The 55,877-nt window shown below is 72.6% G+C and carries 55 protein-coding genes (2 of these 55 cut by a window edge); 34 read left to right on the forward strand and 21 right to left on the reverse strand.

Annotated elements, in window-relative coordinates; genetic code table 11:
- The 10 genes from IEV65_RS02745 to IEV65_RS02790 all read left to right on the forward strand — a co-directional run.
- A protein-coding gene (locus tag IEV65_RS02745) for a lyase family protein (RefSeq protein WP_188428065.1) crosses the window boundary here: on the forward strand, window positions 1-105 show its 3' end. 1,119 nt of this gene lie to the left of the window's left edge; the window shows 105 of its 1,224 coding nt (coding positions 1,120-1,224); its start codon lies beyond the left edge, outside the window; it ends in the stop codon at window positions 103-105.
- On the forward strand, window positions 102-1,277 hold the full coding sequence (gene pcaDC, locus IEV65_RS15885; protein ID WP_188428066.1) for a bifunctional 3-oxoadipate enol-lactonase/4-carboxymuconolactone decarboxylase PcaDC: 1,176 nt from the start codon (window positions 102-104) through the stop codon (window positions 1,275-1,277). Before IEV65_RS02745 ends, pcaDC begins: the two co-directional genes overlap by 4 nt.
- Window positions 1,274-2,062 carry an IclR family transcriptional regulator domain-containing protein gene (locus IEV65_RS02755; protein WP_229734817.1) on the forward strand — a complete coding sequence of 263 codons (789 nt, stop codon included), beginning with the start codon at window positions 1,274-1,276 and terminating at the stop codon, window positions 2,060-2,062. Before pcaDC ends, IEV65_RS02755 begins: the two co-directional genes overlap by 4 nt.
- 47 nt (window positions 2,063-2,109) lie before the next feature.
- Entirely contained in the window at window positions 2,110-3,312 is a 1,203-nt protein-coding gene (locus tag IEV65_RS02760; protein ID WP_188428067.1) for a 4-hydroxybenzoate 3-monooxygenase, read from the forward strand.
- 82 nt (window positions 3,313-3,394) lie between these two features.
- Window positions 3,395-4,396 carry an ABC transporter substrate-binding protein gene (locus tag IEV65_RS02765; protein WP_188428068.1) on the forward strand — a complete coding sequence of 334 codons (1,002 nt, stop codon included), beginning with the start codon at window positions 3,395-3,397 and terminating at the stop codon, window positions 4,394-4,396.
- A complete protein-coding gene (locus tag IEV65_RS02770; protein ID WP_188428069.1) occupies window positions 4,393-5,238 on the forward strand; it encodes an ABC transporter permease in 846 nt (281 codons plus the stop codon). Before IEV65_RS02765 ends, IEV65_RS02770 begins: the two co-directional genes overlap by 4 nt.
- Complete coding sequence (locus IEV65_RS02775) at window positions 5,235-6,008, forward strand: ABC transporter permease (protein WP_188428070.1); 774 nt, start codon at window positions 5,235-5,237, stop codon at window positions 6,006-6,008. The genes IEV65_RS02770 and IEV65_RS02775 overlap by 4 nt, the downstream gene beginning before the upstream one ends.
- Window positions 6,009-6,105: 97 nt before the next feature.
- A complete protein-coding gene (locus IEV65_RS02780) occupies window positions 6,106-6,918 on the forward strand; it encodes an ABC transporter ATP-binding protein (protein ID WP_188429403.1) in 813 nt (270 codons plus the stop codon).
- Between the two features lie 5 nt (window positions 6,919-6,923).
- Window positions 6,924-8,588: a thiamine pyrophosphate-binding protein gene (locus IEV65_RS02785; RefSeq protein WP_188428071.1), complete on the forward strand. Its 1,665-nt coding sequence runs from the start codon at window positions 6,924-6,926 to the stop codon at window positions 8,586-8,588.
- 130 nt (window positions 8,589-8,718) lie between these two features.
- Complete coding sequence (locus tag IEV65_RS02790; RefSeq protein ID WP_188428072.1) at window positions 8,719-9,930, forward strand: MFS transporter; 1,212 nt, start codon at window positions 8,719-8,721, stop codon at window positions 9,928-9,930.
- On the opposite strand, the gene IEV65_RS02795 is transcribed toward IEV65_RS02790, so the two are convergent.
- Both IEV65_RS02795 and IEV65_RS02800 read right to left on the reverse strand, forming a co-directional pair.
- Entirely contained in the window at window positions 9,914-11,806 is a 1,893-nt protein-coding gene (locus IEV65_RS02795; RefSeq protein WP_188428073.1) for an FAD-dependent monooxygenase, read from the reverse strand. The two genes, IEV65_RS02790 and IEV65_RS02795, sit on opposite strands and share 17 nt — an antisense overlap.
- A 70-nt stretch (window positions 11,807-11,876) precedes the next feature.
- On the reverse strand, window positions 11,877-12,503 hold the full coding sequence (locus tag IEV65_RS02800) for a DUF4230 domain-containing protein (RefSeq protein WP_188428074.1): 627 nt from the start codon (window positions 12,501-12,503) through the stop codon (window positions 11,877-11,879).
- 204 nt (window positions 12,504-12,707) lie between these two features.
- Here IEV65_RS02800 and IEV65_RS02805 point away from each other — a divergent pair, with 204 nt between their 5' ends.
- Together IEV65_RS02805 and IEV65_RS02810 are read left to right on the forward strand one after the other, a co-directional pair.
- On the forward strand, window positions 12,708-14,051 hold the full coding sequence (locus IEV65_RS02805; protein ID WP_188428075.1) for an HNH endonuclease signature motif containing protein: 1,344 nt from the start codon (window positions 12,708-12,710) through the stop codon (window positions 14,049-14,051).
- 222 nt (window positions 14,052-14,273) lie between these two features.
- Window positions 14,274-14,696: a hypothetical protein gene (locus IEV65_RS02810; protein ID WP_188428076.1), complete on the forward strand. Its 423-nt coding sequence runs from the start codon at window positions 14,274-14,276 to the stop codon at window positions 14,694-14,696.
- A 60-nt stretch (window positions 14,697-14,756) separates the two neighbouring features.
- Here the strand turns inward: IEV65_RS02810 and IEV65_RS02815 are convergent, their stop codons facing one another.
- From IEV65_RS02815 to IEV65_RS02845, 7 genes are all read right to left on the reverse strand, one after another.
- Window positions 14,757-16,250: a DHA2 family efflux MFS transporter permease subunit gene (locus tag IEV65_RS02815; RefSeq protein WP_268235322.1), complete on the reverse strand. Its 1,494-nt coding sequence runs from the start codon at window positions 16,248-16,250 to the stop codon at window positions 14,757-14,759.
- Between the two features lie 62 nt (window positions 16,251-16,312).
- Window positions 16,313-17,734, reverse strand: a complete 1,422-nt coding sequence (locus IEV65_RS02820) for an L-lactate permease (RefSeq protein WP_188428077.1) — start codon at window positions 17,732-17,734, stop codon at window positions 16,313-16,315.
- A gap of 39 nt (window positions 17,735-17,773) precedes the next feature.
- Window positions 17,774-19,114 (reverse strand): TRAP transporter large permease, encoded by a 1,341-nt coding sequence (locus IEV65_RS02825; RefSeq protein WP_188428078.1) that lies wholly within the window; start codon window positions 19,112-19,114, stop codon window positions 17,774-17,776.
- Window positions 19,111-19,740: a TRAP transporter small permease subunit gene (locus IEV65_RS02830; protein ID WP_188428079.1), complete on the reverse strand. Its 630-nt coding sequence runs from the start codon at window positions 19,738-19,740 to the stop codon at window positions 19,111-19,113. Before IEV65_RS02830 ends, IEV65_RS02825 begins: the two co-directional genes overlap by 4 nt.
- Window positions 19,737-20,837, reverse strand: coding sequence for a TRAP transporter substrate-binding protein DctP (dctP, locus tag IEV65_RS02835; protein WP_188428080.1), 1,101 nt, complete (start codon window positions 20,835-20,837; stop codon window positions 19,737-19,739). Before dctP ends, IEV65_RS02830 begins: the two co-directional genes overlap by 4 nt.
- 52 nt (window positions 20,838-20,889) lie before the next feature.
- The gene (locus IEV65_RS02840) at window positions 20,890-22,404 is read right to left on the reverse strand and encodes a carboxyl transferase domain-containing protein (protein WP_188428081.1); all 1,515 of its coding nucleotides are present in this window, start codon (window positions 22,402-22,404) and stop codon (window positions 20,890-20,892) included.
- Window positions 22,385-23,614, reverse strand: coding sequence for a CaiB/BaiF CoA transferase family protein (locus tag IEV65_RS02845; protein ID WP_188428082.1), 1,230 nt, complete (start codon window positions 23,612-23,614; stop codon window positions 22,385-22,387). The genes IEV65_RS02840 and IEV65_RS02845 overlap by 20 nt, the downstream gene beginning before the upstream one ends.
- A gap of 72 nt (window positions 23,615-23,686) precedes the next feature.
- Between IEV65_RS02845 and IEV65_RS02850 the strand changes: the two genes are divergently transcribed.
- From IEV65_RS02850 to bluB, 5 genes are all read left to right on the forward strand, one after another.
- The gene (locus IEV65_RS02850; RefSeq protein ID WP_188428083.1) at window positions 23,687-24,418 is read left to right on the forward strand and encodes a FadR/GntR family transcriptional regulator; all 732 of its coding nucleotides are present in this window, start codon (window positions 23,687-23,689) and stop codon (window positions 24,416-24,418) included.
- Window positions 24,415-25,116: a maleylpyruvate isomerase family mycothiol-dependent enzyme gene (locus tag IEV65_RS02855; protein ID WP_188428084.1), complete on the forward strand. Its 702-nt coding sequence runs from the start codon at window positions 24,415-24,417 to the stop codon at window positions 25,114-25,116. The genes IEV65_RS02850 and IEV65_RS02855 overlap by 4 nt, the downstream gene beginning before the upstream one ends.
- A 101-nt stretch (window positions 25,117-25,217) precedes the next feature.
- Window positions 25,218-26,384, forward strand: coding sequence for a mandelate racemase/muconate lactonizing enzyme family protein (locus IEV65_RS02860; protein ID WP_188428085.1), 1,167 nt, complete (start codon window positions 25,218-25,220; stop codon window positions 26,382-26,384).
- Between the two features lie 21 nt (window positions 26,385-26,405).
- Entirely contained in the window at window positions 26,406-29,249 is a 2,844-nt protein-coding gene (locus tag IEV65_RS02865; RefSeq protein WP_188428086.1) for an FAD-binding and (Fe-S)-binding domain-containing protein, read from the forward strand.
- A gap of 37 nt (window positions 29,250-29,286) precedes the next feature.
- Window positions 29,287-29,931, forward strand: a complete 645-nt coding sequence (gene bluB, locus IEV65_RS02870) for a 5,6-dimethylbenzimidazole synthase (RefSeq protein WP_188428087.1) — start codon at window positions 29,287-29,289, stop codon at window positions 29,929-29,931.
- A 42-nt stretch (window positions 29,932-29,973) separates the two neighbouring features.
- Here bluB and IEV65_RS02875 read toward each other — a convergent pair whose 3' ends face one another.
- The 8 genes from IEV65_RS02875 to leuC all read right to left on the reverse strand — a co-directional run bounded on the left by IEV65_RS02875 (window position 29,974) and on the right by leuC (window position 38,374).
- Complete coding sequence (locus tag IEV65_RS02875; protein WP_229734819.1) at window positions 29,974-31,470, reverse strand: tripartite tricarboxylate transporter permease; 1,497 nt, start codon at window positions 31,468-31,470, stop codon at window positions 29,974-29,976.
- A 32-nt stretch (window positions 31,471-31,502) separates the two neighbouring features.
- The gene (locus IEV65_RS02880; RefSeq protein ID WP_188428088.1) at window positions 31,503-32,042 is read right to left on the reverse strand and encodes a tripartite tricarboxylate transporter TctB family protein; all 540 of its coding nucleotides are present in this window, start codon (window positions 32,040-32,042) and stop codon (window positions 31,503-31,505) included.
- Window positions 32,039-33,031, reverse strand: a complete 993-nt coding sequence (locus tag IEV65_RS02885; RefSeq protein ID WP_188428089.1) for a tripartite tricarboxylate transporter substrate binding protein — start codon at window positions 33,029-33,031, stop codon at window positions 32,039-32,041. Before IEV65_RS02885 ends, IEV65_RS02880 begins: the two co-directional genes overlap by 4 nt.
- Window positions 33,028-34,083, reverse strand: a complete 1,056-nt coding sequence (locus tag IEV65_RS02890) for a hydroxymethylglutaryl-CoA lyase (RefSeq protein WP_188428090.1) — start codon at window positions 34,081-34,083, stop codon at window positions 33,028-33,030. The genes IEV65_RS02885 and IEV65_RS02890 overlap by 4 nt, the downstream gene beginning before the upstream one ends.
- A 1-nt stretch (window position 34,084) precedes the next feature.
- A complete protein-coding gene (locus tag IEV65_RS02895; RefSeq protein ID WP_188428091.1) occupies window positions 34,085-35,296 on the reverse strand; it encodes a CaiB/BaiF CoA transferase family protein in 1,212 nt (403 codons plus the stop codon).
- Window positions 35,297-35,532: 236 nt separating this feature from the next.
- Complete coding sequence (locus tag IEV65_RS02900) at window positions 35,533-36,291, reverse strand: IclR family transcriptional regulator (protein ID WP_188428092.1); 759 nt, start codon at window positions 36,289-36,291, stop codon at window positions 35,533-35,535.
- A gap of 56 nt (window positions 36,292-36,347) precedes the next feature.
- A complete protein-coding gene (gene leuD, locus IEV65_RS02905; RefSeq protein WP_188428093.1) occupies window positions 36,348-36,965 on the reverse strand; it encodes a 3-isopropylmalate dehydratase small subunit in 618 nt (205 codons plus the stop codon).
- Window positions 36,965-38,374 (reverse strand): 3-isopropylmalate dehydratase large subunit, encoded by a 1,410-nt coding sequence (gene leuC, locus IEV65_RS02910; RefSeq protein WP_229734821.1) that lies wholly within the window; start codon window positions 38,372-38,374, stop codon window positions 36,965-36,967. Before leuC ends, leuD begins: the two co-directional genes overlap by 1 nt.
- Before the next feature lie 175 nt (window positions 38,375-38,549).
- Here leuC and IEV65_RS02915 point away from each other — a divergent pair, with 175 nt between their 5' ends.
- Window positions 38,550-39,425, forward strand: a complete 876-nt coding sequence (locus IEV65_RS02915; RefSeq protein ID WP_229734822.1) for a 2-oxo acid dehydrogenase subunit E2 — start codon at window positions 38,550-38,552, stop codon at window positions 39,423-39,425.
- An 88-nt stretch (window positions 39,426-39,513) separates the two neighbouring features.
- Window positions 39,514-40,101: a dihydrofolate reductase family protein gene (locus IEV65_RS02920; RefSeq protein ID WP_188428096.1), complete on the forward strand. Its 588-nt coding sequence runs from the start codon at window positions 39,514-39,516 to the stop codon at window positions 40,099-40,101.
- A gap of 25 nt (window positions 40,102-40,126) precedes the next feature.
- Here the strand turns inward: IEV65_RS02920 and IEV65_RS02925 are convergent, their stop codons facing one another.
- Window positions 40,127-41,554, reverse strand: coding sequence for an MBL fold metallo-hydrolase (locus tag IEV65_RS02925; protein ID WP_188428097.1), 1,428 nt, complete (start codon window positions 41,552-41,554; stop codon window positions 40,127-40,129).
- A 54-nt stretch (window positions 41,555-41,608) separates the two neighbouring features.
- The gene (locus IEV65_RS02930) at window positions 41,609-41,794 is read right to left on the reverse strand and encodes a DUF8730 family Cys-rich protein (RefSeq protein ID WP_188428098.1); all 186 of its coding nucleotides are present in this window, start codon (window positions 41,792-41,794) and stop codon (window positions 41,609-41,611) included.
- A 139-nt stretch (window positions 41,795-41,933) separates the two neighbouring features.
- Here IEV65_RS02930 and IEV65_RS02935 point away from each other — a divergent pair, with 139 nt between their 5' ends.
- The 4 genes from IEV65_RS02935 to IEV65_RS02950 all read left to right on the forward strand — a co-directional run bounded on the left by IEV65_RS02935 (window position 41,934) and on the right by IEV65_RS02950 (window position 43,846).
- On the forward strand, window positions 41,934-42,203 hold the full coding sequence (locus IEV65_RS02935; RefSeq protein ID WP_188428099.1) for a metal-sensitive transcriptional regulator: 270 nt from the start codon (window positions 41,934-41,936) through the stop codon (window positions 42,201-42,203).
- Window positions 42,204-42,223: 20 nt separating this feature from the next.
- Window positions 42,224-42,919, forward strand: coding sequence for a Crp/Fnr family transcriptional regulator (locus tag IEV65_RS02940; protein WP_188428100.1), 696 nt, complete (start codon window positions 42,224-42,226; stop codon window positions 42,917-42,919).
- 67 nt (window positions 42,920-42,986) lie between these two features.
- Window positions 42,987-43,451: a hypothetical protein gene (locus tag IEV65_RS02945; protein ID WP_188428101.1), complete on the forward strand. Its 465-nt coding sequence runs from the start codon at window positions 42,987-42,989 to the stop codon at window positions 43,449-43,451.
- On the forward strand, window positions 43,451-43,846 hold the full coding sequence (locus IEV65_RS02950) for a MerR family transcriptional regulator (protein ID WP_229735042.1): 396 nt from the start codon (window positions 43,451-43,453) through the stop codon (window positions 43,844-43,846). The genes IEV65_RS02945 and IEV65_RS02950 overlap by 1 nt, the downstream gene beginning before the upstream one ends.
- 6 nt (window positions 43,847-43,852) lie before the next feature.
- On the opposite strand, the gene IEV65_RS02955 is transcribed toward IEV65_RS02950, so the two are convergent.
- On the reverse strand, window positions 43,853-44,878 hold the full coding sequence (locus IEV65_RS02955) for a LacI family DNA-binding transcriptional regulator (protein WP_188428103.1): 1,026 nt from the start codon (window positions 44,876-44,878) through the stop codon (window positions 43,853-43,855).
- A 149-nt stretch (window positions 44,879-45,027) separates the two neighbouring features.
- On the opposite strand from IEV65_RS02955, the gene IEV65_RS02960 reads away from it, so the two are divergent.
- From IEV65_RS02960 to IEV65_RS02985, 6 genes are all read left to right on the forward strand, one after another.
- A complete protein-coding gene (locus IEV65_RS02960; protein WP_188428104.1) occupies window positions 45,028-46,284 on the forward strand; it encodes a Zn-dependent hydrolase in 1,257 nt (418 codons plus the stop codon).
- Entirely contained in the window at window positions 46,281-47,354 is a 1,074-nt protein-coding gene (locus IEV65_RS02965; protein WP_188428105.1) for a C45 family autoproteolytic acyltransferase/hydrolase, read from the forward strand. Before IEV65_RS02960 ends, IEV65_RS02965 begins: the two co-directional genes overlap by 4 nt.
- A 66-nt stretch (window positions 47,355-47,420) precedes the next feature.
- On the forward strand, window positions 47,421-48,146 hold the full coding sequence (locus IEV65_RS02970) for a DUF5058 family protein (RefSeq protein ID WP_188428106.1): 726 nt from the start codon (window positions 47,421-47,423) through the stop codon (window positions 48,144-48,146).
- A 13-nt stretch (window positions 48,147-48,159) separates the two neighbouring features.
- Entirely contained in the window at window positions 48,160-48,888 is a 729-nt protein-coding gene (locus tag IEV65_RS02975; RefSeq protein ID WP_188428107.1) for a hypothetical protein, read from the forward strand.
- A 55-nt stretch (window positions 48,889-48,943) separates the two neighbouring features.
- Window positions 48,944-50,170, forward strand: a complete 1,227-nt coding sequence (locus tag IEV65_RS02980) for an amidohydrolase (RefSeq protein ID WP_188428108.1) — start codon at window positions 48,944-48,946, stop codon at window positions 50,168-50,170.
- A gap of 65 nt (window positions 50,171-50,235) precedes the next feature.
- Complete coding sequence (locus IEV65_RS02985) at window positions 50,236-51,693, forward strand: amidase (RefSeq protein ID WP_188428109.1); 1,458 nt, start codon at window positions 50,236-50,238, stop codon at window positions 51,691-51,693.
- A 39-nt stretch (window positions 51,694-51,732) separates the two neighbouring features.
- Here the strand turns inward: IEV65_RS02985 and IEV65_RS02990 are convergent, their stop codons facing one another.
- Window positions 51,733-51,876, reverse strand: coding sequence for a hypothetical protein (locus tag IEV65_RS02990; protein WP_188428110.1), 144 nt, complete (start codon window positions 51,874-51,876; stop codon window positions 51,733-51,735).
- Between the two features lie 50 nt (window positions 51,877-51,926).
- On the opposite strand from IEV65_RS02990, the gene IEV65_RS02995 reads away from it, so the two are divergent.
- From IEV65_RS02995 to IEV65_RS03015, 5 genes are all read left to right on the forward strand, one after another.
- Window positions 51,927-52,166: a hypothetical protein gene (locus tag IEV65_RS02995; RefSeq protein ID WP_188428111.1), complete on the forward strand. Its 240-nt coding sequence runs from the start codon at window positions 51,927-51,929 to the stop codon at window positions 52,164-52,166.
- 50 nt (window positions 52,167-52,216) lie between these two features.
- The gene (locus IEV65_RS03000; protein ID WP_188428112.1) at window positions 52,217-52,603 is read left to right on the forward strand and encodes a DUF6153 family protein; all 387 of its coding nucleotides are present in this window, start codon (window positions 52,217-52,219) and stop codon (window positions 52,601-52,603) included.
- A gap of 68 nt (window positions 52,604-52,671) precedes the next feature.
- A complete protein-coding gene (locus IEV65_RS03005) occupies window positions 52,672-53,316 on the forward strand; it encodes a DUF305 domain-containing protein (protein WP_188428113.1) in 645 nt (214 codons plus the stop codon).
- 64 nt (window positions 53,317-53,380) lie between these two features.
- Window positions 53,381-54,568, forward strand: coding sequence for a biotin synthase BioB (bioB, locus tag IEV65_RS03010; protein WP_188428114.1), 1,188 nt, complete (start codon window positions 53,381-53,383; stop codon window positions 54,566-54,568).
- Window positions 54,565-55,877 carry the 5' portion of an adenosylmethionine--8-amino-7-oxononanoate transaminase gene (locus IEV65_RS03015; RefSeq protein WP_188428115.1) on the forward strand. The gene runs 22 nt beyond the window's last position, so only the first 1,313 of its 1,335 coding nucleotides appear in the window; the start codon lies at window positions 54,565-54,567; its stop codon lies beyond the right edge, outside the window. Before bioB ends, IEV65_RS03015 begins: the two co-directional genes overlap by 4 nt.

The following is a 55,877-nucleotide window of genomic DNA, read 5'->3' on the forward strand; positions in this document are numbered from 1 at the left end:
GCGGCCAGGACCGGACGGGACACCGACGACGACGTGAGCTCCTACCTCGGGAGCGCGGCCGCCCTGGCCGACTCCGCGGTGGGGCGCTGGAGGGGAGACCGATGACCGACCTGACGCTGCGGGGCACCTGGCTGACGCCCGACCGAGGGCGCGACCTGCTGGTCGTCGGCCCCTCGCTCGGCACCGGCGTGGTGGCCCTCTGGGACACCTGCGCCCAGGTGGTCGCGGGTCGCGGTGACGTGGACGTGCTCGGCTGGGACCTGCCCGGTCACGGTCACGGCGCCCCGGTGGACGAGCCGTTCACCGTCGAGGACCTCGCCGCGGCCGTCGTGCAGCTCGCGGGGTCGGTGCGCCCAGGGCAGGCGTTCGCCTACGCCGGCGTGAGCGTCGGTGGGGTCGTGGGCCTCGCGCTGGCCACCGGGTCCGCCCCGGTCACCGCGGTCTCGGTCATCTGCTCCGACGCCAGGGTCGGGACCCCGGAGGGCTGGCACGAGCGGGCCGACCTCGTCCGCCGGGCCGGCACGCCGGTCATGGTGTCCGGGTCGGTGCAGCGCTGGTTCGCGCCCGGCTTCGTCGAGCGCGAGCCGGCGGTCACGACGGGTCTGCTGACCACCCTCCAGCACGCGGACAAGAACTCCTACGCGCGGGTCTGCGAGGCGCTCGCCGCCGCCGACCTGCGGCCGGGGCTCGCCGGCATCGACGTGCCGGTGCTGGTGATCGCCGGTCGCCACGACGCGGTCTGCACCCCTGAGGCCGGCGAGGCGCTCGCCGCAGCCGTGCCCGGGGCCCAGCTCGTCGTCGTCGAGGACGCCGCTCACCTCGCCCCGGCGGAGTCGCCGACCGAGGTCGGCGAGGTGCTCGCGGACTGGCTGCACGGCATACCCCAGCAGGGCCGGACGTCGAGCCAGACCCACGCGGCGGGCATGCGGGTGCGCCGCGAGGTGCTCTCCGACGCGCACGTCGACCGCGCCGAGGCGCGCAAGAGCGCCCTCACCCACGAGTTCCAGGACCTCATCACCCGCTACGCCTGGGGGGAGATCTGGACCCGTCCCGGTCTCGACCGACGGATGCGCAGCGCGATCACCCTCACCGCGCTCATCGCCCACGGTCACTGGGGCGAGCTGGAGATGCACGTGCGCGCCGCCCGCCGCAACGGCCTCAGTCGCGAGGAGATCGCCGAGGTGCTCCTGCAGTCGGCGATCTACCTGGGGGTGCCGGCCGCCAACCACGCCTTCGGCATCGCCCAGCAGGTGCTCGACGAGGAGCCGCAGGAGTGAGCGCGGTGACCGAGCAGGGTGAGGGGCGCGGCGGGGAGTTCGTCCAGTCGCTGGCCCGGGGCCTGGACGTGATCACGGCCTTCGACAGCCAGCACCGGAGCCTGACGCTGAGCCAGGTCGCCCAGCGGACCGGACTCAACCGGGCCACCGCGCGGCGATTCCTGCACACCCTGCTCACCCTCGGCTACGTCCACCAGGAGGACCAGCGCTTCGCGCTCACGCCCCGGGTGATGCGCCTGGGCTACGCCTTCCTCTCCGGCCTGCCCCTGTCCGAGATCGCCCAGCCCCACCTCAAGGACCTATCCACGACGCTGGGGGAGTCGACCTCCGTGAGCGTCCTCGACGGGTCCGACGTGCTCTACGTCGCGCGCGTGCAGACGCACCGGATCATGGCCACCGCCATCCCCGTGGGCACCCGCTTCCCGGCCTACGCGACCTCCATGGGCCTGGTGCTCCTCGCCGGGCTGACCGAGGACGAGCTGGATCGCTACCTCGACACGACGGTGCTGGAGCCGATCACCGTCTACACGGTCACCGACCCCCAGGTCCTCCGTGCCGAGCTGGCCCGGGTGCGCGAGCAGGGGTATGCCGTGTGCGACCAGCAGCTCTCGCTCGGGCTGCGCAGCGTCGCCGTGCCGATCCGCGAGGACGGCCGGGTCGTGGCCGCGATGAACTGCTCGATGCCGGTCCACGACGGCCGCACGCCCCACGAGCCGGTCGCCGTGGCGGACGTGCTCCAGCGGGGCGCCGCCCGGGTCGAGGAAGAGCTGGCCATGTCCCACTGAGCCGACCCCACGCCATACCTCCCCCCGACAAGGAAGTCACCCCACCCATGACTGAGCACGACATCCACCGCAGCCGCACGACGGTCGGCGTCGTCGGCGGCGGCCCCGCGGGCCTCATGCTCTCGCACCTGCTGCAGCGGCAGGGGATCGAGTCGGTCGTCATCGACACCAGGACCCGGGAGACCATCGAGACCACGCAGCGTGCCGGGATCCTCGAGGCGGGCAGCGTCCGGCTCCTCACCGACACCGGGGTGAGCGACCGCGTGCTGCGCGACGGGTCGCGCCATGAGGGCATCGAGCTGCGCTTCGGCGGCGAGGGGCACCGGATCGACTTCGATGCCCTGGTCGGCGAGGCGGTGTGGCTCTACCCGCAGACCGACGTGTTCATCGACCTCGCAGACGCCCGCGAGCGGGACGGCGGGACGGTGCACTTCGGCGTGACCGACCCCGCGGTGGCGGGTGTGATCAGCGCGCTTCCGACGATGTCCTTCACCGACGCCGCCGGGCAGCGCCACGAGGTGAGCTGCGACTACCTCGTCGGTGCGGACGGGTCACGCTCGATGTGCCGCGGCGAGGTGCCCGACGACGTCGGGGTGCACCACTTCCGGGAGTACCCCTTCGCGTGGTTCGGGATCATGACGCAGGCGCCGATGAGCGCGCCGGAGCTCATCTACGCGCACAGCCCGCACGGGTTCGCGCTCATCTCCCAGCGCAGCGAGGTCCTGCAGCGGATGTACTTCCAGTGCGACCCCGACGAGGACCCGACGGCGTGGAGCGACGAGCGCGTCTGGACCGAGCTGGACCGACGCACCGCGCTCGAGGGCTTCTCCCTGGCCAAGGGGCCGATCACCGAGAAGGTCGTGCTGCGCTTCCGCTCCTTCGTGCTCGAGCCGATGCGGCACGGCAACCTCTTCCTGGCAGGCGACGCCGCGCACACCGTCCCCCCGACCGGCGCCAAGGGGCTCAACCTCGCGCTCATGGACGTCAAGGTCCTGGCCGAGGTGCTGGGCCGGGCGGTCAACGACGGCGAGACAGCCGCGCTCGACGAGTACTCGCCCCGCGCGCTCGAGCGGGTGTGGAAGGCCCAGCACTTCTCCTACTGGATGAGCACGATGCTGCACACCCTGCCCGGCGAGTTCGCCGCCTTCGACGCCGCCCGCCAGGTCGGCGAGCTCACCTCGCTCGTCCAGTCCGAGTCCGGCCGGCGGTATCTCGCCGAGGGATACACCGGCTGGCCCGAGCACACCTGACCACCTGACCCTGACCACCTGCCCCCTGACCAGCTGACCCCCCATCACGGCCCCAGGGCCACGCCATACAAAGGAGACAACCATGAAGCGCTCACTCGCCCTCGTGACCGCGGCCATGACCGCGGCGCTGCTGACCTCGTGCAGCTCCGGCTCGCCGTCCTCCGACGCCCCTGCGGGGGGAGCCACCGACAACGGTGCGCAGTCGGAGGCGGCCGGAGACGGCGAGCTCCGCTCGATCAAGGTCGGCGTCATCCCGATCGTCGACACCGCCCCGATCTACCTCGGTGACGCCAAGGGCTTCTTCGAGGAGGAGGGGCTCGACCTGGAGATCGTCGAGACCAGCGGCGGCGCGGCCGCCGTCCCCGGCGTCGTCAGCGGCTCCTTCGACGTCGCCTTCGGCAACACCGTGTCCGTGATGGTGGCCGCCGACCAGGGACTGCCGCTGAAGTACCTCACCAACGGACTGGCCACCACCGGCGAGGACCCCGACGTCGGTGCCGTGCTCGCGCCCGGCGACTCGGACATCGAGAGCGCCGGCGACCTCGCCGGCAAGACCGTCGCGGTGAACAACCTCAACAACATCGGCGACACCACCATCCGGACCATCGTCGAGGCCGACGGCGGCGACCCGTCGACCATCGAGTTCGTCGAGATCGCCTTCCCGGACATGCCGGCCGCCATCGAGCGCGGCCAGGTGGACGCGGCCTGGGTCCTGGACCCGTTCAAGACCGGGGCGATGGACGCGGGCGCCAAGCTCGTGGCCAACAACTTCGCCGAGTTCGACCCCGAGCTGGACATCGCGGGTTACTTCACCACGATGGAGACCTTCGAGGAGGACAAGGAGCTCGTCGACGCCTTCACGGCGGCGATGACGAAGTCGCTGGAGTACGCAGCGGAGAACCCCGAGGAGGTGCGCGACATCGTCGGCACCTACACCAAGATGCCCGAGGAGGCCCGCGCCGCGATGACCCTCCCGCGCTACCGCGCCGACTTCAACCGCGAGGCGATGCAGAAGCTCGGCGAGGCCGCGGTGAAGTACGGCAGCCTCGACAAGGCGCCCGACCTGGACGCGCTGCTGCCGTGAGCTCGTCCACGGACGACGTCGCGCGCGCCGGGGCACCGGCGCGCGGACGCTCCCTGCACGACCGGCTGCTGTCGTGGCCGCCGGTCGTGCTGGGGGTGGCGGGGACGCTGCTGTTCCTGGGCGTGTGGGAGCTGGTGCCGGCGCTGGGCCTGGTGCCGGCGAAGTACCTCCCGCCGCCGAGCGAGACGCTGGGCATCTTCGCGCGGAACCTGACGTTCGTGGACTTCTGGCTCGCAGTGTGGGACACCCTGCGCGGCTGGGGGCTTGGTCTGGCGTTCGCGGCGTCGGCGGCGCTGGTGATCGGGCTGGTGATCGGCGGGTCGGGCGTGCTGCGCCGGTTGACGCACTCCACGATCGAGTTCCTGCGGCCGGTGCCCTCGGTGGCGCTGATCCCGCTGGCGGTGCTGCTGTTCGGCTTCGACCTGGAGTCCAAGCTGATGCTGATCGTGTATGCCGCGTTCTGGCAGGTGCTGATCCAGGTGCTGTACGGGGTGGCGGACGTGGACCCGGTCGCCCGGAACACGGCTCGCTCCTTCGGGCTGGGCTACCTGGCGCGGGTGCGGCACGTGGTGTGGCCCACCGTCCTGCCCTACCTGATGACCGGGCTGCGGCTCGGGGCGGCGGTCGCGCTGATCCTGGCCGTGACCGCCGAGCTGGTGATCGGCAACCCGGGCCTGGGCCGGGAGATCGCGCTGGCGCAGTCCGGCGGTGCGACCGCCCCGATGTATGCCCTGGTCATCGCGACCGGCCTGCTCGGGGTGCTGATCAACGTCGTCTTCCGCGCGGTGGAGCGCCGGGCCCTGTCCTGGCACCCGTCGGTGCGGGCGGAGGTGGCCTCGTGAGGGCGCTGCGCAGCGTGTTCTACGTGGTGGCGCTGCCGGCGGCGCTGGTGGCGCTGTGGTGGCTGCTGACCCTGGGGTCGGACAGCTTCTGGGTGCCCCGGCCCGGCGAGCTGGTGAGCACCTTTCGGGAGGTGTGGATCGGCCCGCGGTTCATGGACGACGTCGTGCCCTCCCTGACCCGGCTCGCGGTCGGGCTCGTGCTGGCGATCGCCCTGGGGATCCTGGGCGGTCTGGCGATCGGGTCCTCCCGGGTGCTGCGCCGCCTGTCCGAGCCGGTGCTGGAGTTCTTCCGCGCCATCCCCCCGCCGGTGCTGGTGCCGATCCTCATGGTGCTGGTCGGGGTCAACGACACGATGAAGGTGCTGGTCATCGTGTCCGGCGCCGTCTGGCCGGTGCTGCTGAACACGATCGAGGGCGTGCGCGGCATCGACGAGGTCCTCTCCGACACCGCCAAGTCCTACGGGATCCACGGTACGTCGCGGATCACGATGCTGACCCTGCCCGCGGCGAGCCCGAACTTCATGACCGGCATCCGGCAGGCCCTGTCCATCGGGCTGATCCTCATGGTCATCTCGGAGATGTTCGCCTCCAGCTCGGGCCTGGGGTTCACCATCGTGCAGTTCCAGCGGTCCTTCGCGGTCACCGAGATGTGGAGCGGCATCGTGCTGCTCGGCCTGATCGGTGTGCTGCTAGCCGGCATCTACTCCTTCGTGGAGCGGCGCGTGCTGCGCTGGTACCACGGTCTGAAAGAGGTTGAGCAGAGTGAGTGAGACCACCCCCAGCCCCACGGGCCAGCCCGCCGCGCCCGGCGCCGCTGCCCCCAGCGCCCCCACCGCGCCGACCGCGCGGGAGGAACGGCAGGAGGTCCTGCTCTCGGTGCGCGGCGTGCGCAAGATCTACCCCAGCGCCGCCGGCCCGGTCGAGGCCGTGCGGGACCTGACCTTCGACGTGCGCCGTGGCGAGCTGGCCTGCATCGTGGGTCCCTCGGGCGCTGGCAAGACCACCCTGCTGAAGATCATCGCCGGGCTGCTCGAGCCCACCAGCGGCCAGGTGATCCTCGAGGGTGAACCGGTCTCCGGCCCGCCTCGGACGATGGCCGTGGTGTTCCAGGAGTACGGCCGCTCCCTCTTCCCCTGGCTGACCGTGCGCGGCAACGTCGAGCTGCCGCTGAAGAACGCCCGCGTCCCCGCGGCCGAGCGGGCCCGGCGGATCGACGAGGCGCTCGAGGCCGTCGGGCTCGCGCACGCCCACAGGCGCTACCCCTGGCAGCTGTCCGGAGGTATGCAGCAGCGCGTCGCGATCGCCCGCGCGGTGGCCTACGAGCCGCACATCCTGCTCATGGACGAGCCGTTCGCCGCGGTCGACGCCCAGACCCGCGCCGACCTGGAGGACCTGGTCCGCGACATCTGGCACCGCCTGGGCGTCACGGTCCTGTTCGTCACCCATGACATCGACGAGTCGGTCTACCTCGGCGAGCGCGTCATCATCCTCTCCTCCTCCCCGACCGTGGTCCAGGAGGACGTTCACATCGACCTGCCTGACGAGCGCTCCCAGCTGGAGACCCGTTCCACCAAGCAGTTCGCCGACCTGCGCCACCACATCTACGAGCAGATCCAGCTCGCCAAGGCCGGCATCGTCCCCGCCCAGATCGCCGCCGGCGTCACCCAGAAGGAGGTCTGAGCCGCATGACTGCACACGCGGGCTCCGGCTCCACTGTCGCCGAGGTCGTCGGGAAGGTGCTCTACCGCCTCGGGCTGAGGCAGGTCTTCGGCGTCGTGGGCAGCGGCAACTACGTGGTCACGACCACGCTGGTCCGGGCGGGCGCCAGGTATGTCGCGGCCCGGCACGAGTCCGGGGCCGGCATGATGGCCGACGCGTTCGCCCGGGTCACGGGCGAGGTGACGGTCCTGAGCCTGCACCAGGGCTGCGGCCTCACCAACGCGCTCACCTCGATCACGGAGGCGTCCAAGTCCGGCACGCCCATGCTCGTCCTCACCGGTGAGACACCGCCGACGGCACGGACGAGCAACTTCTGGATCGACCAGGAGGCCACGCTCGCGGGGCTCGGGGTGGAGGTCGAGAGAGTGCACTCCGCGGCGACGGCCGTCCTCGACACCGTGCGCGCCTACCGCAAGGCCCGTGACGGACGGCAGACCGTGGTGCTCAACCTGCCGCTGGACGTCCAGGAGGAGCTGCTCGAACTCGCCGACGACGCGCCGCTTCCGCTGGGCTACGAGGTGAAGGGTGCTGGGGAGAACGAATCGGGGGCCGCGCTGGTGGCCGAGCTGCTCAGGACGGCCAGACGCCCGGTCATCGTCGGGGGCCGCGGGGCGCTCGACGCCAGGAGCGAGCTGGCCCAGCTCGCCGAGGCGTCCGGAGCGCTGCTGACCACCTCCGCGGTGGCCCGGGGGTTGTTCGAGGGTGACCCCTGGTACCTCGACGTCATGGGCGGGTTCGCGACGCCGTTAGCGGCCGAGCTCATCGGCGACGCCGACGTCCTCGTCGCCTTCGGGGCCAGTCTCAACCGGTGGACCAGCCGGTCCGGGCGGCTGCTGGCGGACGCGACCGTCGTCGTCGTCGACGCCGACCCGGAGGCGATCGGCTTCCACCACGCGCCGGACCACGCCGTGGTCGGTGACGCGGCCGCCGTCGCCGCACAGGCCGCGGCGATCCTGGACCGACGGTCGGACGCGGGGTACCGGACCCCGGAGGTGCGCGCGCGGATCGGGGCGGAGGGCCGCTGGCGCCAGGTGCCCTACGAGGACACCGGCACGGAGGAGCTGATCGACCCGCGCACCCTCTCCGTGGCGCTGGACGACATCCTCCCCGCGGAGCGGGTGGTGGTGCCCGACGGCGGAAACTTCAACGGCTACCCCTCGATGTTCCTCACGGTGCCCGATGCGCGCGGCTTCGTCCTACCGCTGGCCTTCCAGTCGATCGGGCTGTCGCTGGGCGCGGCGATCGGCGCGGCGCTGGCGCTGCCCGACCGGGTGGCTGTGGCCGGCGTCGGGGACGGCGGGCTGATGATGAGCCTCACCGAGCTCGACACCGCGGTGCGCCTGCGGCTGCCCCTCGTGGTGCTCGTCTACAACGACGACGCCTACGGTGCCGAGGTGCACCACTTCGAGGACGACCATTACGCCCTGGGGACCGTCGTGTTCCCCCCGACAGACATCGCGGCGATCGCCCGCGGCTTCGGCTGCGAGGCCGTCACGGTGCGGTCGACCGCGGACCTGGAGGGCGTGCGGGACTGGGTCGACGGCCCTAGGGACCGTCCGCTGGTGATCGACGCCAAGATCACTTCGTTCCCGTCCTGGGTCCTCGCGCACACCTTCGAGGGGGAGAAGTAGAGCGGATCGTGGGGTCAACCACTCGACGCGTCCGGTCACCCTGGCGGCAACCACTCCACGCGCTCAGTGAGGCTGCGCGCAACCACTCCACGCGCTCGGTGGGGCTGAGCGCAACCACTCCATGCGCTCGGTGAAGCAGGTCGGGCCGGGAGTCTCGGCGCTCTGGGCGCTCGTGGCGGTCGTCCTCGTCGCGCTCAACCTGCGCGGGCCGATCGCGGCGGTCGGCCCGGTCCTCGGCCCCATGACCGCGGACCTGCACCTCACCCCGACGACGGCCGGGCTGCTCACCACCCTGCCCGTGCTGTGCTTCGCCGGGGCTGCGCCGCTCGCGGCGTGGGTCGGCCGGCTGCTCGGCCCGGCACCGGCCATCGGGTGGTCGCTCGCGATCCTCGCGGGGGCCCTGGTGCTGCGACCCGTCGACGGGACGGCCATCCTGCTCGTGGGGACGGTCGTCGCCGGTGTCGCGATGACCTTCGGCAACGTCCTGCTCCCGGTGGTCGTCAAGCGTGACTTCGAGAGTCGCACGACCTCGGTGATGGCCCTCTACACCTCGATGCTGGCGGGCGGTGCGGCGCTCACCGCCGCGACCACCGCGCCACTCGCCGCGTGGCTGGGGTGGCGGGCGGCGCTGGCAGCCGGGGGCGTCCTGGCGGTACTGGCGCTGGGAACCTGGGGCCTCGCCTTCCGCGCCGAGCTGGGCCGCCCCGGGCCGGCAGGCGATGACGCCCAGCGGCCGGGCCGGTCGACGGGGTCCCGCCGCCCCGTCTGGCGACAGTCGACAGCGTGGGCCGTGGCGCTGCTGCTCGGCTTCCAGTCCGCCCTCTACTACGCCCTGACCTCCTGGCTCCCCCTGCTCCTCCAGGAGGAGGCCGGCCTGGGCACCGCCGGGGCGGGCGTGGCGCTGTCGCTGTTCCAGCTGCTCGGCATCCCGGGCTCGCTGCTCGTGCCCCTGCTGGCGCGTCGCCGGCCCACCCAGTCCTGGCTGGCGCTGCTCCTGGCCGGCGGCTGGGGCGTCATGCTCGCGGGTCTGCTGGCGGCACCGCAGGTCTGGCTGCTGTGGTGCGCGGTCGGCGGCGTGGCACAGGGGGTCGGGATCGCGCTGGCCTTCAGCCTGGTCGTGCTGCGGTCGGTGGACACGAGCACCGCCCGCAGTCTGTCCGCCATGGGCCAGATGGTCGGGTATGCCGTGGGCGCCGGCGGTCCGGTCCTCCTCGGGGCCCTCCGCGCCGGCACCGGCGGCTGGACCTGGCCCCTGCTGTTCCTGGGCGCGGCGGCCGTGGCCCTCGCGGCCACCGGGGTGGTCGCAGGGCGGGACCGACCGGTGGTCAGCGCTGCGGGATGAGGAGGCCGGCGAAGAAGTCGTCCAGGGCGGCATACGCGTCGAGGGGGAGCACCTGGGCGACGTACTGGTCCGGACGCACGACGACCAGCGCTCCCCGGCCGCGGTCGATCCCACGCAGGTCGAAGATGTCCCGGCCGTGCCCGGGCTCGGGGGTGAAGACCTTCTCGTGGTCGAGCAGGCCGAACCGCCCCTTGCGCGGCCGCAGGAACTCGTGCATCTGGACCCAGTCGAGCTCGGCGCCGGACTGCTGGACCACGGCCCGCACGTCGAGCACCGCGTCCTGGTCCCAGCCGGCGGGGGTGAACCGCCGGACCGGGCTGTCGTCGTCGGCCAGCACGTCCATGAGCGCGCGCAGCCTCGATCCGCTCTCGCGCGGGTCGACCGCGTCGGCGAAGGCGTAGAGGCGCCAGCGGGCGTCCGCACGGTGCACGTGACCCAGCTGCAGGGGACGGGCGTCGGCCAGGCGCACCACGGGGGCCGAGTGGAAACGGCGGCCCGGCGGGAAGCCGGTGGCGAGCCCGAGGTGGGTGTCGTCCCCGGTGAGGAGCGACGGGGAGTAGTGCGTCGCCATACCGGCGGTGAACTCGCCGTTGACGATGAACTGCCGCTGCACCTCGGCGAACGCCGCGCGGACGACGTCGGGGTCGTCCGAGTCGACACGGCCGGCTCCGCCGATCGCGGCCGACCAGCGCTGGTCCATCGCGATGAGGTCTTGGGCGATGACCCGACGCTCGGCGGAGTAGGTGTCCAGCAGGGTCTCGGGGCTGCGTCCCTGCAGCACCTGGACCAGCTTCCATCCCAGGTTGAAGGTGTCCTGCATGGAGACGTTCATGCCCTGCCCCGCCTTGGCGGTGTGGGTGTGGCAGGCGTCGCCCGCGATGAACACGCGGGGCCGGCGGGTGCCGACCTGCTCCGGTGACACGTCGTCGAACTTGTCGGTGACCCGGTGACCGACCCGGTAGACCGAGAACCAGGCGACCTCGTGGACGTCGAGGGTGTAGGGGGCGAGGACGTCGCGGGCCCGGGCCAGGACGTCCTCCTCGGTGAGCCGCACCCCGGGCTCGACCTGGCCCATGTCGACGTAGAGCCGGACCAGGTAGCCGCCCTCGCGGGGGATGAGCAGGATGTTGCCGCCGTCCGCGGTCTGGATGGTCGCCTTGAAGCGGATGTCCGGGAAGTCGGTGACGGCGAGCAGATCCATCACGCCCCAGGCCTTGTCGGCGCCGTGGCCCTCGGCGCGGCGGCCGATCGACCCGCGGACCACGCTGTGCGCGCCGTCGCAGCCCACGACATACCGGGCGCGCACCCGGCGCTCGACGCCGTCCTCGGTGCCGCGCAGGGTGACGGTCACGGGCAGAGTGTTCTCGTCCGGAACGTCGACGCCGAGGGCCTCGAGCCCGTAGTCCACGGAAAGCCTGCTGGGGGAGCCCTGCATGTGCTCGAGGAGGAAGTCGAGCAGCCGCGCCTGGTTCATGATCAGGTGGGGGAACTCGGAGAGGCCGTCGCGCACGTCCTGGAGCCGGCCGAATCGCTGCAGCCCTCCGCCCGGCCGGGGACCCCAGAAGCGGGTCTCGTTGACCCAGTAGGCCTCGGCCATCATCCGGTCGGCGAGCCCGAAGGTCTCGAAGGTCTCGACCGTGCGGCAGCTGACGCCGTCCGCGCGCCCGACCTGCAGCGGCCCGTCCGCCTTCTCCACGACCCGCGTCGTGATGTCCGGGAACTCCGAGAGCTGTGCCGCCAGCAGGAGGCCGGCAGGGCCGGTGCCGACGATCAGGACGTCGACCTCCTCGGGCAGCCCAGCCTGCTCGGCCCGCCCCTCCGCAGGCGGGCGGACGTGCGGGTCCCCGGGACGGTAGCCGTTGAGGAAGTACTGCACGGTGGTCTCCTAGAGAGGGACGCGGAGCCTGCCGAGGAGCGCCGCGCGGCCGTGGATCGTCCGGTTCACCCTACGGCAGGCCCGCACCGAAGCTGACCAGCACCTCGGTGAAACCGAGGGAGCCGAACAGGGCGTTGAGCATCTCGACGGTGTTCTCCTCGGCGAGGCGGGTGAGGTCGTCCGTGCCGTTGGCCGCCGTGGTGATCTGCTCGACCGCCCGCAGCTGTGCCTCGCGCTCCACCCCCGATCCCCGGAACCGCTCGACCAGGCCCTGGTCCCGGTCGGCGACGTAGCTGTTCTCCAGGTCGAGCACGGGCGCCTCCACAGTGGGCCTGGGCAGCTCGACGGAAACGCTCGTGCGGTCCTCGGAGAGCGTGACGCTGTCCTCGTCCAGCCCGCCGAAGTCCACGACGGCGTCGACGTCACCCTTGCCGACGTAGAGGACACGCTCACCGCTGATCCAGCCTGGCAGGTAGCGGACGTCCTTCTCAAGATCCACCACGACCTCGTAGTGCGCGGACGCGGCGTGGAACTCCCTGATCCTCGTCAGCGACTGCAGGACGGCAGGGCCCGTGCGGTCGACCTCGGCCTCGCGGAAGGGGTTGAGTGCGGGTCGCCAGGCGGTCAGCGCAAGCACGCCCGCAGCGATCAGCACCGCGGTGACGATCATCGTCAGCACGCGCGTGACATGTCTCATGAGGCGCACAGTAGTCAGGCCTCGATCAGCTGGACGAGGAGAGGACGAGCGCGACGGTCGCTGAGGGATAGACACGACGCGGCCCCATGAGCAGCGCGACCACGATCGCGACCTTCGCGACGCTGTGCCGCTGCCCGGAGTGCGTCTGACCTGCGGTTCTTCGACCGATCAGGGTATGTCGGTGCTGGCCCCTAGGTTGGGTGTATGGGGATGACCGGGATGGGCGGTGCGGTGCTGCGGACTGGCTGGGAGCAGCTGGCCCGGCCCGGCGTGTCGGAGGCGCGGACGACCGGTGAGGTCGTGGGGGAGGGTGTGCGGCGGGCGCGGGATGAGCTGGTGCGGGTCGAGCTGGGGGCTCACCCGGTGGGTCTGCTCCAGGAGGGTGAGCTGGAGGCGGGGCTGGACGGACTGTCGGAGGTGGCGCTGAGCCTGGGGCGGGCGCGGTTGCGGTTGGCGTGCGACGTGGCGGTGCGGGGCCTGTACCTGGGGACGGGGTTCGGACTGGGGGACTGGCTGGCGTTGCGGTGCCCGGACCTGGGGGCCTCGGAGGTGCGGGACCTGGCGCGGGTGGCGTTCGCGGTGAAGGACCCGGCGTACGAGCCGCTGGTCGATGCTGCGGTGCGTGGGGTGTTCTCGATCGCCCGGGCGGCGGCGTTCCACCGGGCGCTGGTGCGGATCCGGGGCGCGGTGGGGGTCGAGGAGTTCGCGCGGGCGGTGGCGCTGCTGGTCGCGGCCGGGGCGCAGCCGGTCTTCGACGAGCGGGACATCGCCCGGATCGTCGCGGCGCTGCTGCGGGCGTGCCTTCCGGAGAAGAAGCACGATGAGCGGGCGAAGGCCAAGCATGCGCTGCGGGACGTGCACGAGTCGAACCTGGCCGACGGGACGGTGAAGCGGATCATCATGACCTTCGGCGACGACGCCGACTACGAGGCTGTCCGCGCCGTCCTGCTGTCGCCGCTGGCGGCGCCGGCCAGCCGGGAGACCCAGGAGGCGACGGGCGTGGTGGACACGCGGACGCCGGGGAACCGGCGCTATGACGCGTTGATGACGGTGCTGCGTCGTGGGGTGGCCGGGTCCGCGGGGCAGCCGACCACGCCCAAGGCCACGCTGATCGTCACGATGGACCTGCAGACGCTGCGTCGCGAGACGGCCGCCGCGCACGCCGAGGGTTCGCCCGGCGCCGGGCAGACCGTGGAGGGGACGACGGTCTGCGCGGCGACGGTGCGCCAGCTGGCGTGCGAGGCGGACGTGATCCCGCTGGTCCTGGGTGGGCCGAGCGAGGTCGTGGACCAGGGTCGACGACGAAGGTTGGTGACGCCGGGCCAACGGCTACGGCTCGCCGCCCGCGACACGGGGTGCACGATTCCCGGGTGCGGGGTGCCCGCGACCTGGTGCGACGCTCACCACGTCATCCCCTGGGCCCAGGGCGGACGTTCGGACCTGTCCAACTACGCCCTGCTCTGCCCCAGGCACCACACCTGGGTCCACGAGCACGGCCACACCGCCAGGGTGACCCCGCTCGGGGTGGTCTGGCTCCTGCGACCATGACCACGCCCCGCACCCGGACCGACGTCCGGGGCGGACGCTTGCCCGGGAAGCGGGCCCAGGGTTCCTGACACCGCAGTCACCGACTCTGCTCTGTCTACGACGGGGCGTAGGAAAAGGTGCGTGAGGTGCACCACAGCTGCGGATCGGGCGCGGCGTTCAGGAGTAGCGTCGGAGGCGAGGCCGCAGGGGTCTCGCCCATCCGCGGAACAAGGGAGTTCTGTGATGACTCGACAGATCAGGAAGATGGCAGCCGTGCTCGGGGCGGCGATGATGGCGACGATCGGCGTGGCGGGTCCGGCCACCTCGGCGCCCGACACCCGGTTGCCCAACGCGCAGCTCTGGGCCGACGGACAGCTGGTGGCGGACGCCACCGAGTGGGTGGTGATGCCGAAGGCCGGCACCCTCTGGATCACTGAAGGCGACTGGGCAGGTCACTACGTGATCATCGACTCGGTTCACATCTTCTTCCCGGGCCAGTACCTCGAGGAGCCCCCGCTCGTCATCGACGCGGACCCGACGCGCTTCTTCGGCAGGAAGACCGGCCTCGAGCCGATCGACGTGGTCGTGCTGTCCCGGTTCGGCACGGCGGAGGACCCGATGATGAGCGTCGTCGGGCCGATCACGATCGCGAAGGTGTCCGGCTGAGGATCGCCACGGTGCCCGGCTGAGCGAGCGACCGGGTGCCCGACGCGGCCGGCCTGCCGGTCAGCGGCGGGCCATGTGCCGGGGTCGCTCGAAGAACAAGGCCAGAACGGCACCGATCAGGATGACGGCCGCCGGCACCAGCAGCGACTCCGACAGCGCACGCGACATCCCGTCCGCCACGGCGGACGGGAGCGCCGCGCCGCCGCCTGACATCCCGTCGGCGGCCGGTGCGCCCGACCCGCCGAGGTGAGCGACGATGCGCGCCTCCATCAGCACGGCGATCGCGGCGCTGCCCAGCACCGCGCCCATCTGCCGGGTCGCGTTGTAGACCCCGGCGCCGGCGCCGGCCCGGTCCATCGCCAGGTTGCGGGTCGCCGTCGTGGAGAGCGGGCCCCAGATGAACGGGCTCACCACGCCGAGCAGCACGGAGACCGCCGCGGGCTGCCACAGCGGCGCCTCCGGCGTCATCGTGCGGCTGAGCAGCCAGACGGCGAGCGACATCAGCGCCATCCCGGTGCCGACCAGCACCCGTGGATGGACCCGGTCGGTCAGCCGCCCAGCGAGGGGCGCCAGCGCGAAGGACATCACCGACGACGGGGCCAGCAGCAGCGCGGCCATCGTCGGCGAGAGGCCCCGGACGGTCTGCGCCCAGATGTAGAAGGGAAAGATCATCGCGGTCACGGTGAAGGCCATCGCCGTGATGGAGCCGTTGGCCAGCGAGAAGTTGCGGTCGGCAAAGAGGGACAGCGGCACCAGCGGCTCGCCGCGCTGGCGTCCCTGCCACCAGACGAACACCACCAGCATCAGCACGCCGACCGCCAGCATCAGCGGCACGCTCACCGGCCCCCAGATCTGACCCCACGCGAAGGTCTGAGCCTCCTGCAGCGCGAACACCGTGCAGAACAGGCCGACGGCGCTCAGGCCCACGCCGAGCAGGTCGAAGCTGTGGCTGTGAGTCTCCAGGCGCGGGACCAGCCGCGCTGCCAGGACGAACCCGACGATCCCGATCGGCACGTTGACGAAGAAGATCCACTCCCAGCCCAGCGTGTCCACCAGCAGGCCGCCCGCGAGCGGACCGACCAGCGTGGCCACCCCCGCCGTCGCACCCCACAGCGCCATCGCCCGCCCCCGCCGCTCGGCCGGGAAGGTGCGGGTGATGACGGCCATCGTCTGCGGCGTCATCATCGACGCGCCCACGCCCTGCACGGCCCGGGCGGCGACGAGCCCCCCGATGCCCTGACCGAGCTCCCCGGAGAGCCCGCACCACAGCGAGGCGAGCGTGAAGACCGTCAGGCCGGTCAGGTAGACCCTGCGGGGACCGACGCGGTCGCCGAGCCGGCCGGTGATCAGGAGCGGCACGGCATACCCGAGGAGGTAGGCGGAGGTCACCCACAGCACCTGGTTGACCCCCGCGCCGAAGGCCGCCATCAGCGCCGGCGTCGCGACCGAGACGATCGTGGAGTCGACCAGGATCATGAAGAACCCGATCACCAGCGCCCAGAGGGCGGGCCAGGGGTTGGTCGGGAGCGTCTGGCTCGGTGCGGTGACAGCCACGTCCGTCGAGTGTATGGAGTGTCCGCGCCGGTCGCGCGTCGGCGCGGGTGGCCGGGACGGCCTCACAGCAGGAGCAGGTTCCACAGCCCGAGGGCCACGACGAGGACCGCGCAGACGATCAGGACCTCCCGGGTCACCCGCGGCAGCGTCGGGTGGTCCTGCGGCGCCAGACCCGCCGACGCAGCTCCCAGGGCGAGCAGCACGCGGGCCGGGTTGGCCATGGTGAGGGCCGCGGCGGCGGCGTTCTGCACGCCGACGAAGGCCAGCGCCGAGACGCCGACGCCCTCGGCGACGGCCGCCTGGGCCGCCGCGAACATCGAGTTGGCCGCGGCGCTCGACCCGGTGATGAAGCCGCCGAAGGCGCCCACCGCGGGGCCGGCGACGAGGGCGAGGCCGTCGGTCGCCTGGATCGCCCGGCCGAGCGGGGTCGTCAGGCCGCCGACGACCATGAGCACGCCGAGCCCGAGGAAGGCCGCGGTGGGCAGGGCGGTCTGGCGCCACAGGTGCAGCACCTCGCGCAGCAGCGGGCCGAGCGAGTCCGGGGACAGCCGCAGCCAGCGCACCGCGACCAGGCAGGTGAGGACCAGCCACAGTGCCGGCGAGGAGACGGCCGTGGACGGGCCCGACAGGTCCAGGACCCGCACCGTCGCGGTGCTGGCCAGGATGCCGCCCAGCAGCACGGCATACGGGACGAGCGCACGGGACACCGGGCCCGGCAGGGTGACCCGGGTGCCGAGCACGCGCCGCCAGGCCAGGTGCGCGGCGATCGCCGTCAGGCCGCCCAGCGCGCCGGAGGGCGCCATGGCGACGAGGAGGCTGGACAGGAGGATGCCCGAGGCGAGCACCAGCCCGGACAGGACCCCAGCCGCGAGAGCGCCGGGCCGCCGGCCGCCGGGCACCATGAGCACCGCCGCGACACCCACGCCGACGGTGACCACGGTGTTGGGCCAGGCGGTCGCGACGCCCATGGCGTCCGGGGTGGTGCCCACCAGCCGCGCCGCGATGATCGTCCCCGGTCCCAGCGCACCCCAGGGGACCGCGCACAGGCCGAGCAGCCCGAGCACGGCCGCACGGTGCGGGGCGAAGCCGGCGGCGACCAGCAGCGGCACCCCGACCAGCACGCCGACCCCGAAGCCGGTCACCGACTCCGCGAACGGCGTGACCCCGTGGACGACGAGGAGCGCCGTCGCCACGGGCCCGCCGGTGAGCCGGCCGAGCCAGCCGGCGAGCACGCCCTGGGCCCCGGACCCGGCCATGATGCGGGACAGCGCGATGCCGCCGCCGATGATGACCAGCACCTCGACCGCGGTCGGCAGCCAGGAGACCACCCCGGGCAGCAGCTGGTCGCGACCGTCGGTGAAGACGGTCGCGACCAGGACCAGCACCATGAGCACGCCCGTGAGGGCCGCGTGGAGCGCCCGCACCCGCAGCGCCAGGAGCACGCTGACGGCGACGAGCGGAAGGGCGGCCCACACCGCGAGCATGAGGCGCTCCTGCCGAGGGTCGGGGATCCGGACGGGTGCTCAGTACAGCATCTGCGGGACGAACAGGATGATGTCCGGGAAGAAGGAGAACAGCACGATCGCCAGGGCCAGCACGCCCACGTAGGGGAGCGAGCCGATGAGGATCTCCTTCAGCGGCACGTGCGGCACGATGCCCTTGAGCACGTAGAGGTTCAGGCCCACCGGCGGGGTGATCAGACCCATCTCCATGTTGATCGTCATGATGATGCCGAACCAGATCGGGTCGAAGCCGAGGCTGAGGATGAGCGGCAGCAGGATCGGGGTGGTCATGACGATGATCGACACGGGCGGCAGGAAGAAGCCCATGACGAGCAGGATCAGGTTGATGAGCAGGAGCACGACCCACTTGTTGAGGTCGGCGTCCGACACCGCAGCGGCCAGGTCCTGGGGCACCCGCAGGTAGCTCAGCACCGTCGCGATCACCGCCGAGAACGCCGTGATCATCAGGATCATCGTGCTCTGGTTGGTCGACTCGAGCAGCACGTCGAGCAGCTGCCGGCCGGTGAGGCCCCGGTAGATCAGCGCCACCAGGACGAAGACCAGGATGACGCCGATCGCGGCGGCCTCGCTGGGGGTGGCGATGCCCCGGTAGAGCACGATGAGGATCATCGTGATCAGCAGCGCGAACGGCAGCGTCTTGGCCAGGCTGCCGAAGCGGTCGGCCCAGGTGTAGCGCCGCTGCTCCACCGCCGGTGCGGTCCGCCCGCCGAGCGCGTCCGCGCGTCGCGCCGACCGGTCCTCGAGCGTCTGGGCGATGTAGACCCAGATGCAGAACATGATCGCGATGATGATCCCGGGCACGACGCCGGCCGCGAAGAGCTGACCGATCGACTGCTCCGCCGCGATCCCGTAGAGGATCAGCGTCACGCTCGGCGGGATGAGGATGCCCAGCGTGCCGCCGGCCGCGATCGCGCCGGTGGCGATCCGCGCCGAGTAGCCACGCGCAGCCATCTCCGGCACCGCCACGCGCCCGATCGCCGCGGCCGTCGCCGGGCTCGACCCGGTCAGGGCCGCGAACAGCGTCGAGGCGGCCACCGAGCTCATGGCCAGGCCGCCGCGGATCCGCGACAGCCACGCCTCGCCGGCCTCGAAGAGCTGCTTGCTCGCCTGCGACCCGCCGAAGAGGTTGCCCATGAGGACGAAGAGCGGGATCGCGAGCAGCCCGAAGTCGTTGAGCGAGTCGAAGACCATCTTGCCGAAGAGGTCGAACTGGCTCGGGCCGAGGAAGAGCATGACCGAGGCGAGCGCGGTGATCGCGAGGGCGAACGCGATCGGCATACCGGTCATGAAGAGGGCCATCGCGATGAGCCCGATGATGCCGCCCTGGGCCAGCGAGCTCATGCGGTGGTCCTCCGTTCGTCGTCGGTGTCGTTGAGCTCGGCCTGCACCTGGGCCAGCTCGCTGGTGCTGGTCATGAGCGCGACCTCCGAGATCGGGATGCGCCCCGCGAGGCCGAGGATGCCCTCGACGATCATCGCGAGGTACTGCAGCGCGACGAGCAGCATCCCCAGCGGCAGGATGGCGTAGGCGATCCACAGCGGGAAGCGGAACGCCGTGGGCGAGCGGTGGTCGAAGAGGTAGGCCTCGTGCCAGTTCTGGTAGGAGGTCCACATCACGACGAGCACCACGGCCAGGCAGGCGAGCGCCGTGACGATCCGCACGGTCAGCTGCGGACGTGTCGGCACCTTGTCGATGAGCAGGTCGACGCCGACGTGGGCGTGGTGCCGCAGCCCGTAGGCCGCCCCGACGAAGGTGACGAACATCAGCAGGTAGATGGTGGTCTCGGTCTGCCAGATCGTCGGCTGGCGCAGGAAGTAACGGACGACCACCGCGTGCGTGGTGACCAGCGTGGCCACGACCAGCGCGACCGCCGACAGGTAGCCGGTGGCCTCCGAGATCCAGCCCACCGCCCGGACGACGAGCGGTGAGCGTCGTCCGGGGGTGGAGGACGTGGGTGGGTGGCTCATCGGCCCTCGCGCACCTTCTTGGCGAGGTCGAGCAGCTCCTGACCGCCCTCGACCTGCTCCGCGTAGGCGTTCCACTGCTCCTCGGCCAGCGGCATCCACTTCTCGAAGTCCTCGTCGCTCATCGTGACGACCTCGACGCCGGCGTCCTGGAAGATCTTCTCGACGCGGGTGTCGTCCTCGCGGGAGGCCTCGTAGGCGTAGTCCTGCAGGTCCTCGCCCACCTGGACCAGCGCCTCCTGCTGCTCGGCGCACAGCTTGTCGAAGGACTTCGTGGAGATGATCAGCGGCTCGTACATGAACCAGAAGGTGTGCGTCGTGGGGGAGGTGTACGAGTCGACCTGCTCCTGCAGGTTGTAGGACGCGAACGACCCCGTCGAGGTCACGGCGGCGTCGAGCACGCCCGTCTGCATCGCGGTGTAGATCTCCGAGCTCGGCAGCGAGGAGATGCCGGCGCCGGCCGCCTCGAGCATCTTCTCGACGTAGACGCCTGCGGCGCGCATCGTCATACCGCCCTTGATGTCGTCCGGGGTCAGCACCGGGTGGCCCTTGACGCCGATGGCGCCGGCGTTCCAGACGTTGGTCAGCAGGACGGCGCCGTTCTCCCGCATGTTCTCCTCGACCGCGGCACCGATCTCGCCCTCGTCCCACGCCTTGGCGTCGTCGTGGTCCTGGACCAGGCCGGGCATGAGGGTGATGGACCACTGGGGCACCCGCCCGGAGGCGTAGTCCAGCGGGAAGACTGACATGTCGATGGAGCCGTTCATCATCGCGTCGTACTGCTCGGTGGCCTTGGCGAGCGTGCTGTTGGGGTAAACCGTCACGGTCACCTGACCGTCGGTGGCCTTGTCGACCTCCTCGGCGAAGCGCTGGGCGATGATCGAGCGGAAGTCGCCGTCCTCGCCGGCCGGCTCGGGCCACTGGTGGGACAGGCGCAGCTCGACGTCGGAGCACTCGGCCGCTGCGGCGGGAGCCGAGCTGCCGCCGGCGCCGTCCTCGCCGGCCGAGTTGCCGGACCCGGGGGCCGAGCAGGCGCTCGCGCCGAGCGCCACGGCCAGGGTCAGCGGGAGGAGCGTGGTGGTGATGCGGCGGGTATTCATCTCAGGGATTCCTTTGCGGGGGAGGGGGAGGGAGGTGTGGTGTCGGTGGTGGTCAGGCGAGCCGTCGGTAACGCTCGTGCCGTCGGGCCAGGCGCTCCTGCGGCTCCAGGTCCTGCAGCTCGCGCAGGTGGTGCGTGATGCTCGCGGCGACCCGGCGGCAGAACGCCTCCGGCTCGGCGCTGGCGTCGGGGTGCTCGGCGACGATCTCGTCGACGGCCCCCAGCCGGAGGAGGTCGACCGCGCGGATCCGGTGCGCCTCGGCCATCTGCGGTGCGCGGTCGCCGGTGCGGTGGACGATCGCGCTGGCGCCCTCGGGAGGCAGCGGGGCGATCCAGCCGTGCTGCGCGCAGACGGTGCGGTCCGCAGGCATGAGGGCGAGAGCGCCGCCACCGGTGCCCTCGCCGAGGATTACGGAGACGACCGGCACCCGGACCGTGGTCAGCGCCGCGAGGCAGCGGGCGATCTCGCCGGCCATCCCGCCGTTCTCGGCCTCGGTGGACAGGTCGGCGCCGGGCGTGTCGATGACCGTGAGCAGGGGCAGCCCCAGCTCCTCGGCCAGCTGGAAGCCGCGCTGCGCGACGCGCAGCGCCCCTGGTCCGAGGTATGCCGTGCGCTGGGCCTTGCGGTCCTGCCCGACCAGCACGCACGAGAAGCCGGGGAACCGGGCGAAGCCGAAGATCACGGTGAGGTCGGACTCGCCGGAGCCGGTGCCCCTGAGCGGGACGAAGCGCTCGGCGGCCACGGCGAGCAGCTCGCGCAGACCCGGTCGGTCCTCGCGACGCGTAGCCTGGACCGACGTCCAGGCCGGGAGGGCCTCCAGGGCATCGAGGGTGACGGGGGCCGCGGGCGAGGGGGAGGGCTCGACGGCGACGACCTGCGCCGGGGCCGGCGGCTCGGCCGGGCCGAGGATCGCCTCCAGCGCACCGACCGCGACCTCCCGCAGCCCGTGAAGCGGGACGACGCCGTCGATGACGCCGCGTCGCGAGAGGTTCTCGGCGACCTGGACACCCTCGGGGAAGGGCTCACCGTGGATCACCTCGCGCACCCGCGGGCCGAGGAAGCCGATGAGGGCCTCGGGCTCGGCCACGGTGAGGTGACCCAGGGAGCCCCACGAGGCCAGCACGCCCCCGGTCGTGGGGTCGCGCAGGTAGACCAGGTAGGGCAGCCCCGCGCGGCGGTGGGCGGCGACCGCCTGCCCGATCTTGACCATCTGGAGGAAGGCCGGGGTCCCTTCCTGCATCCGCGTGCCTCCGGAGGAGGGCGAGGCCAGCAGCGGCAACCCCTCGGCGGTCGCCCGCTCGAAGGCGCGGGTGAGGCGCTCGCAGGCGGCGCTGCCCATCGAGCCCGCGAGGAAGGAGAACTCGCCGGCGGCGACGGCGACCCGGCGCCCGGCCAGCAGGCCCTCGCCCGTCAGGACCGCCTCGTCGACACCGCTGCGGTCCGCCGCCCGGGTGAGGGAGGCGGCATACTCCGGTCCGAGGTCGGGCTCGACCGGCGGCTCGTCCCAGGAGACGAAGCTGCCGGGGTCGAGGACCGCGTGCAGGACCTCACGCGCCGGCGTGCGCATCGTCCTCGGTCAGCCAGGAGCGCACGGACTCGCCGTGCTGGTCGAGCAGGGGCGGGCTCTGGTGGTCCCGCAGCGTGGTCTCGGTGCCGTCGGGCTCGAAGAAGCGCAGCGGGGGGCCCGGCAGGCTGATGCTGCCCAGCGTGGGGTGGTCGACGTCGACGAGCAGGCCCTGGGACCGGGTCTGGTCCCAGCCGTAGACCTCGTCCAGGTGGCGGACCCGGCCCGAGGGGACACCGGCGTGCGCGAGCCGGTCGAGCACGGTCTGCCCGTCCAGGTCGGCGAAGGTGTCCTCCAGCAGGGCGATGACGTGCGGGCGGTGGGCGACCCGGCAGGCGTTGGTCTCCAGCCCCTGCGTGTCCGGGTCGAGGTCGAACTCCGCGCAGAGCCGGCGCCACAGGCTCTCGTTGCCGCAGGCGATCTGGACCGCGCCGTCGCGGCAGTGGAAGAGGCCGTAGGGGGAGATCGAGGGGTGGTGGTTGCCCTGGGCCAGCGGGACCTCGCCCGCCACCGTCCAGCGGGTGCCCTGGAACGCGTGGACACCGACGATGGAGGCGAGCAGCGAGGTGCGCACGACCTGCCCGCGGCCGGTGCGCTCGCGCTCGAGCAGGGCTGCGAGCACACCGTAGGCGCCGTACATCCCCGAGAGGACGTCACCGATCGGGACCCCCACGCGCTGCGGGTCCTCGGGGCCCGAGCCGGTCAGCGACATCAGGCCGGCCTCGCCCTGGGCGATCTGGTCGTAGCCGGGGCGCCCGCCCTCGGGGCCGTCGTGGCCGAAGCCCGAGATGGACAGCACGACCAGGCGCGGGTTGAGCTCGGCCAGGTGCTCGGGCGGGAAGCCGAGCCGGTCGAGCGTCCCGGGCCGGAAGTTCTCCATGAGGACGTCGGCCCGACGCAGCAGGGCGGTGAGCACGGCGCGGCCGTCCTCGGACTTGAGGTCGAGGGCGATCGACTCCTTGTTGCGGTTGCAGGACAGGAAGTAGGTCGCGACGTCCTCGCCGTCCGAGCCCTCCACGAACGGCGGGCCCCACACGCGGGTCTCGTCGCCGGAGCCGGGCGCCTCCACCTTGATGACGCGCGCTCCCAGGTCGCCCATCATCATCGCCGCGTGCGGGCCGGCGAGAGCCCTGGTGAGGTCCACGACGACGGTCCCGGTCAGGGGGCCGCGGGACCGCGACGGGAGCTGGTCTTCCTGCTGCGCGTGTGTCACAGATCACTCTCTCGGTTGGCGTAGTGGCCTAGCCTCTAGGCAACCTGTCCGCTTGTCAATAGGATCGGGCGCATGACCTCACCGCCGTCGCGACCGGCCGCGCCCGCCCGTCTGCAGCGTTCCCGGCTCTACGAGCAGATCGTCGAGGAGCTGGTCGCCCACATGCGGACGCACGGCCTGGGCCCCGGCGACCGCCTGCCGCCGGAGCGTGAGCTGGCCCAGGCGCTGGGGGTGAGTCGGGCCTCCGTGGCGCAGGCCCTCGTCGCGCTGGAGGTCGTCGGCGTGATCCAGGTCAGGCACGGGGAGGGCGCGATCGTGCGGCGCCCGGTCGACCCGGGGGCGGCCCTCGTGGACGCGGTCCGCGTGCACCAGGACGCGTTGCCGGACATCATCGACGCCCGCTCCGCGCTCGAGGCCAAGCTGGCCTACCTCGCGGCCGAGCGCCGGACCGAGGACGACATGCAGGCCATCGACGATGCGCTCGCCCTCATGGAGCGCCAGGTGGCCGCGGGCGAGCGGGGCCTGGAGGGGGACCGCGCCTTCCACGAGGCGGTCACCCGGGCGGGGCACTCTGCGGTCCTCGCCCGGTTGATGACCGAGATCGGCGAGCTCATCCTCGAGACGCGCATCGAGTCCCTGTCCCAGCCCGGGCGGCCGCAGGAGTCGCTCGCCAAGCACCGTGCGATCGCGGAGGCCATCCGGCAGGGTCGTCCCGCCGACGCGGCGCTCGCGATGACCGACCACATCGACCTGGTCTCGGACGTCGCCCTGCTGCGCGAGAGGCGCGAGGAGGACGACCGATGACCAACCGCGCGGCCCAGAACCTGGCGGACCTCGACCGTGAGACCGACCGCCTGCTCGCGACCTGCCGGGTGCTGACGGAGGCCGACCGAGGCAGCGCCACGCTCTGCCAGGGCTGGGACGTGGCTCACCTGCTGACGCACGTCGCCCGCAACGCGGACTCCCTGAGCAACCTGCTGCTCTGGGCGACGGACGGGGTGGAGCGCCAGGCCTACGTCTCGGCCGAGCAGCGGGACGCGGACATCGAGTCGGGCGCCCGGCGCCCGCTCGCGGTCATCGTCGCGGACGTCAAGGCGTCCGCGGCTCGCTTCCGCGAGCTGGCCGAGGCCATGACCGGCGACGCGGGTCTCGCCGAGGTGGTGACGCGGACGGGCACCGTGGTCAAGGGGCACCAGGTCATCGCCATGCGCATCCTCGAGGTGGTCTTCCACCACGTCGACCTGCGCACCGGCTGCGACTTCGACGACGCCGACCCTGACTGGACGCACCGCACGCTCCGTCGTGGCGCCGCTCAGTGGGAGAGGGCCGGTGACGCGCCCGCCCTGACGCTGAGGCCCGAGGGGATGGACCCCGTGCTGCTGGGGGGCGGCGGTCCTGACGTGGTCGGAACGGTCGGGCAGCTGCTCCTGTGGCTCGCCCGGGGCGAGGTGCGGGGGCTCTCCTCGGACGCGCCGCTCCCGGTGCCACCCCCGTGGGCCTGACCTTTCCAGTTCGGAGGTATGGAGATGCAGTCCCCTGACACGTCCGGGAGCGTCGCCGACGCGGTGCTCGCCCACCTCGCCGACGAGAGGCGGCCCACGACATGAGGATCGTCGAGGTGCGTGAGCGCACCTTCCCCATCGCCAGTCAGATCCGCAACGCCTTCATCGACTTCTCGCAGATGACGCTGAGCCTGGCCGCCGTCGTGACCGACGAGGTCCGCGACGGCCGGCCCGTGGTCGGCTTCGGCTTCAACTCCAACGGCCGCTACGGGCAGGGCTCGCTCATGCGCGAGCGCTTCGTGCCGCGGCTCACCGGCGCCGACCCCGAGTCCTTGCTCGACGACACCGGGCTGATCGATCCGCACCGCGCCTGGGACGTGATGATGTCCAACGAGAAGCCGGGCGGGCACGGCGAGCGCTCCGTGGCCGTCGGTGTCCTCGACATGGCTCTCTGGGACGCCCGCGCCAAGCTGGAGGAGCGTCCGCTCTACGACCTCCTCGCCGAGCGCCATGGCGACGGCTCCGCCGACCGAAGGGTCTGGGTCTACGCCGCGGGCGGCTACTACCACCCCGGCAAGGGGGACCAGGGTCTGAAGGACGAGCTGCAGAGCTACCTCGACCGCGGTTACACCACGGTCAAGATGAAGATCGGCGGTGCCACGCTCGCCGAGGACCGCCGGCGCATCGAGGCCGCGCTGTCGATCCTCGGCCCGGGCCAGAGCCTCATGGTCGACGCCAACGGGCGCTTCGACGCGGAGGAGGCCACGGCATACCTCAGAGCCCTGGAGGAGTACGACCTCCACTGGTACGAGGAGGCGACCGACCCCCTGGACTACGAGGGCACCCGCGCGGTGGCCGAGGCGCGCACGCGGGTGCCGCTGGCGACGGGCGAGAACCTCTTCTCCCACCAGGACGCCCGCAACCTTGCGCTCTACGGCGGGCTGGACCCGGAGCGCGACTACCTGCAGTTCGACTGTGCGCTCAGCTACGGCCTCGTGGAGTATCTCCGCACGCTCGAGGCGCTGCGGCCGCTGGGCTGGGCGCCGAGCCGGTTCGTCCCGCACGGTGGGCACCAGATGTCGCTCAACATCGCCGCGGGTCTGGGGCTGGGCGGCAACGAGTCCTACCCGGACCTCTTCCAGCCCTTCGGCGGCTTCCCCGACGGCGTGCGCGTCGAGGACGGCTGCATCACGATGCCCGAGCTGCCAGGCATCGGCTTCGAGGGCAAGTCCGACCTCGCGGAGGTCTGTGCGTCCCTGCTGGAGTGACGGGGTGACTATCGTGCGGATATGACGGGCAGGATCGAGGGTCAGCGTGCGGAGGTGACCGGGCACGGCGCCCGCGCCGTGGTCACCGAGCTCGAGCGCGAGCTGGGCGCCGACCGGGTCTCCACGCGTGCGCTGGACCGGCACGCGCTGGCCCACGACGCGTCCCACTACCTCCTCGTCCCCGCCGTCGTCGCGCGGCCGGAGGACGCGGACCAGGTGGCTGCGGTGATGCGGGCGTGCGACCGCGCGGGCACGCCGCTGACCTTCCGGGCCGGCGGCACGAGCCTGTCCGGGCAGGCCGTCACGGACGGCGTCCTCGTCGACGTCCGCCGGCACTTCCGCGGGATGGAGGTCCTCGACGACGGCGCCCGGGTGCGCGTGCAGCCGGGCACCACCGTCGCCGCGGTCAACGCCCGCCTGCGACCCCTCGGGCGGCGGCTCGGGCCCGACCCGGCCAGCGAGTTCGCCTGCACCGTCGGCGGCGTGGTCGCCAACAACTCCTCCGGTATGCAGTGCGGCACCGAGCTCAACACCTACGCCACCCTCGAGTCGCTCGTCGCGGTGCTCCCCACCGGCGTCGTCCTGGACTCCGGGCTCGCGGACGCCGACGAGCGGCTGCGGCACGACGCCCCGGAGCTGCACGCCGGGCTCCTGCGCCTGCGGGACCGGGTGCGCGGCGACGCCGGGTCGGTGCGCACCGTCCGTCGGCTCTTCGCGCTGAAGAACACGATGGGCTACGGCGTCAACGCCTTCCTCGACTTCGACGACCCCGCCCAGATCCTGGCTCACCTGATGATCGGGAGCGAGGGCACCCTGGGCTTCATCGCCTCGGCCACCTTCCGGACCGTGCCGGTGCGCAGCCAGGTCGCGACGGGTCTGCTCCTCTTCGACGACGTCGTCCGCGCCACCTCCGCGGTGCCCCGGATCGTCGAGGCGGGCACGGCGACGGCCGAGCTCCTCGACGCCGCCTCCCTGCGGGTGTCGGCCCTCGACCCGCTCGCCCCCGCCGCGATCCGTGACCTCGACGTGGTGGACCACGCGGCACTGCTCGTGGAGTGGCAGGACGACGACGCCGAGCAGCTGACCGGCACGGTGGCGCAGGTCCGCCGTTCCCTGGCCGACCTGCCCGTCAGCTCGCCGTGGACCCTGACCCAGGACCCCGGCGAGCGGGCCGCCCTGTGGCGGGCCCGCAAGGCGCTCTACAGCGCGGTCGCCGGAGCCCGCCCGCAGGGCACCAACGCCCTGCTCGAGGACGTCGTGGTCGCGGTGGACCGCCTGGGGGAGACCATCCTGGAGCTCACGCGGCTCTTCGAGGGCCACGCCTACGAGGACTCGGTGATCTTCGGGCACGCCAGGGACGGCAACGTCCACTTCATGCTCAACGAGGAGTTCGACGACCCGGCCAGGCTCGACCGCTACCAGGCCTTCACCGAGGACATGGTGCAGCTCGTCCTGGCGGCGGGCGGGTCGCTCAAGGCCGAGCACGGCACGGGCCGGATCATGGCGCCGTTCGTCCGGCGCCAGTACGGCGACGAGCTCTACGAGGTCATGTGGGAGCTCAAGCGGCTCGTCGACCCCCGCGGTCTGCTCAACCCCGGCGCGGTCCTCTCCGACGAGCCCACGTCATACCTCGCCCACCTCAAGACCGCCCCGCGCGTCGAGGAGGAGGTCGACCGGTGCGTCGAGTGCGGCTTCTGCGAGCCGGTCTGCCCCTCGCGCGACCTGACGACGACACCCCGGCAGCGGATCGTGCTGCGCCGTGAGCTCGCGGCCGCGCGGCAGCGGGGTGACGAGGCCCTCGCGGCCGAGCTGGCCGAGCAGTACGAGTACGACGGCACCGACACCTGTGCCGTGGACGGCATGTGCCTCACGGCGTGCCCGGTGCGGATCAACACCGGTGACCTGACCCGGCGGCTGCGGGCCGAGGCTTCGGGGCCCGTCGGCGAGGCCGCCTGGCGCACGGCGGCCACGGTGTGGGGCGCCGGCACCACCGTCGCGAGCGCCGCGCTGACCGCCTCGCGCCTGGCGCCCCGCGTCCCCGAGGCGCTGACCGCGCTCGCGCGGAGGGCGGCGGACCACGATGCGGTCCCGGCCTACGACCGTCGACTGCCGCGCGGCGGTCGCCGTCGGACGGCGGACCGCGCGGATGACGCCGTCGCGGTGCATTTCGCACCGTGCGTCGGCACGATGTTCGGGCCGGAGCGCGCGACCGGCGGCGTGGGTCCCGAGCAGGCGCTGCGCACCCTAGCCGCGCGCGCCGGTATGCCGCTGCGCACCCCTGAGGGTCTGGCCGGGCTCTGCTGCGGCACGCCCTGGAAGTCGAAGGGACGGACCTCCGGGTATGCCGCGATGGCGGCCCGGGTGCTCCCCGCGCTCTGGGCGGCGACCGAGGAGGGGCGCCTGCCGGTGGTGTGCGAGGCGGCGTCCTGCGCCGAGGGTCTGGTCCAGATGGTCGGGCGCGACCCCGCCTACGCGGGTCTGCGGGTCGTCGACGCCACGGCCTGGGCGGCCGAGCACCTCCTCGACCGGCTGCCGGTGACCGACCCCGTCGGCTCGGTGGTGGTGCACCCGACCTGCTCCAGCACCCACCTCGGCACGACGGACGCTCTCGTCGCGGTCGCCCGGCACGTGGGCGGCGACGTCTCGGTCCCGGTGGACTGGGGCTGCTGCGGCTTCGCTGGTGACCGCGGGATGCTGCACCCCGAGCTCACCGCCGCCGCCACCGCTCCCGAGGCGACGGAGGTGGGGGCGAAGGCCTACGACGCCTACGTCTCCAACAACCGCACCTGCGAGATCGGCATGACGCGGGCCACGGGTCAGCCCTACCAGCACGTCCTCGAGCTGCTGGAGCGGGCGACCCGCTGAACGGCGCCGACGCCCGGCCCACGTAGGATCCGGCGTCGTGGATCTCTACGACGCGATCAACCGCCGCCGGGACACCCGGGCCGAGTTCACCGGCGAGCCCGTGCTGGAGGAGACCCTCGCGCGCGTCCTCAGCGCCGCACATGCCGCGCCGAGCGTGGGGCTGAGCCAGCCGTGGGACTTCGTGCTGGTGCGAGATCTCGAAACGCGGCGCCGCTTCCGTGACCACGTGCTGCAGGAGCGCGAGGTGTTCGCCGGCACTCTGCCCCCGGAGCGGGCGGGCACCTTCTCGCGGATCAAGGTGGAGGGGATCTGCGAGGCCAGCTTGGGCGTCGTGGTGGGCTACGACCCGGGTCGCGGTGGCCAGCACGTGCTCGGGCGGCACGCGATCGCCGACGCCGGTCTCTACTCCGTGTGCTGCGCCATCCAGAACCTCTGGCTCTCGGCGACCGCTGAGGGCCTCGGGGTGGGCTGGGTCAGCCTCTACCGGGAGGACTTCCTCCGTGAGCTCGTGGGGCTGCCGGCGCACGTGCGCCCGGTCGCGTGGCTGTGCCTGGGCACGGTGGCCGACCTGCCGGACATTCCTGACCTGGAGCGGCACGGCTGGCGTCACCGCTCGCCGCTCGAGACCGTCGTGCACGAGGGCCGCTACCGCGGCGCCGGGCCGCAGGCCACCAGCAGCTGAACCTGGCGCGACCCCGCTCCTGCGGGCCGCGCGCGGTCAGGTTCACTCGATCGCGGGCTTCCTCCGAGTGGCGAGCAGCAGAGGCACGACGACGGCGGCCACCACCAGAGCCAGGATCGTCGCCGAGATCGGCCGGGTCACGAACGTCGACCAGTCGCCGTCGCTGATGACCAGCGCGCGGCGCAGGTTGAGCTCGAGCAACGGCAGCAGGACCGCGGCGAGGATCGCGGGGGTCAGCGGGAAGCCGGTCTCCTGGAGGGCATACCCGATCAGGCCGATGACCAGGAGGACGAGCAGGCTGTAGAAGCTGAAGGTCAGCGCGTAGGCGCCGATGAAGGTGAACGCCAGCACCCCCGCATAGAGCAGCGGTGGCGGGACCCGCAGCAGCTGGACGAAGATCCGGACCATCGGGAGGTTGAGCACCAGCAGCATCGCGTTGCCGATCACCATGCTGGCGATGATCGTCCACACCAGGTCGGGGGAGCGGGTGAAGAGCTGGGGACCCGGCTGCAGGCCGTACATCTGGAAGACGAAGAGCAGCAGCGCGGTGGTGGCCGAGCCGGGGATCGCCAGGGCGAGCATCGGCACCATCGCGCCGCCGACCCCGGCGTTGTTGGCGGTCTCGGGACCGGCGACGCCCTCGATCGCGCCCCGGCCGAAGAGCTTCCTGCGCTCGGGCAGGGCGACCTTCTTCTCCACCGCGTAGGAGGCGAACGAGCCGAGCGTCGGGCCGAGACCGGGCAGCAGCCCGGCCATGAACCCGATGAGCGTGCCGCGCGCATAGGGGGCCGCCGACAGGCGCAGGTCCTCGCGCGACATCCACGCGCGCTGGGTCGACAGGCGCTCCGGAACGTCACGCTCGCGCAGGGCCAGGTGCCGGATCGCCTCCGGCACCGCGAAGAGGGCCATCGCGATCAGCGCGATGTTGAGGCCGTCGGAGAGCTCGAGGGAGCCGAACGTCCACCGCGGCACCGTGTCCTGAGGGTCCAGCCCCACCACGCCCAGCGCCATGCCGACCAGGATCGAGACCAGCGCCTTGAGCCGCGACCCGGTCATCAGGGTGCTGGTGAGCAGCAGGGCGCCGAGCAGGAGCGCGGCATACTCGGCCGCGCCGAAGGCGGTGGCGAGCTCGACGAGGACCGGGGAGAGGAAGACCAGGCCGAGGACGGCGATGGAGCCGCCGATGAACGAGCCCACGGCGGCCGTGGCCAGCGCGGGGCCGGCGTGGCCGCGGCGCGCCATCTCGTAGCCCTCGAGCGCGGTCACCGCGGAGGCCACCTCCCCCGGCGTGCGGATCAGGATGGAGGTGATCGAGCCGCCGTACATCGCGCCGTAGTAGATCCCGCACAGCAGGATCAGCCCCGAGGTGGGCTCCATCCCGAAGGTGAGCGGGATGAGCAGCGCGATCGCGGTGATGGGGCCGAGGCCGGGCAGCACGCCGACGACGGTGCCGACCAGCACGCCCACGAAGACCCACATGAGGTTGACGGGCGTGACGGCGGCGGCGAGGCCGGTCAGCAGGCTCTGGAGAGCGTCCACGAGAGAAATCCTTGGAAGTGGTCCGGGTGAGCTCAGCCGAGCAGACCCGCGGGCAGGACCACCGCGAGCACCTCGGTGAAGAGCAGGTAGACGGCGCCGGAGAGCGCCGCGGCGAAGACCCAGTTGCGGATCCACCTGCGCGGGTCGACGAAGGTGGTGATGGTGCCGAGGAAGAGCGTGGTGCTGAGGACGAACCCGAGCGGGATGAAGACCAGCGCGTAGGCGACCAGCAGGGCCAGGACCACGAGGAGGCCGCGGAGGGGGACGGGCGGCTCGTCGGGGTCGAGCAGCTCCATCACGGCGTCGTCGTCCTCGCGCAGCAGGGCCTCCTCGACGCCCTCGTCGTGGCGCCGGGTCGCGGTCAGCACGAGCAGGACGCCGCACAGCAGGAGACCGACGCTGACGACGAGGGGGAGCACGCGCGGGCCCAGGCCCGGGCTCTGCCGCACCGGCTCGGGGATGGCGAACGCGGCCACAAGCAGGACCGCGCCCGCCGCCGCGACCGCCGCCCCCGCCAGACGCTCCGTGCGTCGGCGGGAGGCGACGGTCGTGGCGGTCGGGGCCGTGCTCATCCGCCGCTCACGAGGGCGTACCCCTCGTCGACCTGCTGCTGGGTCTTGTCGAGGTAGCTGGTGAGGTCCTCGCCCTTCATGAACTGGGTGGTCCACTGGTTCTTCTCGGCGGTCGCCTTCCACGACTCGGACGTCGAGAGCTGCTCGATCGCGTCCTGCCAGAAGGCGACGGCCTCCTCGGGCATCTCCGGCGGGCCGTAGAAGCCGCGCCAGTTGGCGATCGTCACGTCGTAGCCGAGCTCGGCCGTGGTCGGGGCGTCGAGCCCCTCGATCGGCTCCTCCGCGAGGACCGCGAGCGGGCGCAGCTCGCCGGACTCGAGCAGCGGGAGGAACTCGCTCACGCCGGCGATGGCGAGCTGGACGTCGCCGGCCAGCAGCGCGGTGGACTGCTCCCCGCCGCCCTCGTAGGTGACGTAGTTGATGGTCGTCGGGTCGCCCTCAGCCTCGTTGACGATGAGGCTGAACGGGAACTGGTCGTCGGTCGCCGCGCCGACAGGCACGCTGCCGGGGTCGTCCGCGATCGCCTTGAGGGCGGAGTCGAGGTCCTGGTAGGGCGAGTCCTTGGGGGTGACGACGATGAAGTGCTCGGCCGAGAGCGCCGCGATCATCGTCACGTCCTTGTAGGAGTAGGGGGTCTGGCCCATGGCGGTGTTGACGTTCATCGCCATCGAGGTGACGGCGATCACGTCGTCCTTGCCCTTCTGCTGCTCGACCATGTCGGCGAGGAAGACGGTGCCGACGGCGCCCGGCTTGTTCTCCACCGGCAGCGGGGTGGTGACGATCTTCTCCTTGGCCAGGTCGGCTGCGACGGCTCGCGCCGTCAGGTCCCAGCCGGACCCGGGGTCGGCGGGGGCGATGACCTTGACCGGACCCTTGGGGTAGTCCCCGGCCGCTGCGTCGTCGGCGCCGGAGTCGGCGCCGTCGCTGCCGCACGCGGCCAGGGTGAGGGCGGTCGCCGAGACGACTGCCGCGAGGGTGTGTTTCCTCATCGTGCTGCTCCTTCGTTGGGGGTATGAGGTGTCGCCGGCAGCTCCTGCCGGTCCGGGGCGGGGAGGAGTCGCCAGGAGGGGTCCGCGCGGACCAGGGCGCTCTCCAGGGGGTGGTCGACGAGCGGCGCGACCGGGTCGCGGGCGATCGTCAGGAGCGCGTCGAGGTCCACCCCGGTCTCGACGCCCAGGAGCGCGAGCAGGTGGACGAGCTCCTCGGTGGCGATGTTCCCGGTCGCGCCGGGGACGAACGGGCAGCCACCGAGCCCGCCGACCGAGGAGTCGAAGGTCGTCACGCCCGCCGCCAGGCCGGCCAGCACGTTGGCCATCCCGAGCCCGCGCGTGTTGTGCAGGTGGAGGGTGACGGACATCTCCGGGAGCTCCTCGCGCAGCCGGCGGGAGATGTCGAAGACCCGGGCAGGGTCGGCCAGGCCGGCGGTGTCGGCGACGGTGAGGTGGCGCACGCCGGCGTCGGCGTACCAGCCGGCGACCTCGGCGATCCGCGCGAACGGTGGGTAACCCTCGAAGGGACAGGCGAGCGCGGTCGCCATACCTCCGACGACGGTGACCTCCGGGTGGTCGGCGGCGAGCTCGAAGACCGGGCTGAGCCGGTCGAAGGCCTCGCGGGTGGGGCGGTTGCTGTTGGCCCGGCTGTGGGCGTCGGTCGTGGAGAGCATGGTCTCCCACGTCGTCGCGCCGGCGGCGAGCGCCCGCTCGGCGCCCTTGAGGTTGGGCACGAGGACGTCGTAGTCGACGCCGGGCGCGCGCGTGATGCGGGCCAGCACCTCGGCGCCGTCGGCGAGCTGGGGCACGGCGTCGGCGCGGACGAAGGAGGTCACCTGGACCGCGCTCAGGCCGGTGGCCGACAGCGCGTCGACGACCGCGACCTTGTCGTCGACCGGGATCAGGGTGGTCTCCAGCTGGAAGCCGTCGCGGGGACCGACCTCGTGGACGGTGACCCGCTCGGGCAGCTCGAAGGGCAGGTGCGCGGCACCCCCCGTGTAGGCCACGGCCTCCTGTGCCGTGCGGGCGCCCCGGTGCTCTACCGCGGTCATGTCAGACGACTCCTTGGGTGCGAAGGTCGGCGATCTCCTCGGCGGAGAGCCCCAGGTCGGCGAGCACCTCGTCGGTGTGCTCGCCGAGCAGAGGGCCGGCGCTGCGGACGCCGCCGGGGTTGTCGTGGAACTTGGGGACGACGCCGGGCACCGTGATCGGCCCGAGCGTCGCGTGGGTGACGTCGACGAGCATGTCGCGGGCCTGGTAGTGCTCGTCCGCGAAGATGTCGGCGACGCTGTAGACCGCGGACGCGGGGACGGAGAACTCGTCGAGCCGGGCCTCCACCTCGGCGCGGCTGAACCGGGCGGTCCACCCGGCCACGATGGCGTTCATCCTGTCCCGCCGCTCCAGGCGCGCCCGGTTGGTGCTGAACTCGGGGTCGGTCAGGAGGTCCTCGCGCTCCATCGCGGCCGCCAGGCGGGCGAACGTGCGCTCGGTGCTGGTGACGATGACGACCCACTCGCCGTCCCGGGTCTCGTAGATGCCCGCCGGGGAGGAGGCGGCGAGCTCGTTGCCGGTGCGCTCCCGGACCGTGCCCAGCACGTCGTGCTCGGCCACGACGACCTCGAGCATCCGGAACATCGACTCGTAGAGCGCGACGTCCACCTCGTCGGGGCCGCCGCCCTCCTTGAGCTGGTAGAGCGCGGCCAGGGCGCCGAGCGCGGCATACATGCCGGTGAGGTAGTCCACGAGGGAGACGGAGGGCAGCACCGGGGGACGGTCCGGGAAGCCGCTGATGTGCGCGAAGCCGCTGTAGGCCGTCGCCGGGGTGCCGAAGCCGACCTTGTCGGCGTGCGGGCCGGTCTGGCCGAAGCCGGAGACGTGGACGACGACGAGGTCGGGGTTGGCCTCCCGCAGCCGTTCGATGGGCAGACCCCAGCGGCCCAGGGTGCCGGGGCGGAAGTTCTCGATGAGGACGTCGACGTCGGGCAGCATCCGCAGCAGCAGCTCCTGCCCGGCCTCCTGCCGCAGGTCGAGGGTCATGCTCCGCTTGTTGCGCGCCGCGGCCGCCCACGTCAGCGAGACGTCGCCGGAGAACGGCCCGAGCGCGCGCAACGGGTCACCGACGCCCGGCAGCTCGACCTTGAGGACGTCGGCCCCCATGTCTCCCATCAGCGCCGCGGCGAAGGGGCCGGCGAAGACCGTGGCCAGATCGAGCACGCGCAGGCCGCCGAGCGGCCCCGGGCTCTTCGTCGAGCTGTTCCCTGCCATGCGTCCTTGTCTCTCAGCCAGGCGCGTCCAAATAATGGATCAACGTTTTGGAATGTGGAGAGACTAGCGGCCCCGGCAGAGGCGCACAAGGGGTCGGCGAAAACTTGTGAGGATGGCTTGCCGTTACGGCAGGTGGAGGCGCGGTGCGGCAGGTGGAAGGCGCGGTGCGGCAGGGTCGGCGCGCGGTGCCGGCGGGAGGGGCGGAGGGCGTCAGGGCGCCCCGGCGAGCGCGGCGGTCAGCGCGGAGCCGAGCCGCCCAGGTCCTCGGTGATGGCGGCGGCCGTGCGCCGCAGCCCGTCGGCGACCTGACGCCGGTGCGCCGCGTCCTTGAAGCGGGTGCGGGTGCCGGAGGCGACGAGCAGCGCCACCACCTCGCCGGAGCGGTCGAAGATCGGGGCGGCGCCGGCGCCGGTCTCGACGTCGCGCTCCCCGTAGCCGATGTCGTAACCCTGCCGCCGGATGGTCGCCAGACGCTCCAGCAGCTCACCCTCGTCGAGCTCGTCGCCGGCCTCGGCCGCGCTCGCTCGGGCCAGCGCCAGCGCGCGGTCCTCCGGCAGCCAGGCGAGGATCGGGCGGGCGGACGCACCCTTGTGGACGGGCAGCGGCACGCCCACCTGCGCGGCCGCGCGCACGGTGCGGGTGCTGGCCTCGAGGTGGACAGGGACGCGGCTGTGGCCTTCCCTGACCTGCAGCTCCACGGTCTCGTTGCACTCCTCGCGCAACCGCACCATGTGCGGGCGGGCGACCGCGACGATGTCGAGCCGCTGGGCCGCCAGATGGCCCAGGTGCAGGAGCCTCAGCCCGAGGCCGTAGCCCCGGCCGCTGGGCACCAGCAGCCCCTGGGCCGCCATCGCCTTCATCAACCGGTATGCCGTCGGCGTGGACATCCCCGTCGCCCGCGCCGCGGTGGTCGGGTCCAGGCTGTCGGTGCGGTCGTCGAACAGGGCGAGGATCGCCATCACCTTGTCGAGCACGCCGACGTCCGTGGTCACCACGGGCGCCATCCTGTCATGGCGCGACCGCCAGTCCGTCGAGCCGGAGCGGGTGGCGCTCACCGCGCGAGCAGCCCGCCGAGGTCGCCGCGGGTCGTCGTGGGCAGCCCCTCGCGGCGGGTGGCCTCGAAGCGCTCGATGGCCGCGAGGTGGCGCAGGGTGAGGTCCACGTCGTCCAGGCCGAGGAGCAGTCGGCGGCGGTCGTCCTCGCCGATCGGGAACGTCCAGCTCCGCCCGCCCGCGCTGACGGTGCGGTCCTGCAGGTCCACGGTCACCCGGGTGGCCGGGTCGCGCTCGGCGAGGTCCCACAGCACCTCGACCGCACCGAGGTCGAGCCGCACCGGGAGCAGGCCGTTCTTGAGCGCGTTGCCGTAGAAGATGTCGCCGAACCGCGGTGCCACCACCGCCCGGAAGCCCCACCCGGTGAGCGACCACACGGCCGACTCCCGCGAGGACCCCGTGCCGAAGTCGGTGCCGGCGACGAGGACGGTCGCGCCGGCGTGCTCGGGGCGGTTGAGGACGAAGTCGGGGTCGTCGCGCCAGTCGTTGAAGAGGTTCTCGCCGTAGCCCTCGACGGTCGGCCGGGTCAGGAAGCGCACCGGGATGATCTGGTCGGTGTCGACGTTGCTGCGGCGCAGCGGCGCCATCGTGGCGGTGTGGGCGGTGAACGGCTGCATCAGGCCTCCAGGTCCTCGGGTGCGCACAGGTGGCCGGCGACGGCGGTCGCGGCGGCGACCGCGGGGGAGACGAGGTGCGTGCGCGCGCCCTTGCCCTGCCGTCCCTCGTAGTTGCGGTTGGTGGTCGACGCCGCGCGCCGGCCGGCGCCGAGCCGGTCCTCGTTGACGGCGGCGCACATGGAGCAGCCGGCGTGCCGCAGCTCGATGCCCGCTGCGGCGAACACCTCGTCCAGCCCCTCGGCGCGGGCCTGCTCGCGGACGGCCTCGGAGCCCGGCACGAGGATGACCTCGACCCCGTCGGCGACCCGGCGACCGCGCAGCACGTCGGCCGCCTGCCGGAGGTCCTCGATCCGGGAGTTGGTGCACGACCCGATGAAGACGGCGTCCACGGGGACCTCACGCATCGCGGTGCCGGGGGCCAGCCCCATGTAGTCCAGGGCCCGCTCCGCAGCCTGCCGGAGCACGCTGTCCTGCTGGGTGGCCGGGTCCGGCACCACCCCGTCCAGCGGGACCGCCTGGGCCGGGTTGGTGCCCCACGTCACGTGCGGCCTCACCGTGCTCGCGTCCAGGTGCACCTCACGCTCGAAGACGGCGTCCGGGTCGGTCCGCAGCGTGCGCCAGTAGGCCTCCTCGGCCGGCCACCGCTCCGCGCTGGGCGCATGGGGCCGACCCCTGAGGTAGGCGAAGGTCGTCTCGTCAGGGGCGATGATCCCGGCGCGCGAGCCGGCCTCGACCGTCATGTTGCACACCGTCATCCGGGACTCCATCGACAGGGCGGAGATGGCCTCGCCGCGGTACTCCACGATGCGGCCCTGGCCGGCGGCGGTCCCGATCTGGCTGATCAGGGCCAGCACCAGGTCCTTGGCGGTCGAGCCGGCCGGCAGGACGCCGTCGACGGTCACGCGCATGTCGCCGGGGCGCCGCAGCGGGAGGGTCTGGGTGGCGAGGACATGCTCGACCTGCGTGGTCCCGATGCCGAAGGCGAGGCAGCCGAAGGCGCCGAGGGTCGTGGTGTGGGAGTCGCAGCAGACGACGGTCATCCCCGGGTGCGTCAGGCCCAGCTCGGGGGCGATGACGTGGACGATCCCCTGTCCCATCTCCCCGAGGCGGTAGTGAGGTATGCCGTGCCGTTCGCAGTTCTGTCGCATCAGCTGCACCTGGTGCCGCGCCGCGGGGTCCTCGATCTGTCGTCGGATGTCGCGGGTCGGGGTGTTGTGGTCCTCGGTGCCCAGGGTGAGCTCGGGTCTGCGGACGCGCCGTCCGGCCCGGTCCAGCCGGTCGAAGGCGACGGGGGTGTTGAGCTCGTGGAGGAGGTGGAGGTCGATGTAGAGCAGGTCCTCCTCCCCGGCCTCGCCCGTGGGGACGACGTGGGAGCGCCAGAGCTTCTCGGCGAGGGTGGTGCCAGCCATCTCGGTATCCATCATCCGGAGGAAAGTTCGAATAATGGAAAGTGTAGCCATGCTCAGGCGGGCGCGCGTGCCACCGGCCAGCGCCGCCCGCCCGGCGAGCCCTACGCCCGCCCGACGGGCCGAGAACTACGCTCGTCCCGATCCGCAGCAGCGGTGCGCCAGCGAGGAGGCAGGGATGTACGTCAGCGGAGGCAGGCTGCGCACCGGCCGTCGGGACGGTCACCTCGTGGAGGACCTGCCCGCCCTGCGCAAGGTCGTCCCGCACCTGATGGCCACCCGTCTCGAGGGCACCATCTACTACACCCAGCACCTCGACGTCGAGCACCTGATGGACTGGCTCGACGAGGTCAACGCGGGGCTCGTCGCCGACGACCCCCGACGCGTGAAGTTCTTCCACGTCTTCCTCACGGCCTACGCCCGGCTGTTCCGGGTGCGCCCCGAGCTCAACCGCTTCATCTCCGGCCGCCGTACCTACGAGCACCGCGAGATCTCCTTCTCCTTCACGGTCAAGCAGGCCATGACGGAGTCGGCCCCCGACCTGCAGGCCCGCATCGTCTTCACCGGCACCGAGACGGTGGAGGAAGCGCGGGCACGGGTCGAGGAGGTGGTCACCAGCGCCCGCGCCGGGACGCAGTCGGAGGACGACCCGCTGACCGACGTGCTCGTCCGACTGCCGGTTCCCGTGGTCGCCGGCATCGCACGCGTGGCGTGGACCCTGGACGCGGCCAACCTGCTGCCGCGCTTCCTCCAGGACGCGGTGCCGGTCTACGCCAGCTCCTACCTGGTCAACCTCGGTTCCCTGGGTGGCAACGCCCCGTTCCACCACCTCTACCAGCGCGGCACCGCCAGCATCTTCACCTCGATCGGCACGATCGAGCCCGAGCCGGTGGTCGACGCGTCCGGACAGGTGGTCGCCCGCCGCCGGGTGGACGTGGTCTACACCGTCGACGAGCGCGCCACCGACGGCTTCTACCTCGTCCGGTCCGCCGAGCTGCTCCAGTCGATGCTGGCCGACCCGGAGTCCCTCACCCGGCCCGTCCGGGACGGCTGACGCGGGCGGTCGATGAGTTCGGGGTATGCGGTGCAGTCTCACCTCATACCCGGGAACGCCCCGGAGCGCGTGACGGGAAGGTGCTGCCGTGCAGGAGCTCACCGTGGACCTGATCATCTCCCTCGACGGCTACGCCTCGGCCGCGGACTGGCCGGGGCTGTGGGGCTACTGGAGCGCCGAGTACCTCGCCTGGCTGGAGGAGGACCCACCCACGCAGGTCGTCACCCTCATGGGTGCGAAGACCTACCGGCTGATGTCGTCGATGGCGGCGGGCGCGGCGGGCAGCGCGCAGGAGAACGAGGCGATGGCGCCGCTGACCGCGGGTCCCAAGATCGTCTTCTCCTCCACCCTGACCGACCCCCTGAGCTGGGCGAACGCCCGACGCGTCGACGGGGACGCGGCCCAGGAGGTGCGTCGCCTCAAGGAGGAGTCGGACCGGCCGCTGCGGACCCTGGGGAGCATCAGCCTGTGCCGTGACCTCCTCCTCGCCGGGCTGGTCGACCGCTTCCGGCTGGTGGTCTTCCCGGTCATCACCGGGGCCAGCGGCAGCGAGCGGATCTTCGACGGCTACCCCGACGTCCGGCTGGAGCTGCTGCAGAGCCGGACGTTCGAGATGGGCCTGCAGCTGCTGGAGTACCGGCCGACGGTGCTGGACGGGCCCCCGGGGACGGCGTAGGTCAGGGCGTCAAGGATCGTCAGCGTCAACTGTCGGCCGCGCCCGACCGGACCGGGACGTGGCCCGGGACCGCGGTCCAGCCGAGGTAGCTGCCGTCGAGCTCGACGACGTCGTAGCCAGCGCGGCGCAGCGCGCTCGCGGCCACGCTGTTCCGCACGCCGGACTGGCAGTAGGTGACGATCGTGCCGTCCTCGGGCAGCTCGTCGAGGTGCCACATGACCCGCCCGCCGGAGAGCTGGACGGCACCGGGGAGGTGACCCTCGGCATACTCCGTGCGGTTGCGGACGTCGAGGAGCATCGCGCGGTCCAGGCCGTCGAGCTCCTCCGGCTGCACCAGGGGAGGGCGGACGAGATCTAGGCCGTCCAGGGTGGTGACGAACCCGGACGCCGTGTCGATGCCGACCCGGACCAGGTGGTCACGCAGCGCCTCGGCCTCGTCGGCGTCAGCCGCCAGCAGCACCAGCGGACGCCGCTCCGTCTCGGGGTCGTAGACCCACGCGCCGTAGCTGGCGGCCTTGGCGACGCCGGGGATGTTGAGCGAGCCCGCGACGGTGCCCTCGTGGACGTCGTCGTGATGACGGGTGTCGACCAGGATCGCGGTGTCCTCGGCGAGAGCGCCGGCGACCTGCTCGGGCGTCTGCTCCTGGAGCGGGGACAGCTCGCCCAGCAGGGCCGGGCCCACCTTGTTCTGGTGCTTCATGCGGGCGAAGTAGGCGTGCGCGTCGGGCTGCCCGCTGAGCAGCTCGTCGACGAAGCCCTGCTCGTCGTCGGCGGCGAGGTGGCGAGCCCACCAGGCGAAGGTGCGCTCGTAGCCCACGGTGGTGGCCGCGATCGCGCCGAGCGCCTTGCCGCAGGCGGAGCCGGAGCCGTGCGCGGGAAGGACCTGGACGTAGTCGGGCAGGGTGAGGAACCGGTCGCGCAGGCTGGCGTAGAGGTCGCGGGCGCCGGCGAACCGCGTGTCGACGAAGCCTGCGGCCTCGTCGAGGAGATCGGGTCGACCGAGGTCGCCGACGAAGACGAAGTCACCGGTGAGCATGAACCCCGGCTGGTCGGCCTGGGCTCCGTCGGTGACGAGGAAGGAGAGGTGCTCGGGGGTGTGGCCGGGGGTGTGCACGGCCTCGATGGCGATGTTGCCCAGGGTGATGCGGTGCCCGTGCTTCATCCGCACGGCGCCGTCGAAGTCGGGCCCGTAGGTCCAGTCCGGGCCGCCCTCGTCGGAGAGGTAGACCCGCGCGCCGGTCGCGGCCGCCAGCTCGCGGGTGCCGGAGAGGTAGTCGGCGTGGATGTGGGTCTCGGTCACGCCGACGATGCGCATGCCGTGCTTGGCGGCCAGGTCCAGGTAGACCTGCAGGTCGCGGCGCGGGTCGACGACCAGGGCCACACCGTGGGCCTGGCAGCCGATGACGTAGCTCGCCTGCGCGAGATCCTCGTCATAGATGCGCTCCAGCAGCATGGGGGTGCTCCTCGGTGGTGGTGGAGGTAGTGGGTGGGGTGGTGGGTGGGTCGGTCAGCGGCCGAACAGGCGGGCGAAGATCCCGCCGCGCTCGCTGGCCGCGGCGGCCGGGTCGGCCTGGGTGTGCGTGCCGTCGCACCACTGGGAGGCCGGGACGGAGCTCTTCACGCTCGCGACGTGCTGGCCGCAACCGGCCCAGGTGGTCTTGCCGCAGGTCTTGCAGTTCACTGCTCTGCACATGGGGGTCAGCCTTTCATACGGAAGAATACCCAGGGGGGTATGTCGTTTGTCGCCCGAATATACCCCAGGGAGTATGATGGGTGTCAAGCCGGGCGGCAGCAACGCCTGTCCGGTCGTCGATCCGAGAGGAGAGCCGGCGATGTCCACCACCATGGCGCACGACGCCGAGAGCAAGCGCAAGATCGTCAACCGCCTCCGGCGCGCCCAGGGGCAGCTGGCGGCCGTGATCGAGGCGGTCGAGAACGACGCGCACTGCCGCGACTCCGTCCAGCAGCTCTCCGCGGTCTCCAAGGCCTTGGACCGCGCCGGCTTCCTGATGATCTCCACCGCCCTGCAGGAGTGCCTGGCCGATCCTTCCGGCGACGCCGACGTGGCGGAGCTGGAGAAGCTGTTCCTGTCGCTCGCCTGAGCCGTCCCGAGGAGGTGACCATGGAGCTGCCGCTCGCGCAGGACGACCTCTGCGTGGCCCGGGTCCCCCTGTTCCGGGGCCTGACCCGGACCGAGCAGGAGCACGTCGCGGCGCTGGCACGACCCACGCGGATCACGAGGGGCGAGGCCTTGTACATCCCAGGAGCGGATGTCTCGCAGCTCATGGTGGTCCACACCGGCCGGCTCAAGATCTCCCGCGTGGGGGTCGACGGCCGGGAGCAGGTCGTCCGCGTCCTGGAGCCCGGCGACTTCGTCGGGGAGTCCGCCTTCCTCACCGGGGCGCGGCCGGACCACCAGGCCGTGGCTCTCGAGGACGGCAGCCTGTGCGTCTTCAGGCACGGTGACGTGGCTGCCCTGGTCCGCGAGCACCCCAGCATCGGGCTGCACATGCTGCAGGAGCTGAGCAGGCGGCTGGAGGAGACGGAGGCCAGGCTCGCGTCCGTGGTCTCGCTCGACGTGTCCGCCCGTCTCGCGGACTACCTGCTGGGCCTGCCGGCGCGCCGCAGCGCCGACGGGCTGACGGTCCGTCTCCCGCTGGCCAAGAAGGACATCGCCTCGCTGCTCGGCACGACGCCGGAGTCGCTGAGCCGTCAGCTCCGCAGGCTGGCCGAGGCCGGGCTGGTCAGCGAGCACGGGCCGGGCCTGGTCACGATCGCCGACGTCGACGGCCTGCTCGCGCTCTCCGGCGACGACTGACGGCGCCCCGCGGTCCAACGCAGCCGGACTTGACCCTGCACCCGGGTGCAGGGACGACGCTGGGCGCATGAGCCACACCACCTCTCGCACCGTCGTCCGCGCCTCCGCGATCTACGACCTCGTCATCGCCGCACCTTTCGCCCTGCCCTGGACGGCGGTGTGGGCCTTCGGGGCCCTCGGCCTCGCCCACGACGGTCTCGGGCTGACCGGGTCGCTCCCGTCCGCGGCCGACCCGTTCACCGTCCTCTTCGCCAACCTCACCGGCAGCCTGGTCGTCGTGTGGGCCACCGTGCGCACCGTGCGGCCCGACCACGTCCTCGGCGCGGCGGACGTCCTGGCCCGGCTGCTCTTCTCGCTCGCGATGGTGGCGGCCCTCGTCGCGGGCGCCTCGCCCGTCGTCCTCGGCTTCCTCGTGCCGGAGGTCGGCTGGCTCGTGGTCCAGGCGCTCGCCCTCGCTGGACCCCTCCGCGCCGCCGGTGCGCCGTCGCGACCGAGCGCCACCTCGGAGCCGGCGCCTACGCTCGCCCCGTGATGATCTCCGAGCTGGCCTCGCTGGCGGGTGTCAAGGTCTCGACGGTGCGCTACTACGAACGGGAGGGGCTGCTCGAGGAGCCGCTCCGGACCTCCGGCGGCTACCGCTGCTACGACGCCGAGGACCTGCGCCGCGTCCGGTTCCTGCGGCGCGGGCAGGAGCTCGGGTTCACCCTCCGCGAGCTCGTGCAGATCACCGAGCTCTCGTCGGGCACCCGGCGCGGAGAGGTGCCAGGCGGCGAGGTGGCAAGGCGCGGCGCGGCCAAGCTGGCCGAGCTCGACGCGCAGATCGCGGACCTGCAGCGCGTCCGCTCCGCGCTCGACTCGCTCCTGTCGCCGGGCGGCTTCGACCCGGCGGGCCCGTGCCCGGTGGTCGCCGCGCTCGCCGGCGACTGAGGCGTCTCAGGCCCTCGGCGGGGCGGTCGAGGCCCTGACGACGAGCTCGGGGGCGAGCCGCAGCGACGAAGGGCGGCCGCCGTCCAGCAGGTCGAGCAGTGCTGCCATGGCACCCCGGCCCACCTCGACCAGCCGCGAGTCGACCGAGGTCAGCGGCACGGGCATCGAGGCAGCCATCGGGAGGTTGTTGTAGCCCACCAGCGAGACGTCGTCCGGGACGGACAGCCCGCGCTCGCGCAGCGTCCCCACCGCGCCCAGTGCCACGTTGTCGCTCGCCGCGAAGATCGCCGTGACGTCGGGAGCGGCGTCCAGCAGGACGGCCGCGGCCCGCGCGCCCTCCGTGACGCTGAACCGGCACGGGACGACCGCGTGCTCGGGTATGGCGATCCCGGCCTCCGCGCACGCGTCCAGGAAGCCTCGGGCCCGCTCCACCCCGGTGCTCGCGCGGTCCTCACCGGCGATGACCCCGATGCGGCGGTGCCCGAGGGACAGCAGGTGCTCCGCGGCGAGCCGGCCACCGAGCAGGTCGTCGGTGCCCACGTTGAGGCCGGTCGGGAGGCAGCGCAGGGCCAGCACGTAGGGCACCCCCGCCTTGTCCAGGCGGTCCGCGGCGTTGGAGCCGAGCAGGGAGTCGGCGAGGATCACCCCGTCGACCTGCCGCCCCAGCAGCAGGTCGACGCGCTGCTCGCGCAGATCGGCATCGTCCAGGGTGTTGGCCACGAGGGTGACGTAGTCCGCCTCCATCGAGGCGAGGTCCACGCCCTCGTAGACCGTGGCCAGGACCTCGTCCGTCAGGCGTGGGACGAGCATGCCCACCACCGACGAGCGCCCCGTCCGCAGTGCCCGCGCGGTGAGGTTGGACCGGTAGCCGCGCTGCTCCGCCAGCCGGCGCACGGACTCGACCGTCGTCGCCGAGACACGTCCCGGGTCCCCCGAGAGGGCGCGCGAGACCGTGGACACGTGCAGCCCGAGCTCGGCCGCGAGGCTGGTCAGGGTCGCCCGGCTGCGCGTGCCTGGTCCGTCGAGGGTCATGAACAAAGTGTGCCTGGACCATTGACGAGTTGCCAAACGTTTGGTTCACTTGCGCAAACGTTCTTGCTCAGACCTTCCTGAGCCGAGCAGGCCGACGCCCGTCGGTCCCCGACCGGGAACGTGACCGAGGCGAAGGAGCTGGTGGCGGTATGAGCCGGTCGTTCCGTGACCCGAGCGTGGATGCCGGGCGGGTCGAGGCGGGCCTCCGCACGCTCGCCGGCGTGGTGGAGCCGGACCGGCCGGGGTGGACGCGCACGGCGCTCGGCCCGGTCGACCGTGAGGGACGCGAGACCGTGCGCCGCTGGATGGTCGACGCCGGCCTGGAGACGACGCTCGACGGGGCCGGCAACGTCGTCGGCCGCCTGCGCGGCACCGGGTCGGGGCGCAGCCTCATGGTGGGATCGCACACCGACACCGTCGTCGGGGGCGGCCGCTTCGACGGGATCGTCGGGGTGGTCGGTGCGATCGAGACCGTGCGGGCGCTCCAGGAGGCCGGCGTCCGGCTGGCCCACGACCTGGTCGTCGTCGACTTCTTCAACGAGGAGCCCAACGAGTTCGGGCTCAGCTGCGTCGGCTCGCGAGCGATGGCGGGCGAGCTCACGACCCACCACCTCGGCCTCTCCGACGACCACGGCCGCACGCTCGCCGACGCTCTGGGTGCCGTCGGCATCGACGCCTCCGCCCTGCTCGGAGCCCGCTACGACTTCAGCGGGGTCGACGCCTTCGTCGAGCTGCACATCGAGCAGGGGCCGTACCTCGAGCAGCACGGCAGCCAGATCGGGCTCGTCGAGTCGATCACCGGCATCTCCCGCTTCCGGGCGCTCTTCCAGGGTCGCGCCGACCACGCGGGGACCACCCCGATGGACGTCCGGCACGACGCCGGGTGCGCCGCGGCGGGCACGGTCCTCGCGGTCGAGCGCATCGGCAGCGGCGGCGACCGCACCAAGGGCACGAGCGGGCAGGTCACCTTCACCCCGGCGGCCACGAACGTGGTCACCGCCCACGCCGAGTTCCGCGGGGAGTTCCGCGGTCCCGAGGCCGAGTGGCTGCACCACGCCCAGGACCGGCTCACCGCCGCCGCCCAGGAGGAGGGCGGCAGCCGCGGGGTGCAGGTCGAGGTGGACTGGCTGCCGCTGCAGGAGCCCGCCCCGATGGACGAGTCCGTCGTGGGCACGCTCGCCGCGGTCGTCGACGGACTGGGCCTGTCCTCCTCGCGGCTGTTCAGCGGCGCCGAGCACGACGCGGCCGTCATCGCCCGGCAGGTGCCCGCCGGCATGCTCTTCGTCCCCTCCCGCGACGGGCGCAGCCACTGCCCCGAGGAGTGGACCGACCTCGACGACATCACGGCCGGCATCACGGCCCTCACCCAGGCGCTGGTCGCCCTCGACCAGCGAGGACGCCGATGACCGCCCCCCACCTCGTCCCGCTCCACGCCGTCAGCATCCGCGGCGAGGACGCCCGCGAGCGCGGCCGGAACCGGGGCGGCGCCCTCGCCGGTGCGGTCGCGCAGACCTCTCGTGCCTACGCCGAGCTGTTCGGAGAGCTGGGCATCGGCGAGGTCGACCAGCGCGAGGCGGCGCTGGCCTCGCTGCAGGCGCTCCGCGCCTGGGACCCCGAGCAGTATGCCGAGCTGACCGGGATCGCGGAGGGTGCCGGTCTGGACCTGCTCGAGGTGGGTCGCACGGTCGCCCGCACCGAGATCCTCACCCTGGCCCCCGCCGCGCCGGGGGAGTGCTCCACGCTGGCCCACCAGGCCGACGGCGCCACGGTCTCGGCGCAGACGTGGGACTGGTACGACCGGTTCTCCGGGTGCTGGCACCCCCAGCGGGTGGAGCCGCTGGGCGGGGAGCAGGCGCACGCCGGGTTCAGTGAGTACGGCATACCGGGCAAGATCGGCCTGAACGCCGCGGGCGTCGGCGTCCACCTCAACATCCTCAAGCACCGCGACGACGCGCCGGGTGGCGTGCCCGTGCACGCGGTGCTCTCCCGGGTGCTGACCCGGGCGACCTCGGTCGCCGAGGCGGTCGAGATCGTCAGGTCCGCGGCCACGACCTCGTCGTCGGTCGTCACCGTCGTCTCGCCCGACCGCGTGGCGATGGTGGAGATCTCGCCGGTCGGCGTCTCCGTCCTCGACGGGCCGGGGTGGCAGGCACACACCAACCACTTCCTGGCCGAGGACCGGCAGGAGGGGGCGATGCTGCTGGACCCCTCCTCGAACACCGCCGACCGGCTGGACTTCCTCGAGCAGCGGTCGGCCGGGCGCCCCGCGCCGCGCAGCGCGGAGGACCTCGTCCCCCTCCTGTGCTCGCCGCTGGAGCAGCGTGGTGTCGCGCTCCTGCCGGACGAGACCCTGCCCGCCGCCGAGCGGCTGGCCACCCTCGTCACGGTCCGGACCGATCCGGTCCGACGACGGATCAGCGTGAGCGCCGGCGTCCCCCAGCGCGCCTCGCAGGCCAGCGTCACCTACCAGCTCTGACCCCCACCCGGCCGTGCACGCACGGCATACCCCGAAGGAACCACCCACACCCATGAAGGCCCTCTCATGAACCTGTCCCAGAGCACGACGTCGCAGATCAGCGCCGTCGCCAACTCGCCCCTGCTGTGGATCCTCGCCGTGGCCGTCCTCGGCGTCGTCCTGCTGCAGTCCTACGTCTACATGCGCGCCGTCCGGGCCAACGCGGCCGGCGCCGACATGACCCAGCGCGAGGTCTTCCAGGCCTTCCGCGCCGGAGGCGTGGCGGCCATCGGCCCGTCCCTGGCCGTCGTCCTCGTCGCGATCGCGCTGCTGCCCCTCTTCGGCACCCCGCCGATCCTCGTGCGCATCGGGCTCATCGGCTCGGCCGCCACCGAGACCGCGTCGGCCTCGATCGCCGCCGGCACCGTGGGCGCCAACCTCGGTGACGCCTCCTACACGCCGGACGTCTTCCTCATCGCCCTCATGGCGATGAGCCTGTCCGGGGCGTGCTGGATGATCTCGACCCTGATCCTCACCCCGATCCTGGCGCGCGGCGAGAGCGCGCTCGCCCACGTCAACCCCGCCCTGATGGCCATCATCCCGGCGGGCGCGCTCCTCGCGGCGTTCGCCGGGCTGACGGTCAACGAGCTGCCCAAGTCCACCATCCACATCCTCGCCACCGTCGTCTCGGCCGTCATCATGGCCATCTGCCTCTGGGTCGCGCGGCGCCTCAACCAGGCCTGGCTGCGGGAATGGGCCCTCGGCTTCTCCATCGTCGGCGGTCTCATCGCCGCCTACATCGCGACCAACTGAAAGGGGAGCTGCGATGAAGACCACCTACTCCGCCGACCAGGACGCCCTGTTCGCCGCCTACACGCGCACCACCAACACCTGGGGCCGTCTCACCCTCTTCGTCGGCTTCGTGATCGCCACCGCGATCCCGTTCATCGTGATGTTCACGACCGACCTGGACGTCACCGCCGGACAGATCATCACCGCGTTCATCGCCGTCGCGGCCGTCTACGGCGCCTTCTACGTCATCGAGCCGATCACCTACTACCCGATCCTCGGTACCGCCGGGATGTACCAGGCCTTCCTCATCGGCAACATCGCCAACAAGCTGGTGCCCTCGGCGATCGTGGCGCAGTCCACCATCGGGGCCAAGCCGGGCACCCGCAAGGCGGCCTATGCGGCAACGGCAGCCATCTCCGGCGCGGCGGTCGTCCACGTGACGTCGCTGCTGCTGCTCGTCGGGGTCCTCGGCACGTGGATCGTGAGCATCATGCCGCCGTCGATCACCGAGGTCGCGCGCGTCTACATCCTCCCTTCGATCCTCGGCGGCGTCATGGTGCAGCTCATCGCGACGCTGAAGCAGGTGAAGGCGACCGCCATCTCGATCGGCGTGGCGCTGCTCGTCATCCTGCTGCTGGTCCCCAACACCCCCAAGCTCGTGTCGTCGTTCCAGATCGCGATCTGCGTCGTGCTCACCGTCGCGATCGTCTGGTTCACGCACGGCGCCAAGGACGACGACGAGGACAGCGCCCTCATCAACTAGGCCACGCCAGGCCTGACGTCCGCACCTACCCCTAGTACGCACCCGAAGGAGACCCATGGCACTGGCTGCCGCGCTCACCCAGGACCTCGACGCCAACCTTGAGACCCTGGTCGAGCTCTACCAGGACTTCCACCGCGCTCCGGAGCTGTCGATGCAGGAGCACCGGACCGCCGAGCGGATCAGCGCGCTCATGCAGGAGCGCGGCTACGAGACGTTCATCTGCGGAGGCACCGGTGTCGTCGCGACCCTGGCCAACGGGGACGGCCCGGTGATCGCCTACCGCGCCGACACCGACGGGCTGCCGATCGAGGAGGACACGGGCGCCGACTACGCCTCGACCGCCCGCGGCACCCTGGCCGACGGCACCGACGTGCCGGTCATGCACGGGTGCGGGCACGACACCCACATCACCGTCGGCCTGGAGACGGCGCGCCTGCTCGCCGACCACCGCGACCTGTGGTCCGGCACCGTGGTCTTCCTCTTCCAGCCGGGCGAGGAGACCTCCGCCGGCGCGGCCGCGATGCTCGAGGACGGCCTCTGGGACAGGGCTCCTCGGCCCTCGGCGGTCTTCGGCCAGCACGTCTGGCCCGCCAGGGCCGGGACGATCGCGGTCTCCGTCGGCACCGCGATGGCGATGGCGGACTCGCTGGAGGTCACGGTCCGCGGCCGGCAGGCGCACGGCTCGCAGCCGGAGAACAGCATCGACCCGGTCGTGCTCGGCGCCTACATGGTCACCCGCCTGCAGACCGTGGTGTCCCGCGAGACGTCCGCGCGCGACATGCTCGTGCTGACGATCGCGACCTTCCACGCCGGGCTGAAGGAGAACATCATCCCGGACAAGGCGGTGTTCACGATCAACATGCGCTCCTTCGACGAGGACGTCCGCGCCAAGGCCCTCGCGGCCATCGAGCGGATCATCCACGCCGAGGCGGCCGCGGCGGGCGCCCCGGAGCCGGAGATCCGCAAGATGTACGACTTCCCGCGCTGCTACAACGACCCGGACCTCACCCGGCCGTTGCTGGACGCGTTCCGGGAGGAGCTGGGCGAGGACGCCGTCGTCGAGTCCGACGCCGTCACCGGGTCCGAGGACGTCGGCCGGTTCGGCGACGCGATCGGGGTGCCGTACACCTACTGGTTCTTCGGCGGTCACAAGGCCGAGTCCATCGAGGCCGGCGTCCCCGGCAACCACTCGCCGATGTTCCTGCCCGACGACCCCGCGACGGCGTTGCGCACCGGCACCCGGGCCGCGCTGACGGCGCTGGTCTCGCACCTGCAGAAGTAGCCACCCCGCCGCGGCGCCCGCACCCGGGCGCCGCGGCCGGCACGTCATACCCGGAGAGGACCACGATGACCGACCTGACCTGGCTGTCCACCCGCGAGCTCGCCGACCTGCTCGCCCGCGGGGAGGTGAGCGCCGAGGAGGCGGTGCGGGCGCACTACGCCCGTATCGACCAGGTCAACCCGGTGATCAACGCGATCGTCACCACCGACCCCGACCGGGCGCTCGAGGAGGCGCGCGCCGCCGACGCGCGGTTCGTCGAGGCCCGGCGGACGGGGGAGGCGCTGCCCCCGCTGCACGGGGTGCCGATGACGCACAAGGACACCCACGACACCGCCGGTATGCGGACCACGCTCGGCTCTCCCGTCTACGCGGACCGGGTGCCGGAGACCGACGACCTCGTGGTGGCCAGGCTGCGTCGCGCGGGGGTGATCACGACCGGCAAGTCCAACGTGCCGGAGTTCGCCGCCGGGGCGCACACCTTCAACCCCGTCTTCGGCACCACGGTCAACCCCTACGACCCGACCCGCTCGGTCGCCGGCTCCTCCGGGGGTGTCGGGGCGGCGCTCGCGGCAGGCATCCAGGCCTCGGGCGACGGCTCGGACATGGGCGGGTCGCTGCGCACGCCGGCCTCGTTCAACAACGTCGTGGGGATGCGCCCCTCGAACGGGCTCATCCCGCACCTCGCGCCGGGCCACGCGTGGTCGTGGCTGGCGCAGAAGGGCTTCATGGCGCGCACGGTCGGCGACGTCGCGCTGCTGATGGGCGTCGCCGCCGGCCCTGATCCGCTCGGCCCCTGCTCGGTGGACCGGCCGGGCAGCGACCTCGACCTGCCGGAGCTCGCCCTCGGGGCGGCCTACGAGCCGGACCTGCGCGGGGTGCGCATCGGGGTGAGCCCCGACCTCGACGGGCTGCTCGAGGTGGACGCCCAGGTCCAGGACGCCGTGCGCGCGGCCGGCTCGGTGCTGGCCGGGCTCGGGGCGGAGGTCGACGACTCGGTGCCGGACCTGCGCGACGCCGACCAGGTCTTCTCGGTGCAGCGGGCCTACGACTTCGTCGCGACCTGGGGCGAGGTGGTGCGGGCGGAGAAGGCGCGCCCGGGCGGACCCCGCATCAAGCAGGCCGTGGTGTGGAACACCGAGCTCGGCTTCGCGCTCACCGTGGACGACCTGATCGCCAAGGACGAGGCGCGCGGGCGGCTCTGGGCGGCCACGCAGGCCTACTTCGCCAGCCACGACGTGCTGGTCCTGCCGACCGCCCAGGCGCTGCCGTTCGACGCCTCCCTGGAGTACCCCGCCAGCATCAACGGCCGCCCCATGGAGAACTACCTGGAGTGGATGCGGGCGGTCACCGTCATCTCGGCGACCGGCTGCCCGGCGATCTCGGTGCCGGGCGGCTTCTCCCGGGAGGGCCTGCCGATCGGCGTGCAGCTCGTCGCCGCGCCCGGCAAGGACGTCGAGCTGCTCCGCGTCGCGCACGCCTTCGAGGCCGCGACCGGGTATGCCGCCCGCCACCCCGACCTCTGACCCGCCCCACCACCCCCACCGAGCGCGTGAGGTCGTTGCTCAGGCGCCGGACGGACCGAGCCAGAACTCGCCGATCATCTGCAGCTGCCGCTCGTAGAACTCTTCACGCCAGGCCGCCGGCTGCTCGGCCAGCACTGTCAGCTCCAGGCTGACGGCCCCGTGCACGACGGCCCAGATGCTCATGGCGAGGTCTGTCAGCCGCCGCTGTCCAGAGCGGCGAGGCCCAGCTGCGGGTGCGCTGGCTGGCCGACCCGGACGACCGGGCGTTCGTCTCCGGCATCGTGGACCAGGCCGTGACGACCGTCCTCGCGTCGGTCCTGGCGGTCTCCGGCGTGCTCGTCCTCGTCTCCGACGGCGGCGCCGCGCTCGAGGAGCCCGTCGGCCCCGCGGTGATCCTGGGCGGGACCCTCTTCCTCTTCGGCTTCGTGCTCGCGGCGCGGGCCCTGGCGGTCGTCTTCCGGCGTCGCGACTGAGGCGATCGGCACCTATGCTGGGTGGCCGCCCACGCCCCAGGAGGTCAGGTATGCCGCACGCGCTCCGCGTCGCCGCGCTGCCGCGACTCCTCCTCGTCGTGCTCCTCGCCCTGGGCATCCTGGCGATGCACCACGTCGCTGCCCCCGCCCAGGTGCACAGCGCGTCCGCCGACGGGCACGCCATACACGCACTGGAGCAGCCGGTCGACCACGAGCGCGGTGAGCACGAGGACGGCGGCCACCACGGCTGGATCGGTCTGTGCCTCGCCGTGGTCGGCACCGGACTGGTGGTGCTGCTGATGGCGGGTCACCTGCGCCCGCGTCCCGGCCGCGCCGGAGGCCGAGGTCGGCTCGCCCGGCACCTGGGCCGGCTGCACCGGCACCGCCGCCCGCCGCCCACTCCCTCGCTCCTCGCCCTCTGCGTGATGCGGACCTAGGAAGCGCCCCGGGCGGCTCCGGCCGCCGCGCCTCTTCCTCTTTCCCCACCACCCGAAGGATCACCGACATGAACGCACGACGCCTCACCCTGCCCACCATCACCCTGCCCACCCTCACCCTCGCCACCCTCCTGATCGCCGGGTGCGCGACCGAGACCGACGGCCACGACGCCGGTCATCCGGAGAGCTCCTCCGCCCCGACCTCGGCGGGGACGACCTCGACCGCGACCGAGGACGCCGGCGCCGAGGCGCACAACGACGCCGACGTGGCGTTCGCCCAGGGCATGGTCCCGCACCACGCCCAGGCGGTGGAGATGGCCGACCTCGTGCTCGCGCACGACGGCTCCACGCTCACGGACCTCGCCGAGCAGGTCAAGGCCGCGCAGCAGCCGGAGATCGACCAGCTGACCGAGTGGCTCACCGCCTGGGGCGAGGAGGTGCCGGAGGGCGGCGGCGAGCACGCCGCCCACGGCTCCGAGGGCATGATGAGCGCCGAGGACATGGCGTCGCTCGAGGCGGCTCAGGGCGAGGAGTTCGACCTGATGTGGCTGGAGATGATGATCGAGCACCACGAGGGCGCGATCGCCATGGCCCAGGACGAGGTCGACGCGGGCGAGCACCCTGACGCCGTCGCCATGGCCGAGCAGATCGTCAGCACCCAGGAGGCCGAGGTCGAGGCGATGCGGGGGATGATCGCCGACCTCGAGGGCTGAGCCACCCGCCTCCGGGACGGGCGCGTGCGGTCTGCGGCGCGCCCGTCCCTTAGGCTCACCGGTCGTGACAGCCACCGATGCCTCGTCCGACGTCCGCCCCGCCGTGGTCGACCCCGCACACCTCGTGTCGCGCATCGCGGCCGGCCACCGGCTCACCGCCGAGGAGGGACTGGCCGTGCTCGCCACCCCCGACGCGCTGACCGTGCCCCTCGTCGCCGCCGCCGGCACCCTGCGCCGCCGCGCCTTCGGCCGCACCGTCAAGGTCAACTACCTGGTGAACCTCAAGTCCGGCCTGTGCCCGGAGGACTGCACCTACTGCTCGCAGCGTCTCGGCTCCACGGCCGACATCCTCAGATACACCTGGCTCTCGCCCGACGAGGCCGTCCACCAGGCCGCGATGGGCGTGGCCGGGGGTGCCTCCCGGGTCTGCATGGTCTCCGCCGGGCGGGGCCCGACGCACCGCGACGTCGAGCGGGTCGCGGGCATGGTCGAGCAGCTCAAAGGCGAGCACCCCGACGTCGAGGTGTGCGCCTGCCTGGGTCTGCTCAAGGACGGCCAGGCGGAGCGCCTGCGGCAGGCGGGGGTCGACGCCTACAACCACAACCTCAACACCGCCGAGTCGATGTACGCCGACATCTGCTCGACCCACACCTACGCCGACCGCGTCGACACCGTCGGCAAGGCTCGCGACGCGGGCCTGTCGCCGTGCTCCGGCCTCATCGTCGGCATGGGGGAGAGCGACGAGCAGGTCGTCGAGGCGGTCCTGGCCCTGCGCGAGCTCGGGTCCGACTCCATCCCGGTCAACTTCCTCATGCCCTTCGACGGCACGCCGCTGGCCGGCACCTGGGAGCTGACCCCGCTGCGCTGCCTGCGCATCCTGGCCCTGGTCCGCCTCGCCTGCCCGGACACCGAGCTGCGGATGGCCGGGGGCCGCGAGATGCACCTGCGCACCCTGCAGCCGCTCGCGCTCGAGGTCGCCAACTCCCTGTTCCTCGGCGACTACCTCACCAGCGAGGGCCAGGCCGCCTCCGACGACCTGCAGATGATCGCCGACGCCGGTCTCGTCGTGCTCGGCCGCGAGGACGAGGACCCGGCCGTCCTCGCCTCGACCCTGCGCGAGGCCGCCGAGCGCGCCGAGGCCGCCCAGCGCGCCGAGCAGCACGCGGTGGAGGAGACCCCCGCCGGCGGCTGCTGCGGCACCCCGGCGTTGCGCCGCCGCGGCGCCGGGACGGACGCCGCACCGAACGCATGAGCCTCCTCGAGCGGGACCGGGGCCTGCTCTGGCACCCCTACGCCCCCGTCGACGCCGGTGCCCTGTATGCCGTGCGCGCCGCCTCGGGCGTCCGGCTCACCCTCGACGACGGGGCCACCGAGCGTGAGGTCGTCGACGGGATGGCCTCGTGGTGGTCCGCCGTGCACGGCTACCGGCACCCGGTGCTGGACGCCGCGGCGCGGGCCCAGCTCGACCGCTTCAGCCACGTGATGTTCGGCGGCCTCACCCACGAGCCGGCCGTCGAGCTGGCCGAGCGGCTCGTGACGCTCGCCCCGGCCGGCCTCGAGCACGTCTTCCTCGCGGACTCCGGCTCGATCAGCGTCGAGGTGGCCCTCAAGATCGTCCTCCAGCACCACGCCGCACGTGGCCGACCGGAGCGGAGCCGGTTCCTGGCCCTGCGCGGGGGATACCACGGGGACACCTTCGCGACGATGAGCGTCTGCGACCCGGTGGACGGGATGCACGCAGCCTTCTCCGGCATGACCGCCGATCACGTCTTCGCACCGCGACCACCGGCCGCCCGCCTGCTGGCAGACGGGTCGTGGCAGGTCGACGAGGACGACCAGGCCGCCTGGGAACGGCATACCCGGGACGTCGTCGCCGCCCACGCACGCGAGCTGGCGGGCATCGTCGCCGAGCCCGTCCTCCAGGGCGCCGGAGGCATGCACGTCTACCACCCGCGCTGCCTCACGGTGCTGCGCGAGCTCGCCGACGAGCACGACCTGCTCCTCGTCCTCGACGAGATCGCGACGGGCCTGGGCCGCACCGGCCGCTTCCTGGCCACCGAGCACGCGGGCGTCGTCCCCGACCTGCTGTGCGTGGGCAAGGCGCTGACCGGCGGCTACCTCACGCTGGCTGCGGTCCTGTGCAGCGCGCGCGTCGCGGAGGTGGTCGGCTCGGGCGGGCACGGTATGCCGCGTGCCCTCCTCCACGGTCCGACGTTCATGGGCAACCCGCTGGCCTGCGCCGTCGCGGCGTCCTCGCTCGGCCTGCTCACCGCGGACGGCGGGGACGGGCCGGCCTGGCGCGCCCAGGTTGCCGGGCTGCAGGGCCACCTCCAGGCCGGCCTCCAGCCCGCCTCGGACCTGACGTCCGTGCGGGACGTGCGGGTGCTCGGCGGGGTCGGCGTCGTCCAGCTCGACGGCCCGGTCCGCGTGGCCGAGGTGACGCGGGCCGTCGTCCGCCGCGGCGCCTGGGTGCGGCCGTTCCGCGACCTCGTCTACGTCATGCCGCCCTACGTCTGCGGCGCCGCCGACGTCGCGGAGCTCACGGCCGCGGTCGTGGGCGG

Origin of the sequence: Ornithinimicrobium tianjinense, from assembly GCF_014636495.1 — a bacterium.
GTDB lineage: Bacteria > Actinomycetota > Actinomycetes > Actinomycetales > Dermatophilaceae > Ornithinicoccus > Ornithinicoccus tianjinensis.

Coding starts and splice junctions, on each gene's coding strand:
- pcaDC (WP_188428066.1), top strand. CDS start 102: ATGACCGACCTGACGCTGCGGGGCACCTGGCTGACGCCCGACCGAGGG.
- IEV65_RS02760 (WP_188428067.1), top strand. CDS start 2,110: ATGACTGAGCACGACATCCACCGCAGCCGCACGACGGTCGGCGTCGTC.
- IEV65_RS02765 (WP_188428068.1), top strand. CDS start 3,395: ATGAAGCGCTCACTCGCCCTCGTGACCGCGGCCATGACCGCGGCGCTG.
- IEV65_RS02785 (WP_188428071.1), top strand. CDS start 6,924: ATGACTGCACACGCGGGCTCCGGCTCCACTGTCGCCGAGGTCGTCGGG.
- IEV65_RS02800 (WP_188428074.1), bottom strand. CDS start 12,503: ATGAGACATGTCACGCGCGTGCTGACGATGATCGTCACCGCGGTGCTG.
- IEV65_RS02805 (WP_188428075.1), top strand. CDS start 12,708: ATGGGGATGACCGGGATGGGCGGTGCGGTGCTGCGGACTGGCTGGGAG.
- IEV65_RS02810 (WP_188428076.1), top strand. CDS start 14,274: ATGACTCGACAGATCAGGAAGATGGCAGCCGTGCTCGGGGCGGCGATG.
- IEV65_RS02820 (WP_188428077.1), bottom strand. CDS start 17,734: ATGCTCGCGGTGTGGGCCGCCCTTCCGCTCGTCGCCGTCAGCGTGCTC.
- IEV65_RS02825 (WP_188428078.1), bottom strand. CDS start 19,114: ATGAGCTCGCTGGCCCAGGGCGGCATCATCGGGCTCATCGCGATGGCC.
- IEV65_RS02830 (WP_188428079.1), bottom strand. CDS start 19,740: ATGAGCCACCCACCCACGTCCTCCACCCCCGGACGACGCTCACCGCTC.
- dctP (WP_188428080.1), bottom strand. CDS start 20,837: ATGAATACCCGCCGCATCACCACCACGCTCCTCCCGCTGACCCTGGCC.
- IEV65_RS02840 (WP_188428081.1), bottom strand. CDS start 22,404: ATGCGCACGCCGGCGCGTGAGGTCCTGCACGCGGTCCTCGACCCCGGC.
- IEV65_RS02850 (WP_188428083.1), top strand. CDS start 23,687: ATGACCTCACCGCCGTCGCGACCGGCCGCGCCCGCCCGTCTGCAGCGT.
- IEV65_RS02855 (WP_188428084.1), top strand. CDS start 24,415: ATGACCAACCGCGCGGCCCAGAACCTGGCGGACCTCGACCGTGAGACC.
- IEV65_RS02860 (WP_188428085.1), top strand. CDS start 25,218: ATGAGGATCGTCGAGGTGCGTGAGCGCACCTTCCCCATCGCCAGTCAG.
- IEV65_RS02865 (WP_188428086.1), top strand. CDS start 26,406: ATGACGGGCAGGATCGAGGGTCAGCGTGCGGAGGTGACCGGGCACGGC.
- IEV65_RS02880 (WP_188428088.1), bottom strand. CDS start 32,042: ATGAGCACGGCCCCGACCGCCACGACCGTCGCCTCCCGCCGACGCACG.
- IEV65_RS02885 (WP_188428089.1), bottom strand. CDS start 33,031: ATGAGGAAACACACCCTCGCGGCAGTCGTCTCGGCGACCGCCCTCACC.
- IEV65_RS02890 (WP_188428090.1), bottom strand. CDS start 34,083: ATGACCGCGGTAGAGCACCGGGGCGCCCGCACGGCACAGGAGGCCGTG.
- IEV65_RS02895 (WP_188428091.1), bottom strand. CDS start 35,296: ATGGCAGGGAACAGCTCGACGAAGAGCCCGGGGCCGCTCGGCGGCCTG.
- leuD (WP_188428093.1), bottom strand. CDS start 36,965: ATGCAGCCGTTCACCGCCCACACCGCCACGATGGCGCCGCTGCGCCGC.
- leuC (WP_229734821.1), bottom strand. CDS start 38,374: ATGGCTGGCACCACCCTCGCCGAGAAGCTCTGGCGCTCCCACGTCGTC.
- IEV65_RS02915 (WP_229734822.1), top strand. CDS start 38,550: ATGTACGTCAGCGGAGGCAGGCTGCGCACCGGCCGTCGGGACGGTCAC.
- IEV65_RS02925 (WP_188428097.1), bottom strand. CDS start 41,554: ATGCTGCTGGAGCGCATCTATGACGAGGATCTCGCGCAGGCGAGCTAC.
- IEV65_RS02930 (WP_188428098.1), bottom strand. CDS start 41,794: ATGTGCAGAGCAGTGAACTGCAAGACCTGCGGCAAGACCACCTGGGCC.
- IEV65_RS02935 (WP_188428099.1), top strand. CDS start 41,934: ATGTCCACCACCATGGCGCACGACGCCGAGAGCAAGCGCAAGATCGTC.
- IEV65_RS02940 (WP_188428100.1), top strand. CDS start 42,224: ATGGAGCTGCCGCTCGCGCAGGACGACCTCTGCGTGGCCCGGGTCCCC.
- IEV65_RS02945 (WP_188428101.1), top strand. CDS start 42,987: ATGAGCCACACCACCTCTCGCACCGTCGTCCGCGCCTCCGCGATCTAC.
- IEV65_RS02950 (WP_229735042.1), top strand. CDS start 43,451: ATGATCTCCGAGCTGGCCTCGCTGGCGGGTGTCAAGGTCTCGACGGTG.
- IEV65_RS02955 (WP_188428103.1), bottom strand. CDS start 44,878: ATGACCCTCGACGGACCAGGCACGCGCAGCCGGGCGACCCTGACCAGC.
- IEV65_RS02960 (WP_188428104.1), top strand. CDS start 45,028: ATGAGCCGGTCGTTCCGTGACCCGAGCGTGGATGCCGGGCGGGTCGAG.
- IEV65_RS02965 (WP_188428105.1), top strand. CDS start 46,281: ATGACCGCCCCCCACCTCGTCCCGCTCCACGCCGTCAGCATCCGCGGC.
- IEV65_RS02970 (WP_188428106.1), top strand. CDS start 47,421: ATGAACCTGTCCCAGAGCACGACGTCGCAGATCAGCGCCGTCGCCAAC.
- IEV65_RS02975 (WP_188428107.1), top strand. CDS start 48,160: ATGAAGACCACCTACTCCGCCGACCAGGACGCCCTGTTCGCCGCCTAC.
- IEV65_RS02980 (WP_188428108.1), top strand. CDS start 48,944: ATGGCACTGGCTGCCGCGCTCACCCAGGACCTCGACGCCAACCTTGAG.
- IEV65_RS02985 (WP_188428109.1), top strand. CDS start 50,236: ATGACCGACCTGACCTGGCTGTCCACCCGCGAGCTCGCCGACCTGCTC.
- IEV65_RS02990 (WP_188428110.1), bottom strand. CDS start 51,876: ATGAGCATCTGGGCCGTCGTGCACGGGGCCGTCAGCCTGGAGCTGACA.
- IEV65_RS03000 (WP_188428112.1), top strand. CDS start 52,217: ATGCCGCACGCGCTCCGCGTCGCCGCGCTGCCGCGACTCCTCCTCGTC.
- IEV65_RS03005 (WP_188428113.1), top strand. CDS start 52,672: ATGAACGCACGACGCCTCACCCTGCCCACCATCACCCTGCCCACCCTC.